This is a genomic window from Kitasatospora sp. NPDC001309 (assembly GCF_042896295.1).
Classification (GTDB): Bacteria; Actinomycetota; Actinomycetes; order Streptomycetales; family Streptomycetaceae; genus Kitasatospora.
The window spans coordinates 168,399-226,069 of record NZ_JBIAXC010000006.1; the positions used below are offsets into that span (position 1 = coordinate 168,399).

General features: G+C 73.1%; 46 protein-coding genes and 2 pseudogenes (1 of these 48 only partly in view). 27 read left to right on the forward strand and 21 right to left on the reverse strand.

What is annotated here, in order from left to right; all coding sequences use genetic code 11:
• Positions 1–64: 64 nt before the first annotated feature.
• The 7 genes from trxA to ACFY2K_RS08690 all read right to left on the reverse strand — a co-directional run bounded on the left by trxA (position 65) and on the right by ACFY2K_RS08690 (position 10,824).
• On the reverse strand, positions 65–391 hold the full coding sequence (trxA, locus tag ACFY2K_RS08660) for a thioredoxin (RefSeq protein ID WP_375882914.1): 327 nt from the start codon (positions 389–391) through the stop codon (positions 65–67).
• Between the two features lie 134 nt (positions 392–525).
• A complete protein-coding gene (gene trxB, locus ACFY2K_RS08665) occupies positions 526–1,488 on the reverse strand; it encodes a thioredoxin-disulfide reductase (protein ID WP_375882911.1) in 963 nt (320 codons plus the stop codon).
• Between the two features lie 194 nt (positions 1,489–1,682).
• A complete protein-coding gene (locus ACFY2K_RS08670; protein ID WP_380525505.1) occupies positions 1,683–2,642 on the reverse strand; it encodes a hypothetical protein in 960 nt (319 codons plus the stop codon).
• On the reverse strand, positions 2,639–3,433 hold the full coding sequence (gene sigM / locus ACFY2K_RS08675) for an RNA polymerase sigma factor SigM (protein WP_380525504.1): 795 nt from the start codon (positions 3,431–3,433) through the stop codon (positions 2,639–2,641). The genes ACFY2K_RS08670 and sigM overlap by 4 nt, the downstream gene beginning before the upstream one ends.
• 46 nt (positions 3,434–3,479) lie before the next feature.
• Complete coding sequence (locus ACFY2K_RS08680; protein WP_380644714.1) at positions 3,480–5,516, reverse strand: protein kinase family protein; 2,037 nt, start codon at positions 5,514–5,516, stop codon at positions 3,480–3,482.
• A 306-nt stretch (positions 5,517–5,822) separates the two neighbouring features.
• Positions 5,823–8,291, reverse strand: coding sequence for a murein biosynthesis integral membrane protein MurJ (gene murJ, locus ACFY2K_RS08685; protein ID WP_380587512.1), 2,469 nt, complete (start codon positions 8,289–8,291; stop codon positions 5,823–5,825).
• A gap of 58 nt (positions 8,292–8,349) precedes the next feature.
• A complete protein-coding gene (locus ACFY2K_RS08690) occupies positions 8,350–10,824 on the reverse strand; it encodes a DUF6049 family protein (protein WP_387710373.1) in 2,475 nt (824 codons plus the stop codon).
• A gap of 394 nt (positions 10,825–11,218) precedes the next feature.
• Between ACFY2K_RS08690 and ACFY2K_RS08695 the strand changes: the two genes are divergently transcribed.
• Complete coding sequence (locus tag ACFY2K_RS08695; RefSeq protein ID WP_375882935.1) at positions 11,219–12,628, forward strand: CCA tRNA nucleotidyltransferase; 1,410 nt, start codon at positions 11,219–11,221, stop codon at positions 12,626–12,628.
• Between the two features lie 76 nt (positions 12,629–12,704).
• Here ACFY2K_RS08695 and ACFY2K_RS08700 read toward each other — a convergent pair whose 3' ends face one another.
• The 5 genes from ACFY2K_RS08700 to ACFY2K_RS08720 form a co-directional block, all read right to left on the reverse strand.
• Positions 12,705–13,724, reverse strand: coding sequence for a hypothetical protein (locus tag ACFY2K_RS08700; RefSeq protein ID WP_380525500.1), 1,020 nt, complete (start codon positions 13,722–13,724; stop codon positions 12,705–12,707).
• 34 nt (positions 13,725–13,758) lie between these two features.
• A complete protein-coding gene (locus ACFY2K_RS08705) occupies positions 13,759–14,406 on the reverse strand; it encodes a hypothetical protein (RefSeq protein ID WP_387710375.1) in 648 nt (215 codons plus the stop codon).
• A 135-nt stretch (positions 14,407–14,541) separates the two neighbouring features.
• Positions 14,542–15,876 carry an MFS transporter gene (locus tag ACFY2K_RS08710; RefSeq protein ID WP_380525498.1) on the reverse strand — a complete coding sequence of 445 codons (1,335 nt, stop codon included), beginning with the start codon at positions 15,874–15,876 and terminating at the stop codon, positions 14,542–14,544.
• Between the two features lie 155 nt (positions 15,877–16,031).
• The gene (locus ACFY2K_RS08715; protein WP_375882892.1) at positions 16,032–17,114 is read right to left on the reverse strand and encodes an inositol-3-phosphate synthase; all 1,083 of its coding nucleotides are present in this window, start codon (positions 17,112–17,114) and stop codon (positions 16,032–16,034) included.
• A 127-nt stretch (positions 17,115–17,241) separates the two neighbouring features.
• Positions 17,242–17,946, reverse strand: coding sequence for a PadR family transcriptional regulator (locus ACFY2K_RS08720; protein WP_380587518.1), 705 nt, complete (start codon positions 17,944–17,946; stop codon positions 17,242–17,244).
• A gap of 515 nt (positions 17,947–18,461) precedes the next feature.
• Here ACFY2K_RS08720 and ACFY2K_RS08725 point away from each other — a divergent pair.
• Positions 18,462–20,981, forward strand: coding sequence for a transglycosylase domain-containing protein (locus tag ACFY2K_RS08725; RefSeq protein WP_387710378.1), 2,520 nt, complete (start codon positions 18,462–18,464; stop codon positions 20,979–20,981).
• A 174-nt stretch (positions 20,982–21,155) separates the two neighbouring features.
• Entirely contained in the window at positions 21,156–22,739 is a 1,584-nt protein-coding gene (locus tag ACFY2K_RS08730; RefSeq protein ID WP_375882885.1) for a glycosyltransferase family 87 protein, read from the forward strand.
• A 36-nt stretch (positions 22,740–22,775) separates the two neighbouring features.
• Here the strand turns inward: ACFY2K_RS08730 and ACFY2K_RS08735 are convergent, their stop codons facing one another.
• The 3 genes from ACFY2K_RS08735 to ACFY2K_RS08745 form a co-directional block, all read right to left on the reverse strand.
• On the reverse strand, positions 22,776–23,810 hold the full coding sequence (locus ACFY2K_RS08735; RefSeq protein WP_375882884.1) for an alanine racemase: 1,035 nt from the start codon (positions 23,808–23,810) through the stop codon (positions 22,776–22,778).
• A gap of 13 nt (positions 23,811–23,823) precedes the next feature.
• A complete protein-coding gene (locus ACFY2K_RS08740; RefSeq protein ID WP_375882883.1) occupies positions 23,824–24,942 on the reverse strand; it encodes a lipid II:glycine glycyltransferase FemX in 1,119 nt (372 codons plus the stop codon).
• A 168-nt stretch (positions 24,943–25,110) separates the two neighbouring features.
• Positions 25,111–25,410 (reverse strand): hypothetical protein, encoded by a 300-nt coding sequence (locus ACFY2K_RS08745; RefSeq protein WP_375882880.1) that lies wholly within the window; start codon positions 25,408–25,410, stop codon positions 25,111–25,113.
• Between the two features lie 318 nt (positions 25,411–25,728).
• On the opposite strand from ACFY2K_RS08745, the gene rpsF reads away from it, so the two are divergent.
• The 4 genes from rpsF (at position 25,729) to rplI (ending at position 27,504) form a co-directional block, all read left to right on the forward strand.
• Positions 25,729–26,019 (forward strand): 30S ribosomal protein S6, encoded by a 291-nt coding sequence (gene rpsF / locus ACFY2K_RS08750; protein ID WP_375882877.1) that lies wholly within the window; start codon positions 25,729–25,731, stop codon positions 26,017–26,019.
• A 96-nt stretch (positions 26,020–26,115) separates the two neighbouring features.
• A complete protein-coding gene (locus ACFY2K_RS08755; RefSeq protein WP_375882874.1) occupies positions 26,116–26,724 on the forward strand; it encodes a single-stranded DNA-binding protein in 609 nt (202 codons plus the stop codon).
• Positions 26,725–26,803: 79 nt separating this feature from the next.
• Entirely contained in the window at positions 26,804–27,040 is a 237-nt protein-coding gene (rpsR, locus tag ACFY2K_RS08760; RefSeq protein ID WP_030059640.1) for a 30S ribosomal protein S18, read from the forward strand.
• A 17-nt stretch (positions 27,041–27,057) separates the two neighbouring features.
• Positions 27,058–27,504, forward strand: coding sequence for a 50S ribosomal protein L9 (rplI, locus tag ACFY2K_RS08765; protein ID WP_360227569.1), 447 nt, complete (start codon positions 27,058–27,060; stop codon positions 27,502–27,504).
• 69 nt (positions 27,505–27,573) lie between these two features.
• Here rplI and ACFY2K_RS08770 read toward each other — a convergent pair whose 3' ends face one another.
• The gene (locus ACFY2K_RS08770; RefSeq protein WP_387710381.1) at positions 27,574–28,938 is read right to left on the reverse strand and encodes an MATE family efflux transporter; all 1,365 of its coding nucleotides are present in this window, start codon (positions 28,936–28,938) and stop codon (positions 27,574–27,576) included.
• Positions 28,939–29,517: 579 nt separating this feature from the next.
• On the opposite strand from ACFY2K_RS08770, the gene dnaB reads away from it, so the two are divergent.
• Positions 29,518–31,014, forward strand: a complete 1,497-nt coding sequence (dnaB, locus tag ACFY2K_RS08775) for a replicative DNA helicase (RefSeq protein ID WP_375882933.1) — start codon at positions 29,518–29,520, stop codon at positions 31,012–31,014.
• A gap of 39 nt (positions 31,015–31,053) precedes the next feature.
• Here the strand turns inward: dnaB and ACFY2K_RS08780 are convergent, their stop codons facing one another.
• Entirely contained in the window at positions 31,054–32,265 is a 1,212-nt protein-coding gene (locus tag ACFY2K_RS08780) for a GNAT family N-acetyltransferase (RefSeq protein ID WP_380587539.1), read from the reverse strand.
• A 160-nt stretch (positions 32,266–32,425) separates the two neighbouring features.
• On the opposite strand from ACFY2K_RS08780, the gene ACFY2K_RS08785 reads away from it, so the two are divergent.
• Positions 32,426–33,847: an acyltransferase family protein gene (locus tag ACFY2K_RS08785; RefSeq protein WP_387710383.1), complete on the forward strand. Its 1,422-nt coding sequence runs from the start codon at positions 32,426–32,428 to the stop codon at positions 33,845–33,847.
• A 90-nt stretch (positions 33,848–33,937) separates the two neighbouring features.
• On the opposite strand, the gene manA is transcribed toward ACFY2K_RS08785, so the two are convergent.
• Positions 33,938–35,146 (reverse strand): mannose-6-phosphate isomerase, class I, encoded by a 1,209-nt coding sequence (manA, locus tag ACFY2K_RS08790; RefSeq protein WP_380523773.1) that lies wholly within the window; start codon positions 35,144–35,146, stop codon positions 33,938–33,940.
• A gap of 340 nt (positions 35,147–35,486) precedes the next feature.
• Here manA and ACFY2K_RS08795 point away from each other — a divergent pair, with 340 nt between their 5' ends.
• Entirely contained in the window at positions 35,487–36,254 is a 768-nt protein-coding gene (locus ACFY2K_RS08795; RefSeq protein WP_380523775.1) for a polyprenol monophosphomannose synthase, read from the forward strand.
• Between the two features lie 94 nt (positions 36,255–36,348).
• On the opposite strand, the gene ACFY2K_RS08800 is transcribed toward ACFY2K_RS08795, so the two are convergent.
• Complete coding sequence (locus tag ACFY2K_RS08800; protein ID WP_375882862.1) at positions 36,349–36,759, reverse strand: winged helix-turn-helix transcriptional regulator; 411 nt, start codon at positions 36,757–36,759, stop codon at positions 36,349–36,351.
• Between the two features lie 106 nt (positions 36,760–36,865).
• Here ACFY2K_RS08800 and ACFY2K_RS08805 point away from each other — a divergent pair, with 106 nt between their 5' ends.
• From ACFY2K_RS08805 to ACFY2K_RS08855, 11 genes and pseudogenes are all read left to right on the forward strand, one after another.
• Positions 36,866–37,513, forward strand: coding sequence for an FMN-dependent NADH-azoreductase (locus tag ACFY2K_RS08805; protein ID WP_375882860.1), 648 nt, complete (start codon positions 36,866–36,868; stop codon positions 37,511–37,513).
• Between the two features lie 110 nt (positions 37,514–37,623).
• The gene (locus tag ACFY2K_RS08810) at positions 37,624–38,610 is read left to right on the forward strand and encodes an MBL fold metallo-hydrolase (protein ID WP_380523778.1); all 987 of its coding nucleotides are present in this window, start codon (positions 37,624–37,626) and stop codon (positions 38,608–38,610) included.
• A 17-nt stretch (positions 38,611–38,627) separates the two neighbouring features.
• A pseudogene (locus tag ACFY2K_RS08815) lies at positions 38,628–39,200 on the forward strand (molybdenum cofactor guanylyltransferase); the annotation flags it as partial.
• Between the two features lie 113 nt (positions 39,201–39,313).
• Positions 39,314–39,595, forward strand: a pseudogene (locus ACFY2K_RS08820) (DUF6457 domain-containing protein); the annotation flags it as partial.
• On the forward strand, positions 39,592–40,800 hold the full coding sequence (locus tag ACFY2K_RS08825) for a molybdopterin molybdotransferase MoeA (protein WP_387710386.1): 1,209 nt from the start codon (positions 39,592–39,594) through the stop codon (positions 40,798–40,800). The pseudogene ACFY2K_RS08820 and the gene ACFY2K_RS08825, both read left to right, overlap by 4 nt.
• Entirely contained in the window at positions 40,797–41,855 is a 1,059-nt protein-coding gene (locus ACFY2K_RS08830) for a potassium channel family protein (protein ID WP_380523782.1), read from the forward strand. The genes ACFY2K_RS08825 and ACFY2K_RS08830 overlap by 4 nt, the downstream gene beginning before the upstream one ends.
• 36 nt (positions 41,856–41,891) lie before the next feature.
• Positions 41,892–42,869: an NAD(P)H-quinone oxidoreductase gene (locus tag ACFY2K_RS08835; protein ID WP_380523784.1), complete on the forward strand. Its 978-nt coding sequence runs from the start codon at positions 41,892–41,894 to the stop codon at positions 42,867–42,869.
• Positions 42,870–43,008: 139 nt separating this feature from the next.
• A complete protein-coding gene (locus ACFY2K_RS08840; protein WP_387710388.1) occupies positions 43,009–43,797 on the forward strand; it encodes a hypothetical protein in 789 nt (262 codons plus the stop codon).
• Between the two features lie 283 nt (positions 43,798–44,080).
• On the forward strand, positions 44,081–44,695 hold the full coding sequence (locus ACFY2K_RS08845; protein WP_375882844.1) for a bacterial proteasome activator family protein: 615 nt from the start codon (positions 44,081–44,083) through the stop codon (positions 44,693–44,695).
• A 335-nt stretch (positions 44,696–45,030) separates the two neighbouring features.
• The gene (locus ACFY2K_RS08850) at positions 45,031–46,461 is read left to right on the forward strand and encodes a protein kinase (RefSeq protein ID WP_380587550.1); all 1,431 of its coding nucleotides are present in this window, start codon (positions 45,031–45,033) and stop codon (positions 46,459–46,461) included.
• 266 nt (positions 46,462–46,727) lie between these two features.
• On the forward strand, positions 46,728–48,287 hold the full coding sequence (locus ACFY2K_RS08855; protein WP_375882930.1) for a protein kinase: 1,560 nt from the start codon (positions 46,728–46,730) through the stop codon (positions 48,285–48,287).
• Positions 48,288–48,291: 4 nt separating this feature from the next.
• On the opposite strand, the gene ACFY2K_RS08860 is transcribed toward ACFY2K_RS08855, so the two are convergent.
• Together ACFY2K_RS08860 and ACFY2K_RS08865 are read right to left on the reverse strand one after the other, a co-directional pair.
• The gene (locus ACFY2K_RS08860; protein WP_375882838.1) at positions 48,292–49,395 is read right to left on the reverse strand and encodes a phosphotransferase enzyme family protein; all 1,104 of its coding nucleotides are present in this window, start codon (positions 49,393–49,395) and stop codon (positions 48,292–48,294) included.
• 64 nt (positions 49,396–49,459) lie between these two features.
• Positions 49,460–50,119, reverse strand: coding sequence for a response regulator transcription factor (locus ACFY2K_RS08865; protein WP_350506572.1), 660 nt, complete (start codon positions 50,117–50,119; stop codon positions 49,460–49,462).
• 426 nt (positions 50,120–50,545) lie between these two features.
• Between ACFY2K_RS08865 and pdhA the strand changes: the two genes are divergently transcribed.
• From pdhA to ACFY2K_RS08895, 6 genes are all read left to right on the forward strand, one after another.
• Positions 50,546–51,700, forward strand: a complete 1,155-nt coding sequence (gene pdhA, locus ACFY2K_RS08870) for a pyruvate dehydrogenase (acetyl-transferring) E1 component subunit alpha (RefSeq protein ID WP_375882834.1) — start codon at positions 50,546–50,548, stop codon at positions 51,698–51,700.
• Positions 51,700–52,671, forward strand: a complete 972-nt coding sequence (locus ACFY2K_RS08875) for an alpha-ketoacid dehydrogenase subunit beta (RefSeq protein ID WP_375882831.1) — start codon at positions 51,700–51,702, stop codon at positions 52,669–52,671. The genes pdhA and ACFY2K_RS08875 overlap by 1 nt, the downstream gene beginning before the upstream one ends.
• Positions 52,672–52,686: 15 nt before the next feature.
• The gene (locus tag ACFY2K_RS08880) at positions 52,687–54,129 is read left to right on the forward strand and encodes a dihydrolipoamide acetyltransferase family protein (RefSeq protein WP_387710392.1); all 1,443 of its coding nucleotides are present in this window, start codon (positions 52,687–52,689) and stop codon (positions 54,127–54,129) included.
• A gap of 363 nt (positions 54,130–54,492) precedes the next feature.
• Positions 54,493–55,722 carry a benzoate/H(+) symporter BenE family transporter gene (locus ACFY2K_RS08885; protein ID WP_380523796.1) on the forward strand — a complete coding sequence of 410 codons (1,230 nt, stop codon included), beginning with the start codon at positions 54,493–54,495 and terminating at the stop codon, positions 55,720–55,722.
• A gap of 192 nt (positions 55,723–55,914) precedes the next feature.
• Positions 55,915–57,147, forward strand: a complete 1,233-nt coding sequence (locus ACFY2K_RS08890) for a M64 family metallopeptidase (RefSeq protein ID WP_380396373.1) — start codon at positions 55,915–55,917, stop codon at positions 57,145–57,147.
• Between the two features lie 90 nt (positions 57,148–57,237).
• Positions 57,238–57,671 carry the start of a nitrate/nitrite transporter gene (locus ACFY2K_RS08895; protein WP_387710394.1) on the forward strand. 928 nt of this gene lie beyond the right edge of the window, so 434 of the gene's 1,362 nt are visible here — the first part of the coding sequence; its start codon is at positions 57,238–57,240; its stop codon lies beyond the right edge, outside the window.

Consider the following 57,671-nt stretch of genomic DNA (forward strand, 5'->3'; position numbering starts at 1 on the left):
GCTCCCCTCCGAGGGGGAGCCCCGCCGCCGTCCGGTCGGTGGACCGGGAGAGTGACCGGGAGGCCTAGAACAGGCCGTCCAGCTCGCGCAGCAGCGCGGCCTTCGGACGGGCACCGGTGATCTGCTTCACCGGCTGGCCGTCCTTGAAGAGGATCAGGGTCGGGATCGAGATCACGTTGTACTCGGCGGCGGTCACCTGGTTGGCGTCCACGTCGAGCTTGGCGATGGTCAGCTTGTCGCCGTTCTCGGCCGCGATGTCCTCCAGGACCGGGGCGACCTGGCGGCACGGGCCGCACCAGGTGGCCCAGAAGTCGACCAGTACGGGCTTGTCGCTCTCCAGGACGTCGGACTTGAAGGTCGCGTCGGTGACGGTGGTGGTGGCGCCGGCCACGGGGACTCCTCGGGTTAGGACGGAGGGGGCTGCTGCCAGGTGAACAACGGGCGGGCCCGTTCTGTTTCTGCCTGGCCGGGGCGGGGGTGTTTCACGTGGAACACCCCCGCGGGGTTCGGTCGGTGGCGGGGAGGTCAGACCGCGACGGCGGTCTTGTTCTCCGCGTCGTCCAGCGCGGCCAGGTAGCGCTCGGCGTCCAGCGCGGCGGAGCAGCCGGTGCCGGAGGCGGTGATGGCCTGGCGGTAGGTGTGGTCCACGACGTCGCCGGCGCCGAACACGCCCTCGACGTTGGTCCGGGTCGAGGGGGCGTCGACCTTGAGGTAGCCCTCGCCGTCGAGGTCCAGCTGGCCCTTGAAGAGGTCGGTGCGCGGGTCGTGGCCGATCGCGATGAACAGGCCGGTGACGGGCAGCTCGCGCAGCTCGCCGGTGGCGGTGTCGCGCAGGGTGACGCCGGTCAGCTTCGGGTCGCCGTGGATGGCCTCGACCGCGCTGTTCCACTCGAAGCGGATCTTCGGGTCGGCGAAGGCGCGCTCCTGCATCGCCTTGGAGGCGCGCAGGCTGTCACGGCGGTGGATGATCGTGACGCTCTTGGCGAAGCGGGAGAGGAAGGTCGCCTCCTCCAGGGCCGTGTCGCCGCCGCCGACCACCGCGATGTCCTGGTCGCGGAAGAAGAAGCCGTCGCAGGTCGCGCACCAGGAGACGCCGCGGCCGGAGAGCTTGTCCTCGTTGGGCAGGCCGAGCTTGCGGTGCTGGGAGCCGGTGGTGACGATCACGGCGCGGGCCCGGTGGACGTTGCCCTCGGAGTCGGTGACGGTCTTGATCTCACCGGTGAGGTCCACCGCGACGATGTCGTCCGGGATCAGCTCGGCGCCGAAGCGCTCCGCCTGAGCCCGCATGTTGTCCATCAGCTCGGGGCCCATGATGCCGTCCCGGAAGCCCGGGAAGTTCTCGACCTCGGTGGTGTTCATGAGCGCACCACCGGCGGTGACGGCTCCCTCGAAGACCAGCGGCTTGAGGGAGGCGCGGGCCGTGTAGAGCGCGGCCGTGTAGCCTGCCGGGCCGGAACCGATGATGATCACGTTACGGACGTCGCTCACTGCTTCTCCTGGTTCGCATCGCGACCCGCGTTTGCTGCGGGGAGGGCGGTCCTGCTCCGCCGCCCGGGACAACGACTGACCAGTCTCTCGCATTCCCAGGCGGATCAGTACCAGGCGCCCGAACTCCGGAAGCGGCGTGCCGCCCTGGTCGTCGATCGCATGGGAACGGCCGTCCGGTGGCTGGGAAGGGCCGTTCAGTGGCCGGGGACGGTCCGTTGCAGGACGACCGGGCCGCAGTCGGGGGAGCGCAGGAAGACGTCCACGAAACCGGGCCGACCGGCGGCGGGGTAGACCAGGACGTCCACCGGGGAGCCCTGGTAGCTGCCCCGGTCGGTGGCCAGCGGGGTGCCCGGGGCGGGGGCGCGGCAGGCCGCGGGGGAGACCGGTGCGGCGGGTGAGGCGGGGCCGGAGAGCTCCGGCCCCGAGCCGTCGGCGGGCGCGGCGCCGGACTTGGCGGGCCCGGTGGCGCGCAGCCCGGGCTGGGAGCCGGAACGGTCCAGCAGCTGCTGCACCTGGGCGGCGAGCTGGTCCTCCCGGTAGACGGTGCCGGGGCCCGCCAGGTGCGGGGTGCGGGCGCTCTGCTCGCCGGGGGAACCCGCGGTGCCCGCCGAGGCCGCGGAGACGGCGGAGGTGCGGGTGGCGGAGTCGTCCTGGTGCAGCAGCAGGGCCCCGCCCAGCCCGACGGCGGCCAGCGCGGCGGCCGCCCCGAGCAGCACGGCGAACCGGCGGCGGCGCGGGCGGGGGCGGCCGGGGCCGGGGGCCGAGGCCGGGCGCGAGGGGGGCGCGGAGGGCGCCGCGGCGGCCCGTACGGGCACGGTGGGGAACTCCGTCCGGCGGGCGGTGGCGGGGGCCCGCTCGGGGCCTGCGGTGGGCCGGGCCGGGGAGGGGCGGTCGGCGCGGGCCGCCTCGGCGAGGGCGGCGTCCAGCCGGGCGGCGACGTCGGCGGGCATCGGTTCGGGCTCGACGGTGCCGAGCAGCGCCTGCACCTCGGCCAGCGCCTCGACGGTCCCGCGGCACTCGGCGCAGCCGTCCAGGTGCCGCTGCAGGGCCTCGGCGGCCCCGGCGGGCTCGACCAGGCCCTCGGCGAGGTCGGCCAGCTCGTCGACCGAGGGGTGGGCGTCGGCGGGTCCGGGGGAGGAGAGGGGGGCGTTCATCGGGTGCTCGCGTCTCCTTCCAGCATCGTGCGGCCGGTGCTCGTGCCTGTCCCTGTGACGGTGCGGGGGCCCGTCGGGTTCCCCCTGGTCCGGTCCGGCGGGGGCGGGGCGGTGCCGGACGGGTCGGGGGCGGTGCGTCCCGGGGGCCGGCCGGCCGGTGTTTCACGTGAAACGTTCCGTCCGCCGCCGTTGCTGTCGCCGTTGGTGTCGCCGTTCCCGCCGTCCCCGCCGTCGCTCTCGCGCAGGTGCCGGACCAGTGGGAGCAGCCGGGCCCGGCCGCGGGCGCAACGGCTCTTCACGGTGCCGACCGGGACGCCCAGCAGCTCGGCGGCCTCGGCGACCGGGTAGCCCTGCATGTCGACCAGGACCAGCGCGGCCCGCTGCTCGGGGGGCAGCTCGGCGAGCGCGGCGGTCAGCTCGCGCTGCACCTCGGCCCGGACCACCGGGGAGTCGGCCGGCTCGGCGGAGCCGACCAGGCGGTCCAGCCGCTGCGGGTCCTCGTCCAGCGGGGTGGTGCGCCGGGTGGCGCTGCGCCGGGCGCGGTCCAGACAGGCGTTGACCACGATCCGGTGCAGCCAGGTGGTGACCGCCGAGCGGCCCTGGAAGCCGGCGGCGGCCCGGAAGGCGGAGACCAGGGCGTCCTGGAGGGCGTCCGCGGCCTCCTCGCGGTCGCCCAGGGTGCGCAGGGCGACCGCCCAGAGGCGGTCCCGGTGGCGGTTCACCAGCAGGCCGAAGGCCTCCTGGTCGCCGGCGACGTGCCGGGCGAGCAGCGTCGCGTCGTCGTCCGCCACTGTCACCCCTTGTCGCCGCGGGTCGTTCCGGGTCTGGACCGTGCGGTCAGCCGGAGACCTTTACCTCGGCGACGTGGCCGCGGTACCTGCCGTCGGAATCCTTGTTCAGAGAGGTCAGCCAGATCAAGAGGTAACGCGTGGTGACCGGCGATTCGAGGGCGTAGTCGACGTTGAGGCCGGCCTTCCTGGCCGCGACGACCGAGAAGCTCTCCGGCCTGGCCGCGGTCGGGTTGGCGGCGGCGGACGCGTTGGGCACGCGCACCTCCGCGGCCTGCTCGCCGTCCTTGAACTGGACGGTCACCGAGGAGACCGACTGCGGTGAGCCGAGGTCGATCAGCAGTCCGGTGCCCACCTTGAGGGCGGGCGGCTTGGGGCCGAGCTGGTCGACGTACCAGCCGGTGGTCCAGGCGGTGTTCGGGTCGCCGTCGATGGCGTTCTTGACGCTGTCGGTGCCTTCGGGACCGTCGCCCAGCGGGTTGTACGACTCCGCGCCCTTGATCTGGATCGGCACCGGCGTGTGGGCCGTCGGGCGGGCGCTCGCGGCGGTGCTGCTGATCGAGGTCTGCGGGGTGGCGACGGCCTGGTTGCTGTTGCGCAGGCTGCCGACGAACTGCCAGGAGGCGACGCCGATCGCGCCCAGGGCGACCGTCCAGGCGGTGGCCTTGACCACCCGGCGCAGCCGGCGCCTGGTGCGCCGGGCGGCGGTGGGCCGGGAGGAGGCCGGCAGCGGGGCGACCGTCGTGTCGGCCACCCGGGTGGGGATGGGCGCGGTCGGGAGGGCGTGGCCGTGGTGCCGGGGCGGTGTCGGGAAGGCCGGCAGCTCGGGCTCGGGCTGCCGGATCCGGGGCAGCTTGGCGATCGCCCGGACCAGCTCCTCCGGGGTGGTGATCGGCTCGGCGTGGTGCGGCGGGTGGTCGAACAGGGCGCGCGCCGCGAGCTCGGACAGACCCTTGTGGACGCCCGCGCGGACCTGGTCCGGCGCGGCGTTCTGCAGGTCCTTGGGCAGTCCCTTGAGGTCGTAGCGGTCCTCGGGGTACGGCCAGCGGTGGGTGAGTGCGGCGAAGAGCAGGGCGCCGATCGCCCGGGTGTCGGTGCGCTGGGCGTCCTCGGCGGCGGCCCCGGTGGAGTCCTCGGCGGGCAGCCCGCGCAGGGCGGCGTCCACCGCGATGCCGTTGATCCGGTACTGGCCGCTGTCGGTGCGCAGCACGCAGCGCGGGGTGAGCCGCAGGTGCGCCTTGCCGCGGCGGTGCGCGGCGGCGACGGCGTCGGCGACCTGGCGGACCATCTGGTACGCCTCGTGCGGCTCCATCGGGCCGTCGGCGAGCAGCTTGGCGAGGTCGGAGGCGTGCGGCAGCCACTCCCGCACGATGTAGACCAGCTCGTTCTCCTGCACGGCGTCCAGCACCTGGACGAAGCGCGGGTCGCCGAGCAGGGCCGCGGACTTGGCGGCGGCCAGCACCTTGCGGGCGCGCTGGTGGCCGGAGGCCATCAGGTGGACGCCGACGGCCCGGCGCAGCTTCTCGTCGACGGCGCGCCAGCTGCTGAAGGTCTCGGTCTGGGAGATGCACTCTTCCAGCAGGTACCGGTGGCCGATCTTGTCGCCGCTGTGCCGCATCGGCGCGGGCAGGGTCCGCGGGAGGGTGGCGGTGTCGCGCGGGTCGAGGGTGGGTTGGGGGTCGGTCGGACGGCGCTTGTCGGAGGCGGGCTGCGGTGCGGGAGCGGGCTTCTTCCGCGGAGGGCCGGCCGCCAGTTCGGCGGCGATCTCGTGGACGGAGAGCGGGGCGGTGATCTCCGAGGTCTCCTCGCTCACCGCGGCCGCCGGCGCCTCAGGGGCCGGACCGTCCTCGTCGCCGTCCTTGCTGTCGTCCTCGCCGTCGTCCTTGCTCTCGGCGCCGGCCGTGTCAGGGGTCTCCACGGAGTCCGCGGAGGAGTTCCCGGGGGCGTCCGTGGAGGAGGCGTCGGCGGAGCCCGCCGGGGCGGAGTTCCCGCTCCCGAGCTCGTCGATCGCCGCAGCCAGCGCGGCCTCGTCCGCCGCCGCGTCAGCTGTTGACGTGTCGACGACCGCCTTGGTGCCATCAGCCACCGTGGTCCTGCCTCCCCTTGTGTCGCCCCGGCCTGAGAGAGTCGCTGGAGCCCGCGGATTGGCCGCCCTGTGCTCCAGGACAATTGTGCCCACTCTTCACCACCGGGTACGACCGCTGAAGGGTCCGCTCGGTTGCATACCGGTGGAGAGATGTGGTGCAGATCCGACACCGGGCCGCCACGTGGCGGCCCGGGCGTGTCCGGTCATGGAGGGCGGCCCGTGCTGCGGCCGGACGGGCGGGGGCGGTGTCAGCCCTGGTCGACGCCCGGTCAGGGCGCCCGCTCGTCCGGCCGGTTGTGCTCGGACTCAGCGGCCCAGTCGGCCGCGGACCATGCCCAGCATGGCGTTCATCTCCTCGATCCGCAGGCGCTTCGCGATGAACACGAACACCAGCAGCTGGAGGCCGCCGCCCAGCAGGACCGACAGCACGCTGCCCGGCCAGCCGCCGAGCACCTGCTGGACCGCCAGGCTGACGCCGAGGCCGACCACCGCGGCCGGGACGCAGGCGGTGGCCAGCCGGCTGTAGGTCTTGCCGATCCGCTTGGTGTCCAGCCCGCCGATCTTCTTCTTGAGCTTGGGCACCGCGACCATCACTCCGACGGCGTAGGCGAGGCCGTAGCCGAGGGCCATGCCGGTCACCGTCCACTGCGCGGGCAGCGCGACCCAGCAGACCAGCGAGAAGCCGGCCTGGCAGACCGCCACCCAGACGGTGTTGGAGAACGGCGTCCGGGTGTCCTCGTAGGCGTAGAAGCCGCGCAGCATCACGTACTGGGCGGAGTACGGGATCAGCCCGAGGGCGAAGGCCGAGAGCATCAGACCGACGTTGGTCGCGTTGTCCAGGGCCGTCCCGCCGCCGCCGACCGCGTAGATCGAGCGGCCGATCGCCGGGCCGAGCGCCAGGAACAGGAAGGCCGCCGGGACGACCGCCACCGCGGTGGTGCGCAGCCCGTACGACAGGTCGTCCCGGACGGCGCCGGCGTCCTCGTCGGCGGCCGCGCGGGAGAGCCGGGGGAGCACCGCGCTCATGATCGAGACGGTGATGACGGCCTGCGGGAGCTGCCAGATCAGCAGGGCGTTGGAGAAGGCCGAGAGGCCGACACCGCCGTGCCCGCCCTGTTCGGCGGCGCTGCCGGCGGCGGTCGCCAGCTGGGTGATGACCAGGTAGCCGGCCTGGTTGGCGAGCACGAAGAAGAAGGTCCACTTGGCCAGCCGGGCGGCCTTGCCCAGGCCGTGGCCGCGCCAGTCGAAGCGCGGCCGGAAGCGGAAGTCGGCCGCCCGCAGGTACGGGATCATCGCCAGCGACTGGACCACCAGGCCGAGCAGGGTGCCCAGGCCGAGCAGTCGGACGCCCTCCGGGGTGATGTTCTCCGGGGTGATCTGGGTGCCGTTGAAGCCGCCGTAGACCCAGATGTAGGCGCCGAAGGTGAAGATCACCACGATGTTGTTGAGGACCGGGGTCCACATCATCGCGCCGAACCGGCCCCGGGCGTTGAGGATCTGGCCCATCACCACGTGGACGCCCATGAAGAAGATGGTCGGCAGGCAGTAGCGGGCCAGGGCGACCGTGGTCTCGGCACGGGCCGGGTTGGTCATCATCGGATGGGCGATCAGCTGGACCAGCAGGGGCGCCCCGAGCACGGCCAGGAAGACCACGCCGCCGAGTCCGACCATCACCAGGGTGAGCAGCCGGTTGGCGTAGGCCGTCCCGCCGTCCTCGTCGTTCTTCATGCTGCGCACCAGCTGCGGCACGAAGACCGCGTTCAGCGCGCCGCCGCCGATCAGGATGTACAGCAGGGTCGGCAGGGTGTTCGCCGCGTTGTACGAGTCACCCATGACCGCGATGCCGATCGCGCCGGCGATCACCATCGTCCGCAGGAAGCCGGTGCCGCGGGAGACCAGGGTGCCGGCCGCCATGATCGCGCTGGAGCTCAGCAGGCCGGCGACCTTGCCGCCACCGCCGTCGGAGGCCGGGGCGGGCTCGGCCGCGGGCCGGGCGGCCTGCTCCTCGGCGAGGTCCGCCAGCGGCTCGACCGCCGGGGGCACCGCCACGGCGGCCACCTGCATGGTGGCCTCCTCCTCGGAGAGCGGCGGGTCGAACTCGATCGGCGGCACGAACGGCCGCTGCCCGTCGTGGCCGCCGTGCTGCGGCTGCCCCGGCTGCCCCGGGTAGCCGCCCATCGGCGGGTACGGCGCGGGCGCGCCCGGCGGCACCGCCGAGGCCGGGGGCACGGGGGCGGCCTGCGGGGCCGGGGCGGGCTGGGGGACCGGCGGCTGGGCCGCGGCATCGGCCCGTCCGCTGCCGAAGAGCGCGTCCACCCCGACGTACTCGGTGGTCTCGGTGTCCCAGGCGGAGTGCGCCGGTCCCGGCTCCCACTGCGGCTGCGGCTGGCTCCACGCTCCGGGGGCCGGGGTGGAGACCGGTGCCGCCGGGGCGGCCTGCTGCGGCCAGTCGGCCTGCATCGGGGTGTCCCAGCCGGGCTGCACGGGGGGGACGGGGGGCGAGAACGGTGTCGTCGGCACCGGCGTCGGGTAGCCGCCGCCCTGCGGCGGCAGTTGCGGCGGCACGTCGTACGCGGTGACCGGCGGCGGCGCCGCGGCGGGCCGTCCGGCCTGGAGGCCGTACGGGTCCTGACCGTCCTGCGCCGTCCCGTACGCCTGCGCGGCGTACGGGTCCTGGGCGTAGGTGTCGGCCACGTACCAGTCGCCGGACGGCGACTCGGCGCCCGGCCGGCTCTCACCGCGGCCCGGCGGCCGCTCCTCGCTGCGCCCGGTCATGTCACCTCTTCGCTGTTGTGGGGGGAGACCGGCCCGGGGTTGCGGGGGGTCGGCGGTGTCAAGGACCAACCTTCTCATCACTGGCGGTCCGATCCCGGCCATCCGGGCTGCTGGCGCGCGGTGTCTGTGCGGGCCCCCCGTCCGCGGCGCCGTCCGGGCCGGTCGGCTCGGCGGGCTCAGCTTCGGCGGTGCCCGCCGGGTCGCCGTCCGCCGGGTCGTCCCCGACCGGCTGGTCGCCGTCCTCGTGCGGCTGCCCGCCGCGCCGCTTGCGCTGGCGCATGAAGCGCAGCGCGGCGAGCACCAGCAGCACGGCGGCGCCGGCGAAGACGTACAGCACCCCGTTGGTCACCGAGGTGACCTCGACGGTGAAGGTCTGGGCCTGGCCGTAGGGCCGGGAGTCGGGACCGGTGGTCCACAGCTGGGCGACCATGGTGACCGGGCCGTTGCTGCGGGCCTCGGCGTTGAAGCGCAGGGTGACGCTCTGCGAGGCGGGGAGGACGAGCTGCTCCGGCAGGCCGACCCGCAGCCTGTTCGGCTGGATCGAGGTGAGCCGCAGCTGCAGGTTGGTGACCGTCTGGGTGAGGTCGTTGCGCACGCTGACCTGGAGCTGGCCGGTGTTCCCGGCCAGGGTGACGACGTTCTTCTTCGGGACCTGGACGGCGGTGGTGAGCTCGTTCAGGTAGTTGGTGACGCCGGTGCGGTAGGCGTCGCCGGCCGGCGCCTGGGCGCGCCACTCGGTGGACAGCGAGCGGACCATCGCGGCGCTGAACGGGCCGCGCACCCGCTGCGGCAGGGTGAGCACCCGCATCAGGGTGTCCAGCTTCTGCTGGATCTCGTCGGTGCCGCTCAGGGCGGAGGCCGGCAGCTCGGAGGCGCGGGCCTGGGTCGGGTAGTCGGCCGGCGAGGGGACGCCGGTGTTGGCCTTCGGGTCCGGCGCGGCCTGGGCCAGCACGTCCAGCTTCACCGGGGCCAGCCACTTGTCCCCGGCCGTCTGCAGGGCGGTCGCCAGTGCCTTGGCGGTGTTGACGGTCAGCTCGCGCGGCGGCATCACCAGCAGGCCGCGCTGGTTCTGCGGCTGCTCGTGGGTGATCGCGTAGGTCTCGGCGAGGAAGCGCTGGGTCGCGTCGGTCTGGTCCTTCGGGGTGCTCAGGTCCTTCTGGAAGGGCCCGGAGACCGTGTCGTCGGCGACCACCGCGTTCTGCCCGTTGCCGATCGGGCGCACCGCGGTCGGGGTGTAGTTGACCGAGTCCGGGTCGGGCATGCTCGCGCCGTTGACCAGGACCAGGTTGCTGCCCGCCTGCCGGGCGATGCCGGCGATCTGCTGGTCGAGGTAGCCCTGGTACGGCCAGGCCACGTCGGAGCGGGTGTCCACCGCGAGCCGGCCCTCGACGGTCAGCCGGCCGGCGGTGGCGGCCTTGCTCAGGGCGGTGCCCATGCCGCTGAGGTCGGCGCCGTTGTGCGCGATCGAGGCGAGGTCCGGGTCGGCGTACGGCAGCGAGACGACCTGGCTGCCCGACTTGGCGACGGCCGCCCGCAGCTTGTTCAGCCAGGCGTCGGCGGCGGCCGAGGCGGGTCGGCCGACGGTGTTCTCGTCCTTGGCGGACTTGCCCGAGCCCTCGGTGCCCGGCTTCTGCACCCGGTACGGCTTGGTCATCGCGAACGCGGCGTCCAGCAGGTCCGGGTCGACCACCCAGGTCAGCCCGTTCAGCTTGGCGCCGGTGTCGACCAGCTCGTACAGCCGGCCGCCCGGCGCGAAGTCGGCGGCCAGGCTGTCGTCGCGCAGCACGGAGAGGTTCTGGTCGCCCTCGGCGTAGGTCTGCGCGGCCAGCACCGGTGCGTGCACCAGCGGCCAGAGCGTGGCGACCTTGGTCGGCTGGGCCTCGCTGCTGCCCTGGGAGTAGGGCAGGAAGGTCCGGGCGATGCCCAGGGCCCGGTCGCGCGGGTTGTCGGCGGTCGAGCCCCAGGCGTCCACCGCGAGCTCGTAGACGCCGCTCTCGGAGAAGCCGAGGTCGCTCACCGCGACGCTCAGGGTGTACGGCAGGCTCTGGCCCGGGTTGAGCTCCGGCAGGGCGTACTGCGGGCTGTCCAGCTCCGTCCCGTCGTCGCCCCGCGGGCCGGTCCGCGCGGCCACGCCCTGGAGCTCGCTGCGCCGCTGCAGGGGCTTGCTGGAGACCGGCTTGCGGACCGCGGCGTGGGCGCCCTTGAGGGCGGACTTGCCGGAGTTGGTGACGTGACCGGTGATGGACACGGTGCCGTTCTGGACGGCCAGCTGCGGGGTGACCGTCTCGATGGTCAGCACCACCGGGTACTCCGCGGTGGCCGTCGAGTCGACGGTCGGGCGGACGTTGCCGCCGGTCGGCAGGGCCGCGGCGGGGGCGGCCGCGACCAGTGCCAGGAGCGCACCGCAGGCGGCGGCGAAGCGGCGCGCGCGGCCGCCGGTGCGCCGTTCCCCGGTGCGGGGTTCGGTCGGGCCCGCGGCCCGCCCAGGTCGTCGGTGTGCCCCCAGGCCCGAGTGCCGTGCCGGCTCACTCACTCGTTTCGCCCTCGCCGTTCTGTTCGCTCGCTCGCTGCTGATGCTGTCCGTCCGGCGCGGTCGCCCGACGTTCCCCGCTCGACGTTCCTCGCTCGACGTTCTTCGCTCGACGACGTACGCCACCCTGCTGCCGCGGAGGGATCCGTCGGCACGGCGGCACGCGACACCGCATCCCCGGTTCCGGTGTCCGCGCTCCGTCCACCGGCATGGTAACGATCCAGCCTGGCGTGCAGTGTTGCGGGCTCTGGGGTGAGACGCCCAAAACGCGCGGGCGGTTGACCTTCCGGGGCACGTACCCTTGTGAGCCGTGTCCACTGCCAATGAGCCCACCGCGCGCACCGACCGTTCCAGCACCGCCGTCCAGGTCGTCCCAGGCCTGAGCGAAGCCCAGACGATGGGGCTGCAAGAGCTGCTGCGGGTGTCGCCGGTCGCCGACGAGATCGCCCGCCGCTTCCACGCGGCCGGGCACCGGCTGGCCCTGGTCGGCGGCTCGGTGCGGGACGCGCTGCTCGGCCGGCTCGGCAACGACCTGGACTTCACCACCGACGCCCGGCCGCAGCAGGTGCTCAAGCTGGTCAAGGGCTGGGCGGACGCGGTCTGGGACGTCGGGATCGCCTTCGGCACCGTCGGCGCCCGCAAGGACACCCCCGAGGGGTCCTTCCTGATCGAGATCACCACCTACCGTTCCGAGGCGTACGACCGCACCTCGCGCAAGCCCGAGGTGACCTACGGCGACACCATCGAGCAGGACCTGGTCCGCCGCGACTTCACGGTCAACGCGATGGCCGTCGACCTGCCCGGCCGCGGCTTCGTCGACCCGCACCACGGCCTGGAGGACCTGGAGGCCCGGGTGCTGCGCACCCCCGCCACCCCCGAGGAGTCCTTCTCCGACGACCCGCTGCGGATGATGCGGGCCGCCCGCTTCGCGGCCCAGCTGGACTTCGACCCGGCGCCCGAGGTGGTCGCCGCGATGACCGCGATGGCCGAGCGGATCACCATCGTCTCGGCGGAGCGGGTGCAGGCCGAGCTGAACAAGCTGCTGCTCGCCGCGCACCCGGTGAAGGGCCTGCGGCTGCTGGTCGACACCGGCCTGGCCGGGCACGTGCTGCCGGAGCTGCCCGCGCTGCAGCTGGAGAGCGACGAGCACCACCGGCACAAGGACGTCTACGAGCACTCGCTGACCGTCCTGGAGCAGGCCATCGACCTGGAGCAGGACGGCCCGGACCTCAGCCTGCGGCTGGCCGCGCTGCTGCACGACATCGGCAAGCCGCGCACCCGCCGCTTCGAGTCGGACGGCCGGGTCTCCTTCCACCACCACGAGGTGGTCGGCGCCAAGATGACCCGCAAGCGGATGCGGGAGCTCAAGTACTCCAAGGAGCTCACCGAGGACGTCTCGCGCCTGGTCGAGCTGCACCTGCGCTTCCACGGCTACGGCGGCGGCGAGTGGACCGACTCCGCGGTGCGCCGCTACGTCACCGACGCCGGGCCGCTGCTGGAGCGCCTGCACAAGCTGACCCGCTCCGACTGCACCACCCGCAACAAGAAGAAGGCGGCCGCGCTCTCGCGCACCTACGACGGCCTGGAGGAGCGGATCTCCGAACTGCAGGCCCGGGAGGAGCTGGACGCCGTCCGCCCCGCCCTGGACGGCAACCAGATCATGGAGCTGCTCGGGCTGCGGCCCGGCCCGCTGGTCGGCAAGGCGTACAAGCACATGCTCGAACTGCGGCTGGAGCACGGCCCGATGGAGCCCGACGAGGCGGTCGCGGCGCTGCGGGCCTGGTGGGCCGAGCAGCAGCAGGGCTGACCCGGGCGACGCCCCGGACGCACCGCGCGGCGGTCACCGTCCCGGAGGGGACGGTGACCGCCGCGTTCGCGTCCGGTCAGCCGTTGATGTGCTTGAGGCAGAGCACGTAGTTCAGCGCGGGGAGCTTGGTGTAGGTGCGGGTGTAGGTGCTGTCCGACTTCGGCTGCTTCTCGCAGGCCTTCTCGTCCGAGGTGGCGAAGTACTTGTAGACCACCTTGTACTGGGCCTTGGGGTCGGTGCAGGGCAGCACGGTGATCTTCGGGTGGTCGTCCGCGGTCGCGTTGCTGGAGTTCTCGTTGCGCAGGCAGTCGCCGATGCCCGCGCTGTCGACGTCGTCCTTGGCCGCCGGGGTCGCGGGCGGCGGCAGGGTGATGCTCGGCAGGGAGAAGCTGGGCACCGGGAGCGGCGGCGGCGGGGTGTAGCTGAAGGTGGGCCGCGGCGACGGCGAGAAGGTGACCGTGCTGGTCGTCGTCGGCCCCGCGACGGGGCCGGAGTCCTGCTTCGGCCCGATCACGCCGGTGGCCAGCAGGACCCCGGTGACCAGCAGGGAGACCGGCACCAGCAGCATGGCGACGTGCGGACGGCTGCCCAGCGGGGCGCCCGGGTCCAGCTGCGGGCCGTGGGTGCCCGGCATGGGCGGCGGCAGCCGCTTGATCCGGTTGTGGGCGCCGAGGTTCATCAGCAGCGTGATCACGGTCAGGATCGGCGAGATCCAGCTCCACCAGCCCTGGACCAGCGTCCTGGCGGACATGTCGCGCACGGTGGCCGTGCCGCAGGTCCGGCAGAACGGGCCGTGCATCCGCAGCATCCGGAACGCGATCAGCAGGCCCTGGTGGCCGCGGACGGTGGCGCGCACGGCCGGGAAGCCGCCGCAGAAGCGGCAGTGCTCCCCGTCCATCGGGGCCGGCGGCGGGTAGCCGTAGCCGTAGCCGGGCGGCTGGGCGCCGTACGGCTGCTCCGGCGGGGGCGGGGCGCTCGGGTAGCCGTACCCCGGCGGGGGCGGCGGTGGCGGGGCGCCGTACGGGCCGCCGGCGTACGGGTTGCCGTCACCGGGTGGCGGGCCGTAGGGCATCTGGGGCGGAGGCGGAGCGGACAAGGGATCCCCCCGGAACAAGGACGTGGTGGAAGGGTCAGGACTTCTTCACCGGCGGGTAGCCGGTGGTGGGGGTCAGGGGGCCGAGGCAGAGCACGTACCGCGTCTTGTTCCAGCGGCGGCCGCTCTTGCCCGAGACGGCGCTGGTGGTCTGCGGGGTCTGCCGGCAGCGGGTCACGTCGGTGGTGCCGGTGAACTTCGACAGCACCTTGTAATTCGCCTGGGAATCAGTGCACTTGACGATCCCGACGTCACGGGAGCCGCTCACCCGGACGCAGTCCCCGGGCTTGGCGCTGCTGACGTTCGGGCTGCTGAAGAAGTACGCGCCCGCGAGCACCACGCAGCCGCCGACCGCCCCGGCGATCCGCAGCCTGGCGCGGGCACCGCGCTTGGCGGGCGGCGCCGCGGCGGCCGCACCGGGCTGCGGATAGCCGTACGGCCCGGCGGGCGGCTGCGGCCCGTACGGCGCCTGCCCGTGGGGCGGCTGGGGGTACGGCGGCTGGCCGTACGGGGGTTGGCCGTACGGGGGTTGGGGGCTCGGCGGCGGGCCGCCGTACGGGCCCGGGGCGTACGGCTGCTGGGCGGGTGGCCCGCCGTACGGCGCCTGGGCGTAGCCGGGTGGGGGCGGACCGAAGCCCGGTGCCGCGGGTGGCGGCGGCCCGTACGGTCCGGTCGGTGTGCTCATCAGTTCGTCCCCCGAGACAGAGTGCTGTCCTTCCGACAGGTTTACGTACCTTAGCGACCGGGTCGGACGCAATCGGTCCGGTGGCCGCAACCGGAGTCCGGGACGAACCGGTTGCGATTCCGGTACCGCGCGGTGTCAGTGGGCCTCGCCGGGCAGGGGGCCGGACCGCCGGGCGGCCCGCAGGTAGAACACCGCGGTCAGCCCGTACACCACGGCCACCCCGGCCACCACCGTGACCGAGCGGCCGGACAGCGGCAGCACCAGGGCCGTCACCAGGGCGGCGGCCACGAAGGCGACGTTGAACAGCACGTCGTAGACGGCGAACACCCGGCCGCGGAACTCGTCCTCGACCGACTCCTGCACCACGGTGTCGGCGCAGATCTTGGTGCCCTGGGTGACCACCCCGAGCAGCAGCGCGGCGGCCAGGGTGGGCACCGGGGCGAAGAACAGGCCCAGCGCGGGGACGAAGACCACCGGGGCGAGCAGGCAGACCGTCATCCAGCCGGCCAGGCCGAGCCGACGGGTGCACCAGGGGCTGACCACCGCGGCGACGAAGAACCCTGCGGCCGACAGCCCGACCGCCTGGCCGAGGGTGGCCAGCCCGGCCGCGCTGTCGGTCGGGGCGTTGAAGGTGTAGCGGGCGAGCATCACCACGACCACGATCAGCACGCCGTAGCAGAACCGGGCCGCCGTGACGGCGGCCAGCGCGTGCACGGCCGGGCGGCAGTCCCGCACCAGGTGGCGGACGGCGGAGCCGAGCCCGACGGCGGCCCCCACGAGTGCCTGGCCGAGCGCGGGGCGCTCGCCGTGCTGGTCCGGGCCGAGCAGGTCGCGGTCCATCCGGCGGGCGGCCAGCGCGGCCGAGAGGTAGAGCAGCGAGGCGACGGTGACCAGTGCGGCGTCCGCCTTCGGCCCGGGGGCCATCAGCTGGTGCAGCAGGAAGCCGACGCCCCCGCCCAGGGCGGCGGCGACGGTCCCGAGGGTGGGGGAGAGGGCGTTGGCGGTGACCAGCCGGTCCTGCTCGACCACCCGGGGCAGCGCGGCCGAGAGTCCGGCCAGGATGAACCGGTTGAGCGCGGTGACCAGCAGGGCCGAGGCGAAGAACAGCCAGGTCGGTGCCTCGGCCAGGAGCAGTGCGCCGGTGCCCAGGCCCAGCCCGAAGCGGGCCAGGTTGCCGAAGTAGAGCACCTGGCGCCGGCGCCAGCGGTCCAGCAGCACCCCGGCGAACGGGCCGATCACCGAGAACGGCAGCAGCATCACGGCCAGCACCGAGGCGATGTCGGCGGGGGAGGACTGCTTCTCGGGGGAGAAGACCACGTAGGCGGCGAGCGAGACCTGGAAGACGCCGTCCGAGAGCTGGGAGAGCACCCGGGCGGTGAGCAGCCGGCGGAAGTCCCGGCCGCGGAGCAGACCGAGGAGCGTGGCGCGGTGCGCGGACTGGTGGGTGCTGCCGTTCTCGGTGATCGCCACCCGCCCAGGGTGCCACGGAACCGGGCACCGTTTCACGTGAAACATTCGCTGCGCGCACGTGAAGGGCTCACGACCGGATGATCGTGAGCCCTTCTGGCGCGTTACGAGCGGTCAGCTCGGCGCCCGGTGTCCTACGGTCGCGAACCGGGCCGAGCTCAGCGCTCGACCTCGCCGCGGATGAACTTCTCGACGTTCTCCTTGGCCTCGTCGTCGAAGTACTGGACCGGCGGGGACTTCATGAAGTACGAGGACGCCGACAGGATCGGGCCGCCGATGCCGCGGTCCTTGGCGATCTTCGCGGCGCGGACGGCGTCGATGATGACACCGGCCGAGTTCGGGGAGTCCCAGACCTCGAGCTTGTACTCCAGGTTCAGCGGGACGTCGCCGAACGCGCGACCCTCCAGGCGGACGTAGGCCCACTTGCGGTCGTCCAGCCAGGCCACGTAGTCCGAGGGACCGATGTGGACGTTCTTGGCGCCCAGCTCGCGGTCGCGGATCTGCGAGGTGACGGCCTGGGTCTTGGAGATCTTCTTGGACTCCAGGCGCTCGCGCTCGAGCATGTTCTTGAAGTCCATGTTGCCGCCGACGTTCAGCTGCATGGTGCGCTCGAGGATGACACCGCGGTCCTCGAACAGCTTGGCCATCACGCGGTGCGTGATGGTCGCGCCGACCTGGGACTTGATGTCGTCACCGACGATCGGCACGCCGGCCTCGGTGAACTTGTCCGCCCACTCCTTGGTGCCCGCGATGAACACCGGCAGGGCGTTCACGAAGGCGACCTTGGCGTCGATGGCGCACTGGGCGTAGAACTTGGCGGCCTTCTCGGAGCCGACGGGCAGGTAGCAGACCAGGACGTCGACCTGCTGGTCCTTGAGGATCTGGACGACGTCGACCGGGGCCTCGTCCGACTCCTCGATGGTCTCCAGGTAGTACTTGCCCAGACCGTCGAGGGTGTGGCCGCGCTGGACGGTCACGCCGGTCGGCGGGACGTCGCAGATCTTGATGGTGTTGTTCTCGCTGCTGCCGATGGCGTCGGCCAGGTCGAAGCCGACCTTCTTGGCGTCGACGTCGAAGGCGGCGACGAACTCCACGTCACGGACGTGGTAGTCACCGAACTGGACGTGCATCAGCCCGGGGACCCTGCCGGCCGGGTCGGCGTCCTTGTAGTACTCGACACCCTGCACCAGCGACGCGGCGCAGTTGCCCACGCCCACGATGGCTACGCGAACCGAACCCATTCCGGTTGCTCCCTCTGATCTCATGAGGGCCGTCGGAACAGACGGCACTCGTCCTGCTTCTTCGAATGACTGCTTGTACGGGCGCGAGGCGCCCACTCCTGCCGCGCGGCACAGGGCTGACGCGGCGTCAGCGCTCCTGGGCGGAGCGCCCCGGGCGGTCGTACGGTGGCCCGGACGGGTCGGAGGACCCGGTCTCCTGGCCACGGCCGTCCGAAGTCGTGTGGGGTACGGCGGTGGTTCCGGCGGTCCCGGTGGCGGGCCCGGTCCGGCCGGTGCGGTTGGCCCGCTCGGTCTCGATCAGCTCGTTGAGCCACCGGACCTCGCGCTCCACCGACTCCAGGCCGTGCCGCTGGAGTTCGACGGTGTAGTCGTCGAACCGTTCGCGGGCGCGGGCCAGCGAGTTGCGCATCCGCTCCAGGCGCTCCTCCAGCCGGCTGCGGCGGCCCTCCAGGACGCGCATCCGGACGGCCCGGTCGGTCTGACCGAAGAAGGCGAAGTGGACGCCGAAGCGCTCGTCCTCCCAGGCCTCCGGGCCGGAGTCGGCGAGCAGCTCCTCGAAGCGCTGCTTGCCCTCGGGGGAGAGCCGGTAGACGATCTTCGACCGCTTGCCGTTGAGCGCGGTGGCCGGGACGTACTCGACGTCCGGGTTGTCCTCGACCAGGAAGCCCTGGGCGACCAGGCTCTTCAAGCACGGGTAGAGCGTTCCGTAGGAGAGCGCCCGCAGTGCCCCGAGCAGGATGTTGAGCCGTTTGCGCAGTTCGTAGCCGTGCATCGGGGCGTCGTGGAGCAGCCCGAGAACGGCGAACTCCAGCACTCCTGAGCGCCTGCCCACTGCCGTCGTCCTCCTCCCTCTCGACCCTCGCTCCGGCCGTTCCCTCGGCGGTATACCGCTTCGATGTATCGGCTCGATATATCGAGAACAGTAAACCCGACCCCCGGAACGAGCAAGGGGGGCACGCGTGAATGTGATCACAAGCCGACGCGCGGGTGGGGTTGGCAACGGCCGTGTAATGATCTGCTGCCGTTTTGCGGGCATTGGCACCTGATGCCCGATTAGGAAGGTTTTCCCGCTGCGTACGCTGTCGCGTGTGCACGAGGACCAACCTCCGGGGTTAGGGCGGTCCGGGCATCGGACAGGAACCCTGCCTTCAGGCCGACCGGGCCTGGCGAGGAGCGGCTGGAAACATGAGCGAGCGACGGCGAAGGACGCCCAATTCGGGCGGTGACGGGCAGCAGCCGCCGGGAGGCGGCGGCCGTCGGGGCGGCCCCGGCCCCGACGAACTGGGCTCGGAAGGCGTCGGCCGTCGACGTCCGCCCGGTGTCCGGGAGACTGCCCAGCAACCCCGGATGGGCCGCGCCGAGATGCGCAAGGCCTCCCAGAAGAAGGGGAAGGGCGGTGGCCGGCGCGGTGCCGCCGCCGCCTCCGCCGCCGCTGCGGCCGGCCCCGGCAAGAAGCGCTTCATCGACTACCCGCGGTTCGGCAAGACCGGCTTCCGGCGCTGGCTGCCGTCCTGGAAGCTGGTCTCCAGCGTCTTCCTGGTGTGCTTCGCCGCCTGCGTGGGCGTCGTGTTCTACCTGTACCAGACCACGACGGTGCCCCAGCTCAAGGACCTGGTGAAGGACCAGAACACCATCTACTACTGGGCCGACGGTTCGGAGATGACCCGCAAGGGCGAGACCAACCGTCAGATCGTCGAGCTCAACGACATCAACCCCACCCTGCAGAACGCCGTCATCTCGGCGGAGAACGAGACCTTCCGCACCGACAGCGGCATCGACCCCAAGGGCATGCTGCGCGCCGTCTACAACATGGCGAAGGGCGGCGAGACCCAGGGCGCCTCGACGATCACCCAGCAGTACGTCAAGAACGCCTACCTGAGCCAGGAACAGACCATCAGCCGCAAGCTGAGGGAATTCTTCATCACGCTCAAGCTCAACCAGCAGACCAGCAAGGAGGACATCCTCAAGGGGTACCTCAACACCAGCTGGTTCGGCCGCAACGCCAACGGCGCCCAGGCCGCGGCGCAGGCGTACTACGGGGTCAACGCCAAGGACCTGAACCTCTGCCAGAGTGCCATGCTGGCCGGGCTGTTGAAGGGTGCCAACTACTACGACCCCTCCAAGCCGGCCAACCACGACCGCGCGGTGGAGCGCTGGAAGTGGATCCTGGACCGGATGGTGACCACCCACAACGCCACTCCGGAGGAGCGGGCGAAGTGCACCACCTTCCCCGAGCCGATCGCGTTGAAGGCCAGCTCCAACATGAACGGTGAGATCAGCTACCTGGTCGACACCGCCAACCAGTACGTGACGACCACCGACAAGTCGATCACCCAGCAGATGCTCGACAAGGGTGGCCTGAAGATCTACACCACCTTCGAGAAGGACAAGGTCGACGCCCTCAAGAAGGCCGTCGACGACGTCAAGGGCGAGAACCTCGACCCGCAGAAGCGGCCCAACAACGACACCTTCGTCCAGTTCGGCGCCGCCAGCATCAAGCCCGGGGACGGCGCGATGGTCGCCATCTACGGCGGCGACGGCGTGGAGAACGGCCACTTCGACAACAACGCCAACGCCGGCGGTGTCCAGGTCGGCTCGACCTTCAAGCCCTTCGTCCTGGCCACCGCGATGCAGACCGGTGTGCAGACCGCGAAGGACACCGACGGCAAGCCGAAGCGGATCAACGCGGACAGCCGCTACCTGGCCGACGACATGTCCGAGATCCGCAAGCCCGACGGCTCGCTGGTGATCGGCGACGACGGCAAGCCCTACCGGCAGAAGAACGAGGACGCCGGCAAGCGCGGCTACGTCTCGCTGCGGCAGGCCATGCAGTTCTCGTACAACGTGCCCTTCGTCCAGCTCAACCAGGACGTCGGCGGCCCCGCCGTGGCCGACATGGCCGTGCAGATGGGCATCAAGCGGGAGAGCCTGGCCGACCCGAAGACCGCGACCTTCCCGCTCGGCACCTCGACCATCAGCCCGATCCGGATGGCCACCGGCTACGGCACCCTGGCCGCCAGCGGCAAGGAGGCCGAGCCCTACTCGGTCACCAAGGTCGAGGTGGACGGCAAGGAGCGCCCGGGCTTCGGCAAGAAGGACGCCAAGGTCGCGCTGGAGCCGGCCGTCGCGGACAACGTCACCGACGTGCTGGTGAACGTGGCCAAGAACGGTACCGGTACCAAGACCAACACCCTGGGCCGCCCGGTGGCCGGCAAGACCGGTACCACCGACCAGAACAAGTCGGCCTGGTGGGTCGGCTACACCCCGCAGCTGGTGACCAGCGTCGCGATGTGGCGCGAGGACCCGAACAAGCACGACCGGGAGTCCCTCAACGGCACCGGCGGCAAGGAGTCCATCCACGGTGGTGACATCCCCACCGACATCTTCACCCGGTACATGAAGGCCGCCCTGGCCAACGAGAAGAAGGTGGACTTCCCGACCCCGCAGCCGGTCGGCACCGAGGTGGACTCCTCCGGCGCGCCGTCCACGGCCACCATGACGCCCTCCCAGACCCCGACCACCACCCCGCCGACCACGGTGGAGACCCAGCAGCCGACCCAGCAGCCCAACCAGCCGCAGCCCCCGCAGCCCACCCAGGGCAGCGGCTGCGTGCCGACCGTCGACTGCCCGCCGACCGCGCCGCCGACCCAGACCCACAAGCCGAAGCCGACGGACACCGGCTGCGGCCTGGGCGGCATCTTCTGCCCGTCGACGCCGCCGCCCGGCGGCAACGGTGGTGCCGGCAACGGTGGTGCCGGCAACGGCGGCACCGGCGGCAAGCCGAGCCCGAGCAGCACCGGCGGCGCCGGTGGCGGTGGTGCCGGTGGTGGCGGCGGCCTGCAAGGCGGTGGCGCAGCGGCCGGGTAGTAGCCCGGTCCGACCGGTCCGACCGGTGAGAAGCCGACAACGGCGGTGGCGGTCCTCCTCGGAGGGCCGCCACCGCCGTTTCGTCACGATTCGCCGCACGCGCCCCGTCCGTACCGCCGGACCACCGCAGGGTCCTCCTCGTCCCGGCGCATCCGGTGCGGCAGGATGTCCGGCATGACGTCGAGCGATCGTGACGAAACCGGCGGCCCGGACGGGCCCGGCGCCGCCGCAGGGCCCACCCCGGCAGCCGTCGCCACGGCCGTGCCGGCGGCCGACACCGTGGTCGTCCCGGCGGACGAGGACCGGGTGGCGGCGGCCGGCAGCGAGGTGTTCGGCGGCCCGCCCGGCCGGCGGGCGCTGCTCGGCGTCTCCTGGTGGATCCCGGTGCGGGTGCTGGCCCTGGTGGTGATCGTGGTCTCCGCGCTCGGCATGGTGCACAACCTGCCCTGCTACGACCAGGCCTGGTTCCAGCCGGGCTCGCCGCAGTACATCCACGCCTGCTACAGCGACGTCCCGCACCTGTTCTCCGGCCGCGGCTTCGCGGCCGGGCTGCACCCGTACGTGGACCGCATCCCCGGCACCACGGGGGACCTCCAGTACCTGGAGTACCCGGTGCTGACCGGCCTGTTCATGCAGGTCGCGGCCTGGCTGACGCCCGGCGGCGGCACCGAGCAGGCCCAGGAGCAGTGGTTCTGGGCGATCAACGCCGGGCTGCTGATGGCCTGTGCGGTGGTCGCCGCGGTCGCGCTCTCGCGCACCCACCGCCGCCGCCCCTGGGACGCGATGCTGTTCGCGCTCTCGCCGGTCCTGCTGCTCAACGGCACGATCAACTGGGACCTGCTCGCGGTCGCCCTGGCCGCCGTGGCGATGGCCTGGTGGTCCGGCTCCCGGCCGGGCTGGGCCGGGGTCTTCATCGGCCTCGCCACCGCGGCCAAGCTCTACCCGCTGCTGCTGATCGGCCCGCTGCTGGTGCTCTGCTGGCGGGCGGGCAAGTGGCGCGAGTTCCGGCTGCTGCTCGGCGGCGCGGTCGGGGCCTGGCTGGTGGTCAACCTGCCGATCATGCTGGCCAACTGGCAGGGCTGGTCGACCTTCTACGTGTTCAGCAAGCACCGCGGCGAGGACTACGGCTCGTTCTGGCTGATCCTGATGCAGCAGCGCGGCGTGGGGCTGGCCGACCTCGACCTCTACATCGGCGTGCTGATGGTGCTGGGCTGCGCGGCCATAGCGTGGCTCGCCCTCTCGGCGCCGCGACGGCCGCGGTTCGCGCAGCTGGCCTTCCTGGTGGTCGCGCTGTTCGTGCTGGTCAACAAGGTGTACTCGCCGCAGTACGCGCTCTGGCTGCTGCCGCTCGCGGCGCTGGCCCGGCCGCGCTGGCGCGACCTGCTGGTCTGGCAGGCCTGCGAGGTGCTGTACACCCTGGGCATCTGGTCCCACCTGGGCTTCGTCACCGGGCCCAAGCAGCACGGCATCGGCGAGCCGTGGTACCACTTCGCGATCGCGCTGCACCTGCTCGGCACGCTCTACCTGGTCGTGCTGGTGGTCCGGGACGCCCTGTACCCGGACCGCGACCCGGTCCGCTGGGACGGCACCGACGACCCCTCCGGCGGGGTGCTGGACGGCGCGCCGGACGTGGTGACCCTGGGCGCCGCCCGGCGGCTGGAGGAGGAGCGGAGCTACGCCGGATACGCGCCGGCCGGCTCCTTCGAGCAGTGGCTGGAGGAGCCACCGGCGAAGGAACCGGCCGACGGGAAGGCGTAGCGGCCCCCAGCGGCCCGTAGCGGCCGCCGGCGGCTCCTAGCGGTCCACCACCCGGTCGAAGTGGGTGGTGGTGTGCCGGACCTGGAGGCCCAGCTCCTCGCCGATCGCGGGGGGCGCGGTCTCGCCGTCCAGGAACAGCAGCGAGACCTGCATGTGCGGCGGCTCGGCGAACCAGAGCTGCTTGCCCGCCCAGTGGAACGGCGACTTGGTCTTGTTGACCGTCGCCAGGCCGGCCCGGGCGATGCCCTTGGCGCGGGCGCCCATGCTGGCCACGTACTTGGGCGCCTCCAGGCCGATGCCGTGCGCGGTGCCGCCGGCGACCACCAGGATGTGGCCGTCGGTGGGCGCCGGGTGCTGGCGGTAGCCGTAGCGCTCGCCCTTCTTCAAGGGGGTGACGTCCAGGACCGTGGCCCGGACCTCCAGCGCGCCGTGGTCGCCCAGCCAGAGCCGGGTGCCGATCCGGGCCCGGAACACGGTGCCCGGGTAGCGCTGGGCCAGCTGTTCCATGCCGGCCGCGCCCAGGTGGCTGACGAAGACGGTGTGCACCGGGATGCCGGCCGCCAGCGCGGTGTCCACCCAGTACACGACCTCCTCGACCGGGCTGGAGCCGTCCGGCCGGTCCATCGGCAGGTGCAGGGCGAGGCCCTCGAAGGAGACGCCGTCCAGCTCGGCGGCGACGGTGCGCAGGTCGGCGGCGCTCACGCCGTGCCGGCGCATGGTGGTCATGCACTCCAGCACCACCCGGGCGCCGTGCAGCGAGCGCAGCGCGTCCACGCTGGCCACCGTGCGGATCACCCGGGAGTGCGGCAGCGGGAGCACCTCCTCGCCGACCCGGTAGGGCGTGAGCACCAGCAGCTCGCCGCCGTACCACTCGGCGGCGTCGGCCGCCTCGTACGCGGTGCCGACGGCCAGCACACCGGTGCCGAGCAGGGTCGCCTCCTCGGCCAGCCGGTGGTTGCCCAGGCCGTAGCCGTTCCCCTTGGCGACGGGCACCAGGCCGGGGAACTCGGCGAGGACGGAGCGCTGGTGGGCGCGCCAGCGTTCGGTCTCGAGGTAGAGCGACAGCGTCATCGGGGCAGCCTCCTCAGCGGCGGGACATGTAGAGGTCGAGGGCCTTGTGCAGCAGCTTGTTCAGCGGGAAGTCCCACTCGCCGAGGTACTCGGCCGCCTGGCCGCCGGTGCCGACCTTGAACTGGATCAGACCGAACAGGTGGTCGTTCTCGTCCAGGGTGTCGCTGATGCCGCGCAGGTCGTACACGCCGCCGCCGAGGGCGTAGGCGTCGCGCATCATCCGCCACTGGATCGCGTTGGACGGCTTGACCTCGCGCTTGTGGTTGGCCGAGGCGCCGTAGGAGTACCAGACGTGCTCGCCGACCACCAGCATTGTGGTCGCGGCCAGCGGCTCGCCCTCGTGGTAGGCGATGTAGAGCCGCATCCGGTTCTGGTCCTCGGCGGTGAGGGCCTGCCACATCCGCTGGAAGTAGGACAGCGGGCGCGGGGTGAACTTGTCGCGCTCGGCGGTGACCAGGTAGAGCTGGTGGAAGATCGGCAGCTCGTCGTAGCCGCCCTGGTACACCTCGACGCCGCTCTTCTCGGCCTTCTTGATGTTGCGGCGCCAGAGCTGGTTGAAGTTCTTGTGGATGTCGTCCAGCGAGCGGTTGGCCAGCGGCACCTGGAAGACGTAGCGCGGCTGGACGTCGCCGAAGCCGGCCCCGCCGTCGTCGCCCTGCAGCCAGCCGGCCTTGCGCAGCCGGTCGGCCACCTCGAAGGCGCGGGCCTCGTACCAGTCGGCCTCGACGTCGCGCAGGCGCTTGGCCTGCTTGGCGGCGATGGCCTCCTTGATGGTGGGGGCGTTCCAGCGGCGGATGACGATCGGCGGGCCCATCTTCACCGAGAACGCGCCCTGCGACTTCAGGTGGGCGAGCATCGGGGAGAGCCAGCGGTCGAGGTCGCGGTCGAACCAGTCGATGACCGGGCCCTCGGGCAGGTAGGCGAGGTAGCGCTTGACCTTCGGCAGCTGGCGGTAGAGCACCAGGCCCGCGCCGACCAGCTGGTCGGCCTCGTCGAACCAGCCGATCGACTCCGAGCGCCACTCGGCCTTCACGTCGCCCCAGGACGGCACCTGCATGTGACTCGCCGAGGCGCGGCTCCTGATGAAGGCGAGGTGCTCCTCGCGGGTGATCGTCCTCAGGCGCAGGCTCATTGCTCGGTGCTCCTCGTCGGTCGGGCTGCGGTGGGCCCAGGTTCTCGGGCTCGACCCTATCGTCCGGGGCCCGGCGGCCCGGCGCTGCGGGCACGACGGCGCCCCCGGCGGGTACCTGTCTGATGCAGATACGCGACGGGGGCGCCGAGGGTTCCTGGAGCCGGGTGTTCAGCCCCAGAGGCCGCCGCGGGCGATGCCGAGGTAGAAGCCGATGGCGGAGGCGCCGAGCGCGATCATCAGGACGAAGCGCTCGGCGGTGGTGACCGAGACGAACATGCCCCACAGGCCGGTGACGATCCCGGCCAGGCCGGTCCACGAGGTCAGCAGGTGCAGGTTGTAGAAGAACGAGGTGGTGAAGGCGATCACACCCAGCACGGCCGTCAGGGCCACCAGGGTGTTCTCGCGGGGGTGCGGGTGGCCGTCGGTGTTCAGCGTGAGGGCGGGCATGCGGTGGACGGACTGGGCCATGAGTCCCACCTCCTGGCGTGGAGACGAACGGGCAGGAATCCCGTTCCGTCCAGATTGCGGCGGTTGGGTCCGTCTCACAACCCCTATGCGTTTTGTTCGGCCGTCCGGGTGCAGGTAGGCTGTGCCGTCTGCACTGGTGTAGTTGTGCCCCCTTGCGCCCTCTTCCGGGTGACACCCCTGGTGGGTGTACGGGGCCCGACTGTCCGACCCGGCCGCTACCGTGGGCCGGAGTCGTCACCGCACCGGTGCCGACGCTACGCACAACCCTCCTGCCACGGAGAGACCGTGGCCGCTGAGTCCAAAGGAGGTGGGTTACTCATGCGTCACTACGAGCTGATGGTCATCCTCGACCCGTCGGTCGAGGAGCGCGCTGTCTCCCCCCTGATCGAGTCCTTCCTGGCCGTCGTCCGCAACGCCGGCGGCAAGGTCGAGAAGGTCGACACCTGGGGTCGTCGCCGTCTGGCTTACGAGATCAACAAGCAGTCCGAGGGCATCTACTCGGTCATCGACCTCAAGGCCACGCCTGAGGTCGTCAAGGAGCTCGACCGCCAGATGGGCCTGAGCGAGTCGGTTCTGCGGACCAAGGTCCTGCGCCCGGACACCCACTGAGCCACTTCTGAGGCCTTCGGGTCTCGGGTAGCTCGCGTCCGCTGTTTCACGTGAAACAGCGGTGAACGGACATCTTCCCGAGAGGTCATCACCACCATGGCAGGCGAGACCGTCATCACCCTCGTCGGCAATCTCGTCGACGACCCCGAGCTGCGCTTCACCCCGTCGGGTGCGGCGGTCGCGAAGTTCCGCATCGCGTCCACCCCCCGCACCTTCGACCGTCAGACGAACGAGTGGAAGGACGGCGAGAGCCTCTTCCTCACGTGCAACGTCTGGCGGCAGCCGGCGGAGAACGTGGCCGAGTCGCTGCAGCGCGGCATGCGCGTCATCGTGCAGGGCCGACTGCGCCAGCGGTCTTACGAGACCAAGGAAGGCGAGAAGCGGACGGTCTTCGAGGTCGAGGTCGACGAGGTCGGTCCGAGCCTGCGTTCGGCGACCGCGAAGGTCACCCGGGCCAACCGGTCCGGCGCTCCCGGCGGCGGCTTCGGCGGCCAGCAGGGCGGCGGCCAGGGCGGTAACTGGGGCGGTGGCAACGGTGGCGGCCAGCAGGGCGGCGGCAGCTGGGGTGGAAACTCCGGCGGCGGCCAGTCCGGCCCCTCCGACGACCCGTGGGCGTCCAGCGCCCCGTCCGGTGGAAACCAGGGCGGCGGCGGCTGGGGAGGCGCCCCGTCCGGTGGCGGCTTCTCGGAAGAGCCCCCGTTCTAAGAGCTGACAGATTTCGTGCGGCCCGGCCGCAGGCGTCCCCGGACGCCGGTCGGGCCGTGAACCCCAAATGGAGCACACCATGGCGAAGCCGCCTGCTCGCAAGCCGAAGAAGAAGGTTTGCGTCTTCTGCAAGGACAAGGTCAACTACGTTGACTACAAGGACACGAACCTGCTGCGGAAGTACATCTCCGACCGCGGAAAGATCCGTGCCCGCCGTGTCACCGGCAACTGCACCCAGCACCAGCGTGACGTCGCCACGGCCGTGAAGAACAGCCGTGAGATGGCGCTGCTGCCCTACACCAGCACCGCGCGCTAAGAGAGGGTGACCGAGTAATGAAGATCATCCTCACGCACGAGGTTCCGGGTCTCGGCTCCGCCGGCGAGGTCGTCGAGGTCAAGGACGGCTACGCCCGCAACTTCCTGGTCCCGCGTGGCTTCGCCATCCGCTGGACCAAGGGCGGCCAGAAGGACGTCGACGCGATCCGTCGCGCCCGCAAGATCCACGCGATCCAGACCCTGGACGCGGCCAACGAGGTCAAGGGCAAGCTCGAGGGCGTCCAGGTCAAGCTGGCCGTTCGCTCGGGTGACGCCGGCCGTCTGTTCGGCTCGGTGACCCAGGCCGACGTCGTCGAGGCCATCAAGGCCGCCGGCGGCCCGGCCGTGGACAAGCGCGCCGTCGCGATCGCCTCGCCGATCAAGACCGTGGGCACCCACAAGGTCTCGGTCAAGCTGCACTCGGACGTCGTGGCCAACCTCGACGTCGCCGTCGTGGCTGCCTGAGCTCCGTAGCACCGGCCGAGGGCCGGACTCCCCTGGGGGAGTCCGGCCCTCGGGCGTTCCCGGGCCCGCTCAGTCGCGCACGGCCCCGGTGACCAGCCAGCGGCCGCCGCGGGCGCGGGCCACCAGGAAGACCGCGCGGACCAGCATGAACAGGTTCATCGCCCACCACAGCCCGGCCAGCCCGGTGCCGGTGGCCGGGACCAGGAACGCGGCCGGGGCGAACACCGCCAGGGTGGCGAGCGCCGCCCGGGCCAGGTAGGGGCCGTCCCCGGCGCCCATCAGCACGCCGTCCAGCACGAAGACCAGGCCCGCCACCGGCTGGCTCAGCGCGAGCAGCAGCAGGGCCGTGTGCAGCTGCCCCTGGACCACCGGGTCGGGGGTGAACAGCGGGACGTACAGGGGGCGGGCCAGCACCACCAGCAGGCCCAGCACCACCCCGGAGCACAGGCCCCACTCGACCATCCGCCGGGTGGCCGCGCGGGCGCCCGGGACGTCCGAGGCGCCCAGGTAGCGGCCGATGACGGCCTGGCCGGCGATCGCGATGGCGTCCAGCGCGAAGGCCAGGAAGCTGAACAGCGTCATGGCGATCTGGTGCGCGGCGACCTGGTCGTCGCCGAGCCGGGCGGCCACCGCGGTGGCGATCATCAGCACCGCGCGCAGGCTGACCGTGCGGACCAGCAGCGGCCCGCCCGCCCTGGCCCCGGCCCGGATGCCCGCCGCGTCCGGCCGCAGCGAGGCCCGCTCCCGGCGGGCGCCGCGGACCACCACGACCAGGTAGACCGCGGCCATCCCGGTCTGGGCCAGCACGGTGCCCCAGGCCGAGCCGGCCACCCCGAGCCCGGCGCCGTACACCAGGCCGGCGTTCAGCCCGATGTTGGCGGTGAAGCCGCCGACGGCCACCAGCAGCGGCGTACGGGTGTCCTGGAGGCCGCGCAGCACGCCGGTGGCGGCCAGCACCAGCAGCATCGCCGGGATCCCCAGGGAGCTGATCCGCAGGTACGTCACGGTGTACGGCGCCGCGGTCGGCGAGGCGCCCAGCAGGTCGGCCGCCCAGGGGGCCAGCAGCAGGGTGAGCAGGACCACCGGGACGGCCAGGCCGACGGCGAGCCAGAGGCCGTCGACGCCCTGCTGGACGGCGCCCCGGCGGTCCCCGGCGCCGATCCGGCGGGCCACCGCGGCGGTGGTGGCGTAGGCGAGGAAGACGAACACCCCGGTGGCGGTGGTGAGGGCGGCGGAGGCGACGCCGACCCCGGCGAGCTGGGGGGTGCCGAGGTGGCCGACGATCGCGGAGTCGGCCATCAGGAACAGCGGTTCGGCGACCAGGGCGCCGAAGGCGGGCACCGCCAGGGCGAGGATCTCGCGGTCGTGGCCGCGTCGGTCGTGGCCGCGGCCGGTGGGGCTGCGTCTGGAGGGCTCGGCGGGGGCGGTGCTCATGCGCTCCAGGGTACTCATCCACAGGTAAGAGGCCAATGGCCAGTTCGGTCGTTACTCGAAACTGCGAGCGGTGTGCTCCGTCCGGTCCGCGCCCACGGCTGTTCGGCGGTGTGTGAAGAATTTCTCATGCACAGGCCCCGGAAGAGGTAATCGCAGGTCAACAGGTTGACGATGGATCGATCGTCCGGTTATCCACAGGAGCTTCCACAGGGGTGTCCACAGCTTTGCGGCAGTTCTCCACAGCCCGGGGCCGCTCGTCCACACCCCCTGTGGATAACCGCCTTGGCGCGAGGGCGTCCGGCGCCTTAGCGTGGGCCCTCCACCCGACACTCCCACCGGCCCCGGCGTCCGATTTGTCGGGGCCGTGGCGTACAAAGAGGAGCGGCTCCGCTCCACCCAGCCACCGGCAAGGCCCGCTCCAACTTCGCACCACTCGCTGATCGGGGAACACGCGTGACCGGCCCCCAGTACGACGACCACGACGCCCCGCCGCCGGAGGAGGACTGGCAGACCGCCGAGGACCCCTTCCCGGCCGGCGCCTTCGACGACGCCCCCTTCCCGGACGGTCCCGGCGACCGGCTGCCGGTCTCCCGCAACCGCGGCGGCCAGGGTGGCGGCGGCGGTCAGGGCGGCAACCGGGGCGAGGGCTTCCGCAAGGGCGGCGGCGACTTCAACGGCAGGGGCGGCAAGAACGGCAAGGGCGGCGGCCGGGACGACCGCAGGGACGACGAGGGCCACGGCGGCGTCGACGGCTTCGAACGCGTCCCCCCGCAGGACCTCGCGGCAGAGCAGTCCGTGCTGGGCGGCATGCTGCTCTCCAAGGACGCCATCGCCGACGTGGTCGAGGTGCTCAAGCCGGCCGACTACTACCGGCCCGCGCACGAGATGGTGCACGGCGCGATCCTCGACCTGTACGCCCGCGGCGAGCCGGCCGACCCGATCACCGTGGCCGGCGAGCTCACCAAGCGCGGCGAGCTCCAGCGCGTCGGCGGCGCCGCCTACCTGCACACCCTGGTCAACTCCGTCCCGACCGCGGCCAACGCCGAGTACTACGCCCAGATCGTCGCCGAGCGCGGGGTGCTGCGCCGCCTGGTCGAGGCCGGCACCCGGATCGCCGGCATGGGCTACGCCGCCGAGGGCGACGTGGACGAGATCGTCAACGCCGCCCAGGCGGAGATCTACGCCGTCACCGAGCAGCGCACCAACGAGGACTACGCGCCGCTCGCCGACATCATGGAGGGCGCCCTCGACGAGATCGAGGCGATCGGCTCCCGCAACGGCCAGATGTCCGGCGTGCCGACCGGCTTCGCCGACTTCGACGCGCTCACCAACGGGCTGCACCCCGGCCAGATGATCGTCATCGCGGCCCGCCCCGCGATGGGCAAGTCCACCCTGGCGCTGGACTTCGCCCGGGCCTGCTCGATCCACCACAAGCTGCCGAGCGTGATCTTCTCGCTCGAAATGGGCCGCAACGAGATCGCCATGCGCCTGCTCTCCGCCGAGGCCAGGGTCGCGCTGCACCACATGCGCTCCGGGAACATGACGGACGACGACTGGACGCGGGTCGCCCGCCGGATGCCGGACGTCAGCGAGGCGCCGTTGTTCATCGACGACTCGCCGAACCTGTCGATGATGGAGATCCGCGCCAAGTGCCGCCGGCTCAAGCAGCGCAACGACATCAAGCTGATCGTCATCGACTACCTCCAGCTGATGCAGTCCGGCGGCTCCCGCCGGGCCGAGAACCGCCAGCAGGAGGTCTCGGACATGTCCCGTAACCTCAAGCTGCTGGCCAAGGAGCTGGAAGTGCCGGTCATCGCGCTGTCCCAGCTGAACCGTGGTCCCGAGCAGCGCACCGACAAGCGGCCGATGGTCTCCGACCTGCGCGAGTCCGGCTCGATCGAGCAGGACGCCGACATGGTCATCCTGCTGCACCGCGAGGACGCCTACGAGAAGGAGTCCCCGCGCGCGGGCGAGGCCGACCTGATCGTCGCCAAGCACCGTAACGGTCCGACCGCGACCATCACCGTCGCCTTCCAGGGCCACTACTCGCGCTTCGTCGACATGACCCGGGACTGACGCCCGGGGCGGGGCGGCCGGTGCGGTCGGGGTGGCCGGTCAGAACCAGGACAGGCAGTGCGGCGGGCGCTCGGTGCGGAACAGGGCGTCGGCGAGGGCGACCGCCTCCGGGCGGTGGGCCCGGACGTGCCCGGCCCGCACCAGCGTGCCCACGGGGGTGCCGCCGAGGTAGACCGCGCCCAGGTCCCGCACGTCCAGCGTGAGGTCGGGCTCCCGGTCGGTCGGGACGCACACGGCCTCGCCGCCCCGGACGGTCAGCAGGTGGCGGGCGCGCTCGCCGAGGAACGGGTCGTCCACGTCGAGGACGAGCTCGCCGTCGGCGGACCAGCCGCGCGCGGTCAGCGCCCGGGGGACGTCCAGCAGCCGGACCCAGAGCCACTCGCTGCTGTTGCCCACCTGGGCGGCGCCGAAGTCCGCGAGCTGCCAGCGCAGCGGGTGCTCGGCCGGGAAGTGCTTGAAGACGACCTGGTCGACCAGGTCGTGCCCGAGCAGGAACCGGGCCAGGGCCGAGGTGACGGCGTCGTCGACGGCGACGGTCTCGTCCACCGTCAGGGTGTCCCCGTCCAGGGAGTAGCTGGCGTAGCCGTCCGGGGTGCCGGCGGCGTCGCGGTGGACGGCGATGTAGCGCGGCGCCGCGGCGACCGGGGGCTGCCCGGCGCCCAGGGCCCACCAGCGGTGCGGGCGGGACAGCGCGCCGGGCCGGGCGCGGCGGTAGCGGTCGTAGACCTCCTCCAGGAGGTCCCGGCAGTCGGCGCGCCGCAGCAGCTCGACCGAGCCGGTGTCCGTGCCCCCGCCGGCCCGCGGGGCGGTGAAGGCGGCCCGGTGGCGCGGCACCGTCAACCGCCCGGTGTACGTCGCCGGGCCGTAGCCGAACCGGCCGTAGATCGCGGGCTCGGAGGCCAGCAGCACGGACAGGAACTCCCCGCGGGCCCGCAGGTCGGCGAGCTGGCGCCGCATCATCGCGGTCAGTACGCCCCGGCGGCGGTGGGTGGGCAGGACGCCGACGAAGCTCACTCCGGAGACCGGGGTGAGCGCCCCGCCGGGCAGGGTGAGCTCGAAGGAGTACGCGGCGGCGGTGCCGACCGGACGCCCGTCGTCCGTCACCGCGAGCAGGCCGCGCTCCGGTTCGATCGCCGACCACCAGACCCCGCTGCCGTCCTCGGCCCGGGCCTCCGGGAAGCGGCCGAACGCGGCGTGGACGGTGTCGACGAAGACGTCGAGGTCCTTCTCGGTCGTGGAACGGATCTCCATCGCTGCTGCGCCCTCCCCTGGGTACGGCCCACGGTGCGCGGGCCGCCGACAGTCCAGCCGAGGGCCGGAAGGGGGTCAACCGAATATGGTCCGCCGAGGTGGCCCGGGCCCGTACGGCGCCGGAGGACGGGGCGGTGGTGCGATGGACTACTGTCCCTGCGTGAAGACGATACGACAGCTGTCCGCCCGCAAGGCCGGGGGAAGCGCGCAGGCCCAGCCTGGCGGGGCAGCCGCCCGGCTGGGCTGGCTCGACGCGCTGCGCGGCGTGGCCGCCCTCGTGGTCGCCCTGCACCACTTCGACGTCCTGAAGCTGCTGCCGGACCGGCTGGCCGCCTTCATCTGGTGGCACGGGGACCTCGGCCTCTACGGCGTGATGCTGTTCTTCCTGGTCAGCGGCTACATCATCCCGGCCTCGCTGGAGCGCCGGGGGAACGTGCGGGCGTTCTGGATCGGGCGCTTCTTCCGGCTCTGGCCGCCGGTGATCATCGGCATCGCGGTGGCGCTGGCCATCATCCCGAAGGGTGACGGCTCGGTCGCGCTCTTCGCCACCGGCCACAACTACGTGGCCGTGGCCGCCAACGCGACCATGCTGCAGGACTTCATGGGCGTCTGGAACGGCCTGGGCGTGATGTGGACGCTCAGCTACGAGATGGCGTTCTACTACATGGTGACCGCGCTCTTCGCGGTCGGACAGCACCGTCGCAGCGGACCGGTCGCGGTGGCCTTCGCCGCCGTGGCGCTGATCTTCGGCACCTCGATCGCCTCCCACACCATGACCGTCGACGCGGCCTCGACCCACAACCTGGTCTGGGGCGTCGTGCTGATCGTGCTCTTCGCCTTCGGCTGTGTGCTGAGCGGCCGGGCGAACCTGACCCGGATCGGGGCGATCACGCTCGGCGTGCTGGCCTTCGTGCTGATGTACAACAACAGCCGGGCGCCGATGTTCGAGACCCTGATGATCTTCGCGACGATGTTCGCCGGCACCGTGGTCTACCGCGCCGAGCGGGGCCAGATCGACCGGCTCCAGGCCGTGCTGTGCTGCGGTTTCGTGATCGCCGCGGGCATTGCCGTCGGCTTCTTCTACAACCACAGCGGGATGGAGAACAACACCTGGACCGCCGGACCGCGGGCCTGGGTCGGCTCCTACCTCGGTGCCTGGATCACCTTCGGGATCGGCTTCGCGCTGCGCAAGCGCCGCTTCCCGAAGCCGCTGACCTGGCTCGGCGGGATCAGCTTCTCTCTCTACCTGCTGCACGTCCCGGTGCTGCACACCCTGCACGACCTGCTGAACGTGCCCAAGGTGCCCCCGACGACCGGCGGCAAGGTGCTCTGGACGGTCGAGTACCTCGCGGTGATCATGGTCGTGAGCTGGCTGATGTACAAGCTGGTGGAGCTCCCGGTGCAGAAGCTGGGCCGCAAGGTGGGCAAGTGGGTCGACCGCCGCTGGCCGGGCGGCGACCTGCCGCCGCTGGCCTTCGGGGCGCCGGCCGGACCGGCGGCGACCGGCGTGCCCGTCGGCGCTCAGGCCCGGGCCGAGGAGCCGGTGCCGGTCGAGGTCGGCGCGGGGTCGTCCGGCCGCTGACCCGCTGAGTACGACGAAGGGCCCGCCCCACCGGGGGCGGGCCCTTCGTCGTACCGATCCGTCCTACCGCGGGCCGGGCGGTGGCCGCCGTCAGACGGTGACGGTGGCCCGGAAGAGGGTGCCGGGGGTGCCGGAGAGGCGGGTCGGGGTGCCGGTGGCGGGGAGGAAGGCGGACTGGCCGCGGGCGAGGTCCAGTACGGCGCCGTCGGCGGCGGTGAGCCGGACGGCGCCCTCGGTGCAGAGCAGGATCTGCGGGGTGCGGCCGTCGATCTCCCGCTGCACGCCGTCCAGTTGGAAGCGGGACAGCCGGAACTCGTCGATCGGGACGGGGTAGAGCCGCTCGCCGGGGGTGCCCTCGACCGGGACGGGGTGCACCACCTCGGGGGCGCCGGGCTCGAAGAGCACGACCTTCAACAGTTCCGGGACGTCGATGTGCTTGGGGGTGAGGCCGGCCCGCAGCACGTTGTCCGAGTTGGCCTGGAGCTCCACGCAGACGCCGGACAGGTAGGCGTGCGGCACCCCGGCGCCCAGGTAGAGCGCCTCGCCGGCCCGCAGCCGGACGTGGTTGAGCAGCAGGCCGGCGATCACGCCGCGGTCGTCCGGGAAGTCCTTCGCGATCCGGGCGTACGGGGCGTGCGGGCCGTCCGGGTCGGTGCCGGCCAGCGCGGCGACGGTCTCCCGGACGGTCCGTGCGGCGGTCTCGTCGTCCAGGGTGAGCAGGGTGGCCAGGGTGCGGCGCAGCGCCTCGGCCTCGGCCTCGGGGCCGCCGTCCTCGCCGACCGCCAGCAGTGCGATCAGCGGGTCCAGCCCGGGCACCCCGAGGGCGGCCATCAGCTGCGCCGCCCCGGCGGGCCGGCGGAAGCCGCACAGGCCCTCGAAGTCGCCGAGCGCGCACACCATTTCGGGCTTGTGGTTGTCGTCGCGGTAGCTCCGCTCCGGGGCGTCCGGCGCGATGCCGAGGGCGTTCTCGGCGGCGAAGCCGGCCCGGGCCTGGTCCGGTGTGGGGTGGGCCTGGATGGACAGCGGGATGCCGGCGGCGAGCACCTTGAACAGGAACGGCAGGCTCGGCCCGAACCGGGCCACGCTCGCCGCGCCGAGCTCGCCCTCGGGGTCGGCCGCGATCAGCTCGTCCAGTCGGCGCGGGCCTTCGCCGCGGTCGGCCCGGGACGGGTCGCCGGGGTGGGCGCCCATCCACAGCTCGGCCTGCGGTTCGCCGGTCGGCTCCTGGCCGAGCAACTCGGGCAGGGCCGTGAGCGACCCCCAGGCGTACGGGCGGACGGTGTTGACGAGCCTGTCCATGCGCGCGGTCCTACTCCTTCGCTGACGGGGCTGCCCCGGACGTCCCGGGTCCGGGCCGGCGGTGCGGGCCCGGCGGTGCGGGCGGTCCGGGCCCGGGCAAGGGCATCGACCCTAGCTGACCTGGGTCGCCCGCGGGGAAACGGTGGGCATCAGGGGGGAGTGCCGTGGTCCGACCAGCGGTTCCCGGGCGCGGTAGTAGAATGCCAGGACGCAGTAGTATCCGCCCCCCGCAGCATTCTCCACCGTGGTCATCCCGTCGGCGGGCTGTCGGCGGGGCCGCGTTCCAGAGTGCGGGCGACGGTGTTCTGACACTCCCCGCCATCGGCCGAGAGGTTTGTACGTGACCGTGAACCAGCAGAGTTTTGCTGATCTCGGCAGGGTCCTGGTGATCATCCCGACCTACAACGAGGCGGAGAACGTCGAGCGGATCGTCGGCCGGGTCCGTGCCGCGGTGCCCGAGGCGCACGTGCTGGTCGCCGACGACAACAGCCCCGACGGCACCGGCGAGCTGGCGGACAAGCTGGCCGCCGAGGACGGCAACGTCCACGTCCTGCACCGCAAGGGCAAGGAGGGCCTGGGCGCCGCCTACCTCGCGGGCTTCCGCTGGGGCATCGACAACGGCTACGACGTCCTGGTCGAGATGGACGCGGACGGCTCGCACCAGCCCGAGGAGCTCGACCGGCTGCTGGGCGCGCTGCGCGGCGCCGACCTGGTGCTCGGCTCGCGCTGGGTGCCGGGCGGCCGGGTGGTGAACTGGCCGAAGTCGCGCCTGCTGCTCTCCCGCGGCGGCTCGACCTACTCGCGGCTGATGCTGGGCGTGCCGATCCGGGACGTCACCGGCGGCTACCGGGCCTTCCGCAAGGAGACCCTGCTGGGCCTGGGCATGGACGAGGTGGCCTCGGCCGGCTACTGCTTCCAGGTCGACCTGGCCTGGCGCACGGTGAAGGCCGGCTTCAAGGTCGCCGAGGTGCCGATCACCTTCGTCGAGCGCGAGCTCGGGGCCTCCAAGATGAGCCGCGGCATCGTGGTCGAGGCGCTCTGGCGGGTGACCTCCTGGGGTGTCGCCGACCGGGTGTCCCGGGCGCGCGGCGGTGCCGCGAAGGGCTGAGCCGCCCCCGATCGTGCGAAGGGCCCGTCTGCCGGGATACGGCGGACGGGCCCTTCGTCGTACCCGGGGGCGACCGGCTGTCTAGGCCGGCCGGTCAGCAGCCGCCCCGGAGGGCGCTCTCCGGCAGGTAGCGGTCGGCCCAGACGGCCAGCTCGTTGAGGGCCGGTTTCAGGGCGACGCCGCCCTCGGTGAGCCGGTAGCTGACCCGCAGCGGCGGGCCGGGGTCGACCTCGCGGACGACCAGCCCGGCCTCGGTCAGTTCGGTCAGCCGGTCGGAGAGCATCCGCTCGCTGATGCCCGGTACGGCGCGGCGCAGCTCGGAGAAGTAGGCCGGTCCGCCGTTGTTGAGCACGCCCAGCAGCATGCCGGTCCAGCGCTTGCCGAGCAGGGTGAACACCCGGTTGAGGGCCAGGTCGACGTTGGCGCAGCCGCCGCGGACGGCAGGGGCGGCGCACGCGTCGACCGCGGTCGGTACTGCGTCGGTCACTACCTCGGGCTCGGCCATGGATCCAGCGTACTCGACCGGGCACTAGTGACTGCGGAAAAGTAAGCTGCTACCTTAGTTGCAGCTGCAAGGGAAAAGGCAGCTACTAATTCTCTGGAGGACCGCCATGCCCACGCTCCTGCACATCGACTCCTCGGCGCTCACCGACGGCTCCGTCTCCCGCGAGGTCACGGCCGCCTTCCGGGCCGCCTGGGAGGCCGAGCACCCCGGCGGCACGGTGGTCCACCACGACCTCGCCGCCGACCCGATGCCGCACCTGGACGCCGCCGGCATCACCGCCGGATACCTCCCGGCCGAGGCGCGCACCGCAGAGCAGGCCGCCGCCTTCGCGCTGCGCGAGCGGCTGATCGTCGAGCTGGAGACCGCCGACGCCGTGCTGATCGGCGCTCCGATGTACAACTTCACGATCCCGTCGACCCTCAAGGCCTGGCTGGACCAGGTGGTCCTGATGGGCCGCACCGCCGGCGAGCAGCCCTCCGCCAAGGGCACCCCGGTCACCGTGGTCGCCTCCCGCGGCGGCTCGTACGGCCCCGGCGCCCCGCGCGAGCCGTTCGAGTTCGTCATCACCTACCTGGAGAAGGTGCTGGCCGGCGGGCTCGGGCTGGAGGTCGACTTCATCGTCCCGGAGTTCACCATGGCGGCGAGCGTCCCGGCGCTGGCCGAGTTCGTCCCGGTCGCCGCCGAGTCCAAGGCCAAGGCCCTGGAACTGGCCGCCGCCCGGGGCAAGGAGCTCGCCGCCCGGGCCGCGGTGTGACGTGCGCCCGAAGGCGCGTCCCACCGGGCGCGCCTTCCGCGCAATCGGCGGCCGGTACTCCCATGCTGTAGGGCGCAGGAAGTCCGACCGCCGACCAGAGGGAGCAGCCCGTGACGTCGTCCCCGCCCGAGGAGAGCGCCGGCGCGGAACGGGTGGACGCCGAGCCCGTCGCGGCCGGGCTCCCCGACGACGCCGGGCGGACCGCCCGACCGCTGGAGGTCTCCGTCTTCACCGGGCCCGAGTCGTCCTTCTTCGCCACCTCCACGCTGATCCTCGGCGAGCAGACCGCGATCCTCGTCGACGCCCAGCTCACCCGCAGCGCCGGGCGCGAACTGGCCGAATGGGTCGCGGGCAAGGGCCGCCGGCTGCTCGCCGTCGTGGTCACCCACCAGCACCCGGACCACTACTTCGGGGCCGAGGAGGTGCTGAGGCTCTTCCCGGACGCCCAGCTGCTGGCCGCCCCGGCGGTGGTCGAGGGCATCCGGCGCACCGTCGCGGCCAAGGTCGCCCAGTGGAAGCCGGTCTACGGCGACGACATCCCGGACCACCCGCTGGTGCCCGCCCCGCTGCTGCCGCAGCCGCTGATGCTCGACCGCCAGGTCATCCCGGTGCTGCTGCTCGGCCAGGCCGACTGCGGGGAGTCCACGGTCGTCCACGTGCCGAGCATCCGGACCGTGATCGCCGGGGACTTCGTCTGCAACGGCACCCACGTGTGGACCGCCGACACCACCCCGGCCCAGCGCACCACCTGGGGCCACAACCTCGGCCGGATCGCCGACCTCGGCGTGGACCGGGTGATCGCCGGGCACCGCGCCCCCGACCAGGGCGACGACGCGGCCCGGGTGCTCGCCTTCACCGGGGAGTACCTGCGGGACTTCGACCGGCTGCTCGCCGAGCACCCGGACGACCCGGAGGCGCTGGTCACGGCGATGAACGAGCGGTACGGGGAGCTGACCCTGCCGTCCTTCCTGGACCTGGGGGCGGCCGCCAACACCGCCCGGTCCGCCGCCGCTCCGGCGGTCGGGGCCGAGGACGGGGCCGAGGGTGAGGACGAAGAGGGGACGGCCGGGGACGGCCCGGACGGGGCCGACCGGTAGGGCGGGATACTGGCGGCATGACGACGCCGTACGACGTGATCGTTCCGGCGGGCGGCGCGGCCCGGAGGCTGGGCGGCGTCGACAAACCCGGCCTGACCGTCGGCGAGTCCACCCTGCTGGACCGGGTGCTCGCCGCCTGCACCGGTGCCCGGACCACCGTGGTGGTCGGCCCCGCCCGGCCCACCGCGCGCCCGGGCGTCCGCTGGACCAGGGAGCAGCCGCCCGGCGGCGGGCCGGTCGCCGCCGTCGCGGCCGGGCTCGACCTGGTCACCGCGGACACCGTGCTGCTGCTCGCCGCCGACCTGCCCTTCCTGGACCGCCGTACGGTGGACCGGCTGGTCGCCGCCCTCGACCGGGCCGGACCGCACGCCGACGCCGCCGTACTGGTCGACGCGGGCGGCCGCGACCAGCCGCTCGCCGCCGCCTACCGCACCGCCCCGCTGCGCGCCGCGCTCGCCGGGCTCGGCGACCCGGCCGGGCAGCCGCTGCGCCGCCTGGTCGGCGGGCTGCCCGGGCTGCGGGTCGCCGACACCGACAACGTCGCGTACGACTGCGACACCTGGGAGGACCTGGAACGGGCCCGGGAGCGGGAGAAGTCCTGACCGGCGGCCGGGCGCTGAGCGGGCCTCACCGGGCCGGGCCGTCGGTCGTGAGGGGAACGACGCGCCCCGCACACGGGGTGAACACCTCGGGGAAACCGCCGATCGGGCAGCATGGGCGCATGGAGCGCACGCTGGAAGACTGGATCGCCGAGGTCAAGGCCGACCTGGGCATCGACCTGGACGTGGACGTCCGGGGACTGCTCGACCTGGCCCGGGTGGTCGCGCACGGGGTGGCCCGGCCCGCCGCGCCGCTGACCGCCTTCCTGATCGGCTACGCGGCCGCGCAGCAGGGCGGCGGGGCGGAGGCCGTGGCCGAGGCGTCCCGGCGGACCGCGGCGCTCGCCGAGCGGTGGAGTCCGGCCGACGGCCCGGGGGAGCCGTGAGCGAGGTCGGACGGACCACCGTGACCGTTCCCGCCACCGGCCCCGGCGTGCTGAGCTGGTCGCGCGCCCGGGAGGCCGCGCGCCGGGCCGGGCTGCGGCCGCTGCCGGTGATCGGGCTGCCGCTGGCCGAGGCGCTCGGGCACGTCCTCGCCGAACCGCTCGGCGCGCTCACCGACCTGCCCGCCTTCGACACCTCCGCGATGGACGGCTGGGCGGTCGCCGGGCCGGGGCCCTGGAAGGTCACCGGCCGGGTGCTGGCCGGCCGCGCCGAGGTGGCGCCGCTGGCCGACGGCGGCGCCGTCGAGATCGCCACCGGTGCCCAACTGCCGCCCGGCGCCACCGCCGTACTGCGCCGCGAACACGGCCGGGCGGACGGCGCGCTGCTGCGCGACACCGGCCCCCAGCAGCTGACCACCGGCCAGGACGTCCGCCCGCGCGGCCAGGAGTGCCGCCGGGGCGAGGAGTTGCTGCCCGCGGGGACGGTGGTCGGGCCGGCCGTGCTCGGCCTGGCCGCCGCCTGCGGCCACGACCGGCTCGCCGTGCGCCGTCGGCCGGCGGTCCAACTGCTGGTGCTCGGCGACGAGTTGCTCGACACCGGGATCCCCGGACCCGGGCTGGTCCGGGACGCGCTCGGCCCGCTGCTGCCGCCCTGGCTGCGGGCGGCCGGCGCCGACGTGACCGAAGTCCGCTGCGTCCAGGACGACTTCGGGCTGCTGCGGGACGCCCTGCGGCACTCCACCGCCGACGTCGTGGTCACCACCGGCGGGACGGCCGCCGGTCCGGTGGACTTCCTGCACCGGGCGCTCGCCGAGGCCGGCGCCCGACTGCTGGTGGACGGCGTGGCCGTCCGCCCCGGACACCCCATGCTGCTGGCCGAACTCAGCGGCGGGCGCCACCTGGTGGGCCTGCCGGGCAACCCGCTCGCCGCCGTCGCCGGCATGGTCACCCTGGCCCTGCCGCTGCTGCACGCCCGCGGTGGCCGGGCACCCGGCGCGCCCGCGCTCGCCCCGGCGGCCGTCCTGCTGCCCGGGCACCCGGTGGACACCCGGCTGCAACCGGTGCGGCGCACCGCCGAGGGCGTGGTGCCGCTCGCCTTCGACGGGCCCGCGATGCTGCGCGGCCTCGCCCGGGCCGAGGCCCTGGCCGTCGTCCCGCCCGGCGGGGCGGCCGCGGGGGAGACCGTCGAACTGGTGGAGGCACCATGAGCAGGTTGCGACGCATCTCGGCGCCGGGGACGGAGCCGTGGGCGGACGCCGGGATCGTGCTGCCCGCGCGCCGCACCGCGCCCGCCGTCCGGCAGGTCGGCTCACGGCTGCTGGTCGCGCTGGCCGTGCTGGTCGCCACCTCGGTGATCGTCTACCTCGACCGGGCCGGCTACCACGACAACGCGGGCGGCGAACTCAGCTTCCTGGACGCGGCGTACTACGCCACCGTGACGCTCTCCACCACCGGCTACGGCGACATCACCCCGTACAGCGACGGCGCGCGGCTCACCAACATCTTCGTGATCACCCCGCTGCGCGTGGTGTTCCTGATCATCCTGGTCGGCACCACGCTGGAGGTGCTCACCGAACGGACCCGCCTGCAATGGCGGTTGAACCGCTGGAGGTCCACCGTGCGCGAGCACACCGTCGTCATCGGCTTCGGGACGAAGGGGCGCAGCGCCGTCGACACCCTGCTCGGGCAGGGGGTGAAGGCGGAGGAGATCGTCGTCGTCGACCCGCAGCGCAAGGTGATCGAGCACGCCTCGCAGCACGGCCTGGTCGGGGTGGTCGGCGACGCGACCCGGACCGACACCCTGGTGCGGGCCGCCGTCCCCGCCGCGGCCCGGATCGTGGTCGCCCCGGAACGGGACGACACCGCGGTGCTGATCACCCTGACGGCACGGCAGCTGAACAAGGGCGCCACCGTGGTCGCGGCCGTCCGGGAGGACGAGAACGCACCCCTGCTGCGGCAGAGCGGCGCCGACGTCGTGGTCACCAGCTCCAGTTCGGCCGGGCGGCTGCTCGGGCTGTCGATGCTCAGCCCGCACGCCGGGGCGGTGATGGAGGACCTGCTGACGTACGGGAACGGGCTGGACGTGGTCGAGCGTCCGGTCACCCGGGCCGAGGCGGGCCACAGTCCGCGCGCGTGCGAGGAACTGGTGGTCGCGGTGGTCCGGGGCCGGCGGGTGCTCAACTACACCGAGCCGGAGGCCGCCGTGCTGCAGCTCACCGACCGGGTGATCGTCATCAAGTCGGCCGCGCAGGGCGGGGCCTGAGCCCCGGAGCGCCGTGCGCCGCAGTAGGTTCGGGGCATGCATGCGATGACGATTCCCGTACCCGGCGGCCCCGAGGCACTGGTGTGGGCCGAGGTCCCCGACCCGGTGCCCGGCGAGGGCGAGGTCCTGGTCGAGGTGGCGGCCACCGCCGTCAACCGCGCCGACCTGCTCCAGCGGCAGGGCTTCTACAACCCGCCGCCCGGCGCCTCCCCCTACCCCGGACTGGAGTGCGCCGGGCGGATCGTCGCGCTCGGCCCGGGCGTGGCCGGCTGGGCCGTCGGCGACGAGGTGTGCGCGCTGCTGGCCGGCGGCGGCTACGCCCAGCGGGTCGCGGTGCCGAGCGGGCAGCTGCTGCCGCTGCCGAAGGGGCTGAGCCCGGAGCAGGCCGCCGCCCTGCCGGAGGTGGCCTGCACCGTTTGGTCCAACGTCTTCCTCACCGCGCACCTGCGGCCGGGCGAGACGGTGCTGCTGCACGGCGGCGCGAGCGGGATCGGGACGATGGCGATCCAGCTGGCCAAGGCGGTCGGCGCCCGGGTCGCGGTGACGGCCGGCAGCGCGGCGAAGCTGGCCCGGTGCACCGAGCTGGGCGCGGACATCGCGATCGACTACCGGGAGCAGGACTTCGTCGAGGTGCTCCGGGAGGCCACCGACGGGGCCGGGGCGGACGTGGTCCTGGACATCATGGGGGCCAAGTACCTGCAGCGGAACGTGGAGGCGCTGGCCGTCAACGGGCGGCTGGTGATCATCGGGCTGCAGGGCGGGGTGAAGGGCGAACTCGACCTCAACGCGCTGCTGCGCAAGCGGGCGGCGGTGATCGCCACCAACCTGCGCGGGCGGCCGCTGGCCGAGAAGGCGGCGATCGTGGCGGCGGTGCGGGAGCACGTGTGGCCGCTGGTGGAGTCCGGGGTGGTGAAGCCGGTGGTGGACCGGGTGCTGCCGCTGACGGAGGTCGGCGAGGCGCACCGGGTGCTGGAGGCGGGGGAGCAGGTCGGGAAGGTCGTGCTGACGGTCTGAGCGCTGGGCCCGGTCCGGGGCGGGGGTACCGCCGCGTGTCCGAAATGCCGCGATTGTCGGACTGTGTGAGGCTGGTGCGGAGCTGTCCCGCCGCCGAACCCGCCTCCGGGCGCGGTCGGCCGTCGGAAGGACTCCGACCGTGGCCGCACCCCCGCACACCGCCCTCGGGCCGTTGCCCGCCGCGCTCCACCACCGCCCCGACCGCCGTGCCCGGCGGCTGGTCGCGGCGGCCGTGCTGGGGCTGACGCTCCCGCTGGCCGCCGCGACCGCCGCGGTGGCGCTCCCCGCGCCGGGTGCCTCGGCGCCGGGGCACGCGCGGGCGGACGCTCCGGTGCCGGCCGGCGGGGAGCAGCGGGCGGACCGGTCCGATCCGGCAGCGCAGCCCGACAGGGTGGACACGGCGGACGGGACGGACACGGCGGACGGGACGGATACGGCGGACGGGACGGACGGCGCGGACCAGGCCTGGTTCGCGCCGAAGGCCGCACCGCCGCAGTACGGGGTGCCCGACCGGTCGCGCCCGGACCTCGCCGAGCTCAGGGCGCACCGCCACCACCCGGCCGCCGCCCTGGAACGGCCCGACCAGGCCGTCGAGCAGGCTCCGGACCAGGCCCCCGAGCAGGCCCCCGAGCAGGCCGTCGAGCAGGCCGTCGAGCAGCTGCCCGAGCAGCCGCCCGAGCAGGCCCCGGACCAGGGCGCCCAGGCCGACCGGCCGGACCCGGCCGCGGACACCCCGGACGCCCAGGACCCCGCCGCCGACCAGGACACCGTCACGACGGCCGCCCAGCCGGTGGCGGCCACGGCGGTCACCGGGGTCCTCCCCGCCCGCTGGCAGGACCCCTCCACCCTCCAGCTGCCGCTGGGCGTGGGCCTGGGGCTGATCGGCTGCGGCCTGGGGCTGGTGGGCCTGCGGCTGCGGAAGGGCTGAGCGGGCGGGCCGGTGGCGTGGAGGTTCGGTGCGGGTTCCCGGGGGACACGGCCGCGGCGAGGGGTGGGTTTCGCGGGGTGGTCGGGGAGGTGCTGTGTGCGACCGGAGTGGCGCGGGGGACGGCGCACGCGCGGGCGCGGACGGTCGGGTCGGGGCGGGAACTGAGTATCCGTACGGATTCCCGGGCGGGCCGCGGGGGCGTACCGTCGTCACGGTTGGCGCAGGACGGCGGGACGCACGGGGGCTTCCGCCCGACCAACCCCAGTGAGAGAGAATGTTGTTCATGACGAATCCGATGAACGAGCGCTCGTCGCAGGAGCCCTTCCGGGCCGCCGGCGGGCAGTCGCAGGACGGCCAGAAGGTGCTGATCGTCGGACCGGACGGGCTGCCCGTGGGCCAGGGGTTCGCCGCGGTACCGATCGGGGGGGACGAGGACGCGGACATGCCGCGCGAGCTCCCGGTGACCGAGATGGTCGAGCAGCCCGCCAAGGTCATGCGCATCGGCAGCATGATCAAGCAGTTGCTGGAGGAGGTCCGGGCGGCGCCCCTCGACGAGGCCAGCCGGGTCCGGTTGAAGGACATCCACGCCAGCTCGATCAAGGAGCTGGAGCTCGGGCTGGCCCCGGAGCTGGTCGCCGAGCTGGAGCGGCTCTCGCTGCCGTTCACCGACGACACCATCCCGACCGAGGCCGAGCTGCGGATCGCCCAGGCCCAGCTGGTGGGCTGGCTGGAGGGCCTGTTCCACGGCATCCAGACCGCCCTGTTCGCGCAGCAGATGGCCGCGCGGGCGCAGCTGGAGCAGATGCGGCGCGCGCTGCCGCCCGGTCTGCACGGCGGCGAGCCGGACGAGGAGGACCCGGGTCAGGGCCGCGGGATCCGCTCCGGCCCGTACCTGTAGGCCCGTACCTCCAGGCCCGTAGCCGTGGGCCCGCCGGGCTCGTAGCCGTGGGCCCGCCGGGCCCGGACCCGCCCGCCGGACCCGCCCCGGGGCCGGACGTACCGCGACGATCCGCCCCGGACCGGCGTGCGGGGAGCGGGCGCCGACGGTCCGGGGGCGGGACCGGCCCTGGGCCGATCACCGTCGGCGGGAGCCGATACCCTGACCCCTGTCGCAGGCCGGTGGAGCCGCCGCGACAGGGGTTCGCCGGGCCAGTGGGCCGGGCCACCACGCACGGACGAGACCGAACGTCACGGTTGCGGCAGGACCACCGCGCCGAGGGGGAGCAGGGGACCATGAGCGAGCACGGCAACGCGGCGGCCGGGGGCTTCTCCCTGGGCAACGGCCGCTATGTGCTGCAGCGGCTGCTGGGCGAGGGCGGCATGGCCTCCGTGCACCTCGCGTACGACAGCGTGCTGGACCGGCAGGTCGCGTTGAAGAGCATGCACAGCGAGCTGGGCCGGGACGACTCGTTCAAGGAGCGGTTCCGCCGTGAGGCCCAGGCGGTGGCCCGGCTGGAGCACCCGAACATCGTCACGGTCTACGACAGCGGCGAGGACGTGGCCCCGGACGGCTCCAGCACGCCGTACATCGTCATGCAGCTGATCGACGGCAAGGGCCTGCGCGAGGCGATCAACGAGGCGGTCGCCCAGTACGGCGCGATGCCGGCCGACGAGGCCCTGAAGGTCATCGTCGGCGTGCTGAACGCGCTGGAGGCCTCGCACGACATGGGCCTGGTGCACCGCGACATCAAGCCCGGCAACGTCATGTTCGACCGCAAGGGCAACGTCAAGGTCATGGACTTCGGCATCGCCCGGGCGCTGGAGTCCGGCGTCACGTCGATGACCCAGACCGGCATGGTGGTCGGCACCCCGCAGTACCTGTCGCCCGAGCAGGCCCTCGGCAAGCCGGTGGACGCCCGCTCCGACCTGTACTCGGTCGGCGTGATGCTCTTCGAGATGCTCACCGGCCAGCTGGTCTTCGACGGCGACTCGGCCTTCTCGATCGCCTACAAGCACGTCCAGGAGGAGCCGCCGGCGGCCTCCAGCCTCAACCGGTCGGTCGTCCCGGTGGTGGACGCCTTCGTGGCGCAGGCGCTGCGCAAGGACCCGGCCCACCGGTTCCAGAGCGCGGCCGCGATGCGGGACGAGGCGGAGCGGCTGATCGCCGAGTTGAAGGGCGGCGGCGCCGGGCACGCGCTGCAGGCCAGCTCCCCGCTGGTGATCAAGGAGGGGCCGCGCTCGGTGCACGCCACTCCGCAGGCGCCGCAGACCCCGCACCCGCAGTACCTCCAGCAGGGCGGGCCGCAGGCCCAGCCGCAGCAGCCGCCGCAGTACCGGACGCCGCCGCCGGCCTACCAGACGCCGCACCCGCAGTACCTCCAGCAGGGCGGGCCGCAGGCCCAGCCGCAGTACCGGACCCCGCCGCCCGCGTACCAGACCCCGGGCCCGCAGGCCCCGCACACGCCGCAGCCCTTCCAGCGGCCGATGCACACCCCGGGCCCGCAGCCGATGCCGCCGTACCAGCAGCCGAAGCCCAGCGGCGGCGGCTGCTCCACGGCCTTCGTGGTGATCGCGATCATCGTCGGCGTGCTGGTGCTGGCCGGCATCATCATCGCGATCGTGGTCAACAAGGCGCAGAACACCACCAACGGCAAGTTCCACTCCGAGCGCCCGGCCGCGGTCGTGGTGGTGGACCCGCAGGCCGACCGGGGCGGTCTGCTCTGACGGATTTCCGCCCCTCCGCGCGTGTCACGGGTGCGCGCCGGAAGCGGTAGCGTTCGGGGATACGTAAGCGACAGGGCACCGCGAATCCGAGCGAACGCCCGGGGCGAGGAGCGATGGCACAGACGCAGCAGCCGGACGACGAGACGGGTGCCCGAGCGAACGGCCGGACCGGCGGCACGCCGGGGATCCCCGGGCCGGGCAGCGAATCCGCGACCTCCGCGCTGCCGCCGTTCGGCGGTTCGCAGACACCGGGCCGCGGGGTGCCGATGGGCACGGTCGGCGACGGCCGCTACCGGCTGACCCACCGGCTCGGCCGCGGCGGCATGGCCGAGGTCTTCGCCGCCGAGGACGTGCGGCTGGGCCGCACCGTCGCGGTCAAGCTGCTGCGCGGCGAGCTGGCGCAGGACGACATCGCCCGGGTGCGCTTCACCCGCGAGGCGCACGCCGTCGCGGCGCTCAACCACCACTCGATCGTCGCGGTCTACGACACCGGCGAGGAGTACGTCGGGGACGAGTCCACGCCGTACATCGTGATGGAGCTGGTCGAGGGCCGGACCGTCCGCGAGCTGCTGGCGGACGAGGAGGCGCCGCCGGTCGACCAGGCGCTGATCATCATCGCCGGGGTGCTGGAGGCGCTGGCCTACAGCCACCGCAACGGCATCGTGCACCGCGACATCAAGCCCGCCAACGTGATCATCACCAACGCCGGCGCGGTCAAGGTGATGGACTTCGGCATCGCCCGGGCGCTGACCGGCGGGGCCACCACGATGACCCAGACCGGCATGGTCATGGGCACCCCGCAGTACCTGTCGCCCGAGCAGGCGCTCGGCAAGCCGGTCGACCACCGCTCCGACCTGTACGCGGCCGGCTGCATGCTCTTCGAACTGCTCACGCTGCGCCCGCCGTTCACCGGCGACACCCCGCTCTCGGTGGTCTACCAGCACGTCCAGGACCCGCCGATGCCGCCCTCGCAGGCCAACGGCCGGGTGCCGGTCGGCCTGGACCCGCTGGTGCTGCGCTCGCTCGCCAAGAACCCGGACGACCGCTTCCAGGACGCCGACGAGTTCCGCGCCCACCTGCAGCACGCGCTGCGCGAGATGCACGGCGCGGGCGGGGCCGGCTGGGTCGGCGCGGGCACCGGGCTGCCCGGGGACACCGGGGCCACCCAGGTGCTCCGGCCGGACCAGGCGGCCGCCACCCAGGCCTTCGGCGCGGTCGGCGCCGGCGACCAGACCTCGGTGATGCCGTACTCCACGGGCGGCCCGCACACCCCCTCCCCGTACCAGGGCGGCGGCTCGTACGGCGGCGGTGGCGGCGAGGACGACCACGGTGACCACGGCGGCCGGCGGCGCGGGCCCTGGGGCTGGCTGGCCGGCGGGATCGCCGTGCTGGTCGCGGCCGGGGCCGGGATCGCCTTCGCGCTCAGCGGCACCGACGTGAAGACGCCCGTCGTGCCCAGCACGCCCGAGCCGGCGGTCAGCACCGTCGAGTCGACCACGCCGACCCAGAGCGGCCAGCTGACCCCGCCGCCGTCGACCTCCGGCAGCCGGCGGCCGCAGCAGCCGAGCGACCCCGGGACGTACGGCGGCAGCGGTGGCGGGGGCGGCACCAACATGTCGCCGTCGCCGACGGGGAAGCACACCCCGACCCCGACGCCGACGGCCACCCACACGCCGAGCGCCTCCGCGACGGCGACGGGCGGGGCGAGCGCCTCGGCGTCGGTGCCGCCCGGCGGCGACGGGGGCAGCACTGGCAGCTCGAAGCCGCTGCCGTCGCAGACCCCGGTCAAGCCGCCGGTGACACCGCCGGTCGGCGGCGGCAACTGACGGATCAGTTGGCGAAGGCGTCCAGGACCTGCTCGTACTCCTGGCACCACCACGCCAACTGGCCCGCCGAGGCGGGGTAGAGCGGGTCGGCCCGGTGGTCGGCCCGCTGGTAGCGCCACTGCAGCATCCAGAAGTCGTTCAGCCGCTCCCACCAGACCCGGTGGACGGCGGCGGCCAGGTGCTCGGCGGTGGCGGCACCGGAGGCCCGGTAGGCCTGGGAGTAGCGGCGGACCCGGACCAGGTCGAGGGCGCCGCTGGTGCGGTCGTTGAAGAGCAGGGTGGCGGCCCGGACGGCCTCCTCGGCGCGCGGCTGCGGGCCGAGCTTGTCCCAGTCGAGCACCGCGGTGACCCGCTCGCCGCCGTCCGGGCCCGCGGTGTGGATCAGGTTGAGGCCGTGGAAGTCGCCGTGGGTCCAGCCGGTGGGCGGGGCGGCGAGCGGGTCGGGCCGTCGCTGGGCGTGCTCGGCGAGCAGTTCCAGCCTTTCGTCGAGCCGTCGGACGACGAGGGCGTCCAGGTCGCCGTTCGGGCGGTGCGCGCGGGCGCGGCGCCGCAGGTCGCGGGCGAGTTCGGCGCTGTCGAGGGGGTCGGCGCTGCGGTAGCCGTCGGGCTGGTCGAGGGGGGCGCAGACGTCGTCGAGTGCGCCGTGCAGTCGGCCGAGCAGCGCGCCGAGGGCGTCGCACTGCGGTGGTTCGAGCTCAGTACCGTGCCGGTGTCGGCCATCGGTCCAGGGGAACAGGGCGAACAGGCGGCCGTTCAGGCCGGCCACCGTCGCGCCGCGGTCGGAGCAGTTCAGCGGGGGTGCCACCGGCAGGCCGAGGGCGTGCAGGTCGGTCATGGCGCGGTGGTGGGCGAGGATCTTCGGGCGGTTGGCGGTGGCGGCGTCGACGTAGCACTTCAGGAAGTACGCGCCGGCCTCGGTGGTGACCCGGTAACCGCGGTTGAGCAGGCCTTCCGCGACCGGTTCGGCGGTGAGCAGCCGCCCCACCCGGAACCGGGCCAGGACCTCGGCGAGTGCGCTGCGCGGTACCGGTGGGCTGAGGGTCCCTATCGGCGGTGCGGAGAGGTCGGGGCGGGCCGGGGCGCAGGCGAGGGTCTGGCTGAAAGTCACGTGCAGAGGTTATGGCCCCCTGGTGGGGGCCCTTGACAAACCGTCACATGTGTGAAGGACCGTATCAGTACTGATGATCGGCCTGGTGCCGCGCCACGTACGCCGCCGCCTGGGTGCGTCGCTCCATGCCCATCTTGGCGAGCAGACTGGAGACGTAGTTCTTCACCGTCTTCTCGGCGAGGTGCAACTCGTTGCCGATCTGACGATTGGTCATCCCCTCGCCGATCAGATCGAGGATCCGCCGCTCCTGCTTGGTGAGTTGGGCCAGCCGCTCGTCCTCCTTCTCGCCGCCGTCGCGCAGTCGGGCGAGCACCCGGCTGGTGGCGACCGGGTCGAGCAGGGAGCGGCCGGCCGCGACGTCCCGGACGGCGGTGATCAGGTCGGTGCCGCGGATCGCCTTCAGGACGTAGCCGGAGGCGCCGGCCATGATCGAGTCGAACAGCGCCTCGTCGTCGGAGAACGAGGTCAGCATCAGGCACTTGATCTCGGGCAGCCGGGAGCGGATCTCGCGGCAGACCTCGACCCCGTTGCCGTCCGGCAGCCGGACGTCGAGCACCGCGACGTCGGGGTGGACCGCGGGGATCCGGGTGAGCGCCTCGGCGGCGGTGCCGGCCTCGCCGACGATCTCGATGTCGTCCTCGACCGACAGCAGGTCGTGCACGCCCCGTCGGACGACCTCGTGGTCGTCGAGCAGGAACACCCTGATTTGTCCGTTATCAGTCACGCCCAAAGCCTCCCATACCACCGTACAAAAGGCCTATCGTCCCCAGTGCCGTAAAGGCGGGATCCAGCCACACCCGACCGAAACCGATACCGAGAACCCCCTTACGTACGGGCTTCCGCCCGGATAACGTGCGCTGGTGTCCTGAAGGCGCTCGAATTGAGAGCTGCGTCACGCCGACCGTCACCCCCACCCTTCCGACGGCGAGCCGGGCGCGGCACCCTCGGGGTCGTAGGCCCTGAACAAGTAGGACGTCCTAGCGCAAGCGCGCCAAGGGCGGACGCTGGGTAACGTTCTCGTGAGGGACGCCGTCGGAACAGGATCACCACCTGCCACGCAGTAGGTGCGCACACCCACGCGCGCCCCGCGAGGCGGTGACCGGACCGGTCACCGGCGACCCCGGGCGGCCGGACAGACCGAGGAGTGAACGTGACCGTCAAAAGCACGGCGAGGACCCGCAAGAAGGCGGCCCCCGCTGTTCCTGACACCCTCCGCGCCACGGGAACGGACGTCCAGCCGGAGCTCGTCCAACTGCTCACGCCGGAAGGCGAGCGGGTCGAGCACCCGGACTACCCCCTCACCACCACTCCCGAGGAGCTGCGCTCCCTCTACCGCGACCTGGTGCTGGTGCGCCGGTTCGACGGCGAGGCGACCTCGCTCCAGCGCCAGGGCGAGCTGGGCCTGTGGGCCTCGCTGCTCGGCCAGGAGGCGGCCCAGGTCGGTTCCGGCCGGGCCATGCGCACCGGCGACTACGCCTTCCCGACCTACCGCGAGCACGGCGTCGCCTGGTGCCGCGACGTGGACCCGCTGAACCTGCTCGGCATGTTCCGCGGCGTGAACCACGGCGGCTGGGACCCGAACGAGAAGAACTTCCACCTCTACACCATCGTGATCGGCGCGCAGGCCCTGCACGCCACCGGCTACGCGATGGGCATCACCAAGGACGGCACCGACGACGCGGTGATCGCGTACTTCGGCGACGGCGCGTCCAGCCAGGGCGACGTCAACGAGGCCTTCACCTTCGCCTCGGTCTACAACTCGCCGGTGGTGTTCTTCTGCCAGAACAACCAGTGGGCGATCTCCGAGCCCACCACCACCCAGACCAGGATCCCGCTGTACCGCCGTGCCTCCGGCTTCGGCTTCCCCGGCGTCCGGGTCGACGGCAACGACGTGCTGGCCTGCCTCGCGGTCACCCGCTGGGCGCTCGACCACGCCCGCAGCGGCAACGGCCCGGTGCTGATCGAGGCCTTCACCTACCGGATGGGCGCGCACACCACCTCCGACGACCCCACCCGCTACCGGGCCACCGAGGAGACCGAGGCCTGGAAGGCCAAGGACCCGATCCTGCGGCTGCGCACCCTCCTGGAGAAGGAGGGCCTGGCGGACGAGGAGTTCTTCGCCTCCGTCGACGCCGAGAGCGAGCAGCTGGGGCTGCGGGTGCGTGAGGGCGTGCGCAGCATGCCGGACCCGGACCCGACGCTGATCTTCGACCACGTGTACAGCGAGCCGCACGCGCTGGTCGACCAGGAACGGGCCGAATTCGTCGAGTACGCGGCCTCCTTCGAGGCGGGGGAGAACCACTGATGGCCGGTCAGAGCATCGCCAAGGCGCTCAACGACGCGCTGCGCAAGTCGCTGGAGAACGACCCGAAGACCGTCCTGATGGGCGAGGACATCGGCAAGCTCGGTGGCGTCTTCCGGATCACCGACGGCCTGCAGAAGGACTTCGGCGAGGACCGGGTGATCGACACCCCGCTGGCCGAGTCCGGCATCATGGGCACCGCGATCGGCCTCGCGCTGCGCGGCTACCGCCCGGTCGTGGAGATCCAGTTCGACGGTTTCGTCTACCCGGCCTTCGACCAGATCGTCTCCCAGCTGGCGAAGATGCACGCCCGCGCGCTCGGGCACGTCAAGATGCCGGTCACCGTCCGCATCCCCTACGCGGGTGGTATCGGCGCGGTCGAGCACCACAGCGAGTCGCACGAGGCGTACTTCGCGCACACCGCCGGTCTGCGGGTGGTCACGCCGTCCAACGCGCACGACGCGCACTGGATGCTGCGGCAGGCCATCGAGTCCGACGACCCGGTCATCTTCCTGGAGCCCAAGCGGCGTTACTGGGACAAGGGCGAGGTCGGCGCCGCCGCCGACCTGGGGCTGCACGAGGCCCGGATCGTCCGCCCCGGCACCGACCTGACGCTGATCGCGTACGGCCCGATGGTCAAGGTCTGCCAGGAGGCCGCCGCGGCCGCCGAGGAGGACGGCCGCCGGCTGGAGGTCGTCGACCTGCGCTCGCTCTCCCCGGTGGACTTCGCCGCGCTGGAGGAGTCGGTCAAGCGCACCGGGCGGGCCGTCGTGGTGCACGAGGCCCCGGTATTCCTGGGCATGGGCGCCGAGTTGGCCGCCCGGCTCACCGAGCGGTGCTTCTACCACCTGGAGGCACCGGTCCTGCGGGTCGGCGGCTACTTCGCGCCGTACCCGCCGTCCCGCGTCGAGGAGGCCTTCCTCCCCGACCTGGACCGCGTGCTCGACGCCGTCGACCGCGCGCTCGCGTACTGATACCGGGGAGCGAAGATGACCACCGAAGTTCGCTCGCTCCGCGAGTTCAAGATGCCGGATGTGGGCGAGGGCCTCACCGAGGCCGAGATCCTCAGCTGGTACGTCAAGCCGGGTGACACCGTCACCGACGGGCAGGTCGTGTGCGAGGTGGAGACCGCCAAGGCGGCGGTGGAGCTGCCGATCCCGTTCAACGGGGTCGTCGAGCAGCTCTTCTTCCCCGAGGGCGCGACGGTCGACGTCGGCACCGCGATCATCTCGGTGGCGGTCGCCGGGGAGGCGGGGGCCGCTCCGGCCGCCGCACCCGCCCCGGCGCCCGCTGCCGCCGCGGCCGCGGCTCCGGCCGTCGAGGCCGAGCCGGAGCGGCGGGAGGTGCTGGTCGGGTACGGCCCGCGCACCGGCACCGCCCAGCGCCGGGCCCGGCGGACCACCACGGCCACGGCCACCGCTACGGCGAAGGCCGCGGCTCCGGTCGCTCCGGTCGCCGCCCCGGCTCCGGCCGCGCCCGTCTCGCCGGTCGAACTGCCCGCCGGTGAGCGGCCGTTGGCGAAGCCGCCGGTGCGCAAGCTGGCCAAGGACCTGGGCATCGACCTGCGGTCCGTCACCCCGACCGGTGCGGGCGGGGTGATCACCCGTGAGGACCTGCACGCCCACGCGGCGGCCCAGGCCGCTCCGGCCGCTCCGGTCGCCGAGCCGGTCGTGGCCGAGGCCGTCGAGGCCGTCGGGACCGTGGCGGCCCCGGCGCCGGTGTCCGGTTCGGGCGACGTCCGGGTGCCGATCAAGGGCGTCCGCAAGGCGACCGCGCAGGCGATGGTGGCCTCGGCCTTCACCGCCCCGCACGTCACCGAGTTCGTCCAGGTCGACGTGACCCGCACGATGAAGTTCGTCCGCAAGCTCAAGGAGAGCGGCGAACTGGGCCGGGACGTCCGGGTCAGCCCGCTGCTGCTGGTCGCCAAGGCGCTGCTGGTGGCGATCAAGCGGCACCCGGAGATCAACGCCCAGTGGGACGAGGCGGCCCAGGAGATCGTGGTCAAGGGCCAGGTGAACCTCGGCATCGCCGCGGCCACCCCGCGCGGCCTGATCGTCCCGAACATCAAGGACGCCGGGTCCAAGACCCTTTCGGGCCTGGCCACTTCGCTCGGCGAGCTGGTCGAGACCGCCCGCCAGGGCAAGACCTCGCCGGCCGACATGCAGGGCGGCACGGTCACCATCACCAACGTCGGCGTCTTCGGCGTCGACACCGGCACCCCGATCCTCAACCCGGGCGAGGCGGCCATCCTCGCCTTCGGCGCGGTCCGGGAACTGCCGTGGGTGCACAAGGGCAAGGTGGTCCCGCGCCAGGTCACCACGCTCGCGCTCTCCTTCGACCACCGCCTGGTGGACGGGGAGTTGGGCTCCCGGGTGCTGGCCGACGTGGCCGGGCTGCTGGAGTTCCCGAAGCGCCTGATCACCTGGGGCTGACGCCCCCGGGGAGACGTGACGAAGGGGCCCTGAACCGCACCGCCGTGCGGATCAGGGCCCCTTCCGGCATCCGTCGGTCGACCGACGGACACGACTAGGCCCAGCCGGTGTCGGTGCCGGTGTCGGCGGCGAGGGCGGCGGTACCGGCATTCTTCGTACAACGGGTGATAGCGGACATGCGCATGACGTGACTCCCCAGGGCCGGGTGACTGGTGGTGCGGCGGGCGAGGACGACCGCCCCCCGGCTCCGCCGGTCCCGCTCGCCGCGCCTTCCTTCGTACAGACGCGCATCCCCCGCGGGGGTTGCAGGGGAGTTGGCAGGTTTTCCAGGAGTCTCCGGCCGGGCTTCGGGATACTGCCGGAATGACGGATGAACTGACGATCAGCCCGGAAACGGTGACGAGTGGGGCCGGGGAACGTCGGTCGCTGCGGCGGGACGTGTCGGTGCCGGCCTTGCTGGCGGGGCTGGTCTGCGTCGCGGTGTCGTTCTCCGGGCCGCTGGTGGTCGTGCTCGCGGCGGCCGCCGCCGGGCGGCTGGACCCGGCGCACACCTCCTCCTGGATCTGGGCGGTGGCGATCGGCAGCGGGGTGAGCGGCTTCGCGCTCAGCTGGTGGACCAGGACGCCGGTGATCACCGCCTGGTCCACGCCGGGGGCCGCGCTGCTGGTGACCAGCCTGGGCCACTACCCGTACCGGGAGGCGATCGGGGCGTTCCTGGTGAGCGCGGCCGTGGTGGCGCTGTTCGGGGTGACCGGGTGGTTCGGCCGGCTGATCGCGGCCGTGCCGGTGGGGATCGTGAACGCGATGCTCGCGGGCATCCTGTTCTCCTTCGGCGCCGGGATCTTCGGTGCCGTGCACGGCGCGCCGGTGCTGGTGGTGGGCAGCTTCGCGGCCTTCCTGCTGGCCAAGCGGTTCTCGCCGCGGTACGCCGTGCTGATCGCGCTGGTGGTCGGCGGGGTGCTGGCGGCCCTCACCGTCGGGCTGCCGCTGCACCTGGGCTCGGGCGGGCCGACCGTACCGGTGCTGACCGTGCCGGCCTTCTCCTGGTCGGCCCTGGTGGGGCTGGCGCTGCCGCTCACCATCGTCGCCCTGGCCTCGCAGAACGCGCCCGGGCTCGGGGTGATGCGGGCCTTCGGCTACCGGGCCGACGACCGGCTGCTGATCGGTGCGACCGGGGCGGTGTCGGTGCTGGTGGCGCCGTTCGGCTCGCCCGGGGTGAACCTGGCGGCGATCACGGCGGCGATCTGCTCCGGCCCGGAGGCCCACCCGGACCCGCGCCGCCGCTACGTCGCGGGGATGTCCTCGGGCGTGCTGTACGTGCTGGTGGGCAGCTTCGGCGGGGTGCTGGTGAGCCTGTTCACCGGGCTGCCGAAGGAGCTGATCGCGGTGATCGCCGGGGTCGCGCTGCTGGCCTCGCTGCAGGGCAGCCTGGCGGCGGCGGTCGCGGCGGAGCGCGGGCGGGACGCGGCGGTGGTGACCTTCCTGGCGAGCGCCTCGGGGATGAGCCTGTTCGGCATCGGCTCGGCCTTCTGGGGACTGCTCTTCGGCCTCGGGACGCACCTGCTGCTGGACGTGGGCAAGCGCTCCCGGTGAGCCGCGGGGGAGCCCTCCCGGGATGGACGGGAGCGTCCCCGAGATTGATTGGTATGACAGGTACAACGGGAATCGTTCGGCCAGGTCGGTGACATTTTCTGCGGCCGGTGGGGGCGACACGCCGGTACGGGTACGTCTCCGCTCCACCACCCGGGCGACACCGGGTGACCGGAGCCCCGAGGACGCACCCGTATGCCTGCTGGCAACCCTGGCCGTCTCGTCCGGAGTCTGGCCGCCCTCGTACTGGTGTCCACCGCCGTACTCCCGGCCGCCCTGGAACTCGTCGGCCCCTCGCCGTTCGGCGTGATCGGGGCGGGCGCCCCCGTGGACCGGGCGGTGCCCCCGCACACCGCCCTCCGCGCCGACCGGCGGATGCTCACGGCCGCCCCGACCTTCGACATACGCCGCACCGGGGACCCGACCAACCGGATCACCCTGGTCCTGCTCGGCGACGGCTACACCGCGGACGAGCAGGAGGCGTTCCGGCAGCAGGCCGACAAGGCCTGGCACGCGCTGATGGACATCGAGCCGTTCCGCACCTACCAGGGGTTCTTCAACATACGGCGGGTCGAGGTGGTCTCCCCGATCTCCGGGATAGCCGAGACCGAGAGCCGCGGCCGCCACCCCGCCACCCCGCTGGGCATGCACTTCTGGTGCGAGGGCACCGCCCGGCTGCTCTGCGCCGACGAGGGCGCCACCGCCCGCTACGCCGGGGACAGCACCGGCCCGCAGTACCTGATCGCGCTGGCCAACTCGGTCGAGTACGGCGGCGCCGGGGGCACCGGGGTGACCACCCTGGCCGGGGGCAGCCCGGACGCCGGACGGATCATCCAGCACGAGATCGGCCACACCGTGGGGGACCTCGGCGACGAGTACGACAGCGCCCCGGACGACGCCGACTACCCGAACCTCTCCACCCTCAACGCCGAGGACATGCTCAAGAAGCAGACCAAGTGGTGGCGCTGGCTGGGCGCCGTCTCGCCGGACGGCGCCGGCACCGTCGGGGCGTACCGCAGCGCCAACGGCCTCTACCGGCCCACCCCGGACTCCGTGATGCGGACCCTGGGCAGTGCCTACAACCTGCCCTCCCGCGAGGCGATCGTCCAGGAGCTGTACCGCAAGGTCCGGCCGACCGACGCCCCGTCGCCGCCGCCCGGCGAGGTCGCCGGGCTCCCCCGGCTGGACGTCCGGCCGCTGCCGCTGACCGGCGCCCGGCAGCTGACGGTGGACTGGAAGGTGGACGGCGCCCCGGCCGCCCCGCAGGCCGTCGACGGGGGCCGCCTGGACACCGCGCAGCTGGACCTCGCCCCGGGCCGGACGGCGACCGTGACGGCGACCGTCCGGGACACCACGGACTGGGTGCGGGACGAGGCCTTCCGGGACCGCTACATGACCCGGTCGGTGTCCTGGACGGTCACCGGCTGAGAGCCGGACGGTCGTCGCCGGTCGGGGTTCGCGAGCTCACACCGCGGGGACCTGGGCGTCCAATCATGGGATGACTAGTCTGGACGGACTATGACCGTGGAGCCCGCTCGTCCAGCCGCGTCCCTGTCCGTCCCCGCTCCTCGGTCCGCCGTCGGGCCGCCGACGGCCGGGGCCCCCGTACCGCCCGGCGGCCGGGCAGCCTGGCTGGCCTGGTCCGTCGGCGTCAGCGTCTACGTCCTGGCCGTCATCCACCGCACCAGCCTCGGCGTGGCCGGACTGGACGCCGCCGAGCGCTTCGGCATCGGCGCCTCGGCGCTCTCCACCTTCTCGATCCTCCAGGTGCTGGTCTACGCGGCCATGCAGGTCCCGGTCGGCCTGCTGGTCGACCGGTTCGGGCCGCGCCGGGTGCTGCTGCTCGGCGTACTGCTGCTGAGCGCCGGCCAGCTGGCCTTCGCGTTCAGCTCCTCCTTCGCCCCGGCGCTGGCCTCCCGGGCCGTGCTCGGCTGCGGCGACGCGATGACCTT

Coding starts and splice junctions, on each gene's coding strand:
- ACFY2K_RS08670 (WP_380525505.1), bottom strand. CDS start 2,642: ATGAACGCCCCCCTCTCCTCCCCCGGACCCGCCGACGCCCACCCCTCG.
- murJ (WP_380587512.1), bottom strand. CDS start 8,291: ATGACCGGGCGCAGCGAGGAGCGGCCGCCGGGCCGCGGTGAGAGCCGG.
- ACFY2K_RS08695 (WP_375882935.1), top strand. CDS start 11,219: ATGGGGCTGCAAGAGCTGCTGCGGGTGTCGCCGGTCGCCGACGAGATC.
- ACFY2K_RS08705 (WP_387710375.1), bottom strand. CDS start 14,406: ATGAGCACACCGACCGGACCGTACGGGCCGCCGCCACCCGCGGCACCG.
- ACFY2K_RS08715 (WP_375882892.1), bottom strand. CDS start 17,114: ATGGGTTCGGTTCGCGTAGCCATCGTGGGCGTGGGCAACTGCGCCGCG.
- ACFY2K_RS08725 (WP_387710378.1), top strand. CDS start 18,462: ATGGGCCGCGCCGAGATGCGCAAGGCCTCCCAGAAGAAGGGGAAGGGC.
- ACFY2K_RS08730 (WP_375882885.1), top strand. CDS start 21,156: ATGACGTCGAGCGATCGTGACGAAACCGGCGGCCCGGACGGGCCCGGC.
- ACFY2K_RS08735 (WP_375882884.1), bottom strand. CDS start 23,810: ATGACGCTGTCGCTCTACCTCGAGACCGAACGCTGGCGCGCCCACCAG.
- ACFY2K_RS08740 (WP_375882883.1), bottom strand. CDS start 24,942: ATGAGCCTGCGCCTGAGGACGATCACCCGCGAGGAGCACCTCGCCTTC.
- ACFY2K_RS08745 (WP_375882880.1), bottom strand. CDS start 25,410: ATGGCCCAGTCCGTCCACCGCATGCCCGCCCTCACGCTGAACACCGAC.
- rpsF (WP_375882877.1), top strand. CDS start 25,729: ATGCGTCACTACGAGCTGATGGTCATCCTCGACCCGTCGGTCGAGGAG.
- ACFY2K_RS08755 (WP_375882874.1), top strand. CDS start 26,116: ATGGCAGGCGAGACCGTCATCACCCTCGTCGGCAATCTCGTCGACGAC.
- rpsR (WP_030059640.1), top strand. CDS start 26,804: ATGGCGAAGCCGCCTGCTCGCAAGCCGAAGAAGAAGGTTTGCGTCTTC.
- rplI (WP_360227569.1), top strand. CDS start 27,058: ATGAAGATCATCCTCACGCACGAGGTTCCGGGTCTCGGCTCCGCCGGC.
- ACFY2K_RS08770 (WP_387710381.1), bottom strand. CDS start 28,938: ATGAGCACCGCCCCCGCCGAGCCCTCCAGACGCAGCCCCACCGGCCGC.
- ACFY2K_RS08780 (WP_380587539.1), bottom strand. CDS start 32,265: ATGGAGATCCGTTCCACGACCGAGAAGGACCTCGACGTCTTCGTCGAC.
- manA (WP_380523773.1), bottom strand. CDS start 35,146: ATGGACAGGCTCGTCAACACCGTCCGCCCGTACGCCTGGGGGTCGCTC.
- ACFY2K_RS08800 (WP_375882862.1), bottom strand. CDS start 36,759: ATGGCCGAGCCCGAGGTAGTGACCGACGCAGTACCGACCGCGGTCGAC.
- ACFY2K_RS08805 (WP_375882860.1), top strand. CDS start 36,866: ATGCCCACGCTCCTGCACATCGACTCCTCGGCGCTCACCGACGGCTCC.
- ACFY2K_RS08830 (WP_380523782.1), top strand. CDS start 40,797: ATGAGCAGGTTGCGACGCATCTCGGCGCCGGGGACGGAGCCGTGGGCG.
- ACFY2K_RS08835 (WP_380523784.1), top strand. CDS start 41,892: ATGCATGCGATGACGATTCCCGTACCCGGCGGCCCCGAGGCACTGGTG.
- ACFY2K_RS08845 (WP_375882844.1), top strand. CDS start 44,081: ATGACGAATCCGATGAACGAGCGCTCGTCGCAGGAGCCCTTCCGGGCC.
- ACFY2K_RS08850 (WP_380587550.1), top strand. CDS start 45,031: ATGAGCGAGCACGGCAACGCGGCGGCCGGGGGCTTCTCCCTGGGCAAC.
- ACFY2K_RS08855 (WP_375882930.1), top strand. CDS start 46,728: ATGGGCACGGTCGGCGACGGCCGCTACCGGCTGACCCACCGGCTCGGC.
- ACFY2K_RS08875 (WP_375882831.1), top strand. CDS start 51,700: ATGGCCGGTCAGAGCATCGCCAAGGCGCTCAACGACGCGCTGCGCAAG.
- ACFY2K_RS08880 (WP_387710392.1), top strand. CDS start 52,687: ATGACCACCGAAGTTCGCTCGCTCCGCGAGTTCAAGATGCCGGATGTG.
- ACFY2K_RS08885 (WP_380523796.1), top strand. CDS start 54,493: ATGACGGATGAACTGACGATCAGCCCGGAAACGGTGACGAGTGGGGCC.
- ACFY2K_RS08890 (WP_380396373.1), top strand. CDS start 55,915: ATGCCTGCTGGCAACCCTGGCCGTCTCGTCCGGAGTCTGGCCGCCCTC.